The 40,404-nt window shown below is 72.1% G+C and carries 32 protein-coding genes and 3 pseudogenes; 24 read left to right on the top strand and 11 right to left on the bottom strand.

Going from position 1 to position 40,404, the window contains the following annotated elements; genetic code table 11:
• Positions 1-116: 116 nt before the first annotated feature.
• The gene (locus ACFC79_RS31775) at positions 117-2,417 is read right to left on the bottom strand and encodes an FAD-dependent oxidoreductase (RefSeq protein ID WP_376247366.1); all 2,301 of its coding nucleotides are present in this window, start codon (positions 2,415-2,417) and stop codon (positions 117-119) included.
• Between the two features lie 436 nt (positions 2,418-2,853).
• Between ACFC79_RS31775 and ACFC79_RS31770 the strand changes: the two genes are divergently transcribed.
• From ACFC79_RS31770 to ACFC79_RS31750, 5 genes are all read left to right on the top strand, one after another.
• Positions 2,854-3,783 carry a carbohydrate ABC transporter permease gene (locus ACFC79_RS31770; RefSeq protein ID WP_376247363.1) on the top strand — a complete coding sequence of 310 codons (930 nt, stop codon included), beginning with the start codon at positions 2,854-2,856 and terminating at the stop codon, positions 3,781-3,783.
• Positions 3,780-4,700, top strand: coding sequence for a carbohydrate ABC transporter permease (locus tag ACFC79_RS31765; protein ID WP_376247360.1), 921 nt, complete (start codon positions 3,780-3,782; stop codon positions 4,698-4,700). The genes ACFC79_RS31770 and ACFC79_RS31765 overlap by 4 nt, the downstream gene beginning before the upstream one ends.
• Before the next feature lie 107 nt (positions 4,701-4,807).
• Positions 4,808-6,109, top strand: a complete 1,302-nt coding sequence (locus tag ACFC79_RS31760) for an extracellular solute-binding protein (protein WP_376247358.1) — start codon at positions 4,808-4,810, stop codon at positions 6,107-6,109.
• A 249-nt stretch (positions 6,110-6,358) separates the two neighbouring features.
• Positions 6,359-7,663: a BNR-4 repeat-containing protein gene (locus ACFC79_RS31755; protein ID WP_376247355.1), complete on the top strand. Its 1,305-nt coding sequence runs from the start codon at positions 6,359-6,361 to the stop codon at positions 7,661-7,663.
• 323 nt (positions 7,664-7,986) lie between these two features.
• Positions 7,987-8,928, top strand: coding sequence for a serine protease (locus ACFC79_RS31750; RefSeq protein ID WP_376247352.1), 942 nt, complete (start codon positions 7,987-7,989; stop codon positions 8,926-8,928).
• Positions 8,929-8,944: 16 nt separating this feature from the next.
• On the opposite strand, the pseudogene ACFC79_RS31745 reads toward ACFC79_RS31750, so the two are convergent.
• A pseudogene (locus tag ACFC79_RS31745) lies at positions 8,945-9,502 on the bottom strand (MerR family transcriptional regulator); the annotation flags it as partial.
• A 179-nt stretch (positions 9,503-9,681) separates the two neighbouring features.
• On the opposite strand from ACFC79_RS31745, the gene ACFC79_RS31740 reads away from it, so the two are divergent.
• The 3 genes and pseudogenes from ACFC79_RS31740 to ACFC79_RS31730 form a co-directional block, all read left to right on the top strand.
• Positions 9,682-10,194 (top strand): hypothetical protein, encoded by a 513-nt coding sequence (locus ACFC79_RS31740; RefSeq protein WP_376247350.1) that lies wholly within the window; start codon positions 9,682-9,684, stop codon positions 10,192-10,194.
• Between the two features lie 179 nt (positions 10,195-10,373).
• Positions 10,374-10,955 carry a TetR/AcrR family transcriptional regulator gene (locus tag ACFC79_RS31735; protein WP_376247347.1) on the top strand — a complete coding sequence of 194 codons (582 nt, stop codon included), beginning with the start codon at positions 10,374-10,376 and terminating at the stop codon, positions 10,953-10,955.
• Positions 10,956-11,327: 372 nt separating this feature from the next.
• A pseudogene (locus ACFC79_RS31730) lies at positions 11,328-11,636 on the top strand (ArsR/SmtB family transcription factor); the annotation flags it as partial.
• A gap of 214 nt (positions 11,637-11,850) precedes the next feature.
• Here the strand turns inward: ACFC79_RS31730 and arsB are convergent.
• Together arsB and ACFC79_RS31720 are read right to left on the bottom strand one after the other, a co-directional pair.
• Positions 11,851-12,963, bottom strand: a complete 1,113-nt coding sequence (gene arsB, locus ACFC79_RS31725) for an ACR3 family arsenite efflux transporter (protein ID WP_376247344.1) — start codon at positions 12,961-12,963, stop codon at positions 11,851-11,853.
• Positions 12,960-13,268 (bottom strand): ArsR/SmtB family transcription factor, encoded by a 309-nt coding sequence (locus ACFC79_RS31720; protein ID WP_376247341.1) that lies wholly within the window; start codon positions 13,266-13,268, stop codon positions 12,960-12,962. Before ACFC79_RS31720 ends, arsB begins: the two co-directional genes overlap by 4 nt.
• A gap of 95 nt (positions 13,269-13,363) precedes the next feature.
• On the opposite strand from ACFC79_RS31720, the gene ACFC79_RS31715 reads away from it, so the two are divergent.
• On the top strand, positions 13,364-13,786 hold the full coding sequence (locus tag ACFC79_RS31715) for an arsenate reductase ArsC (protein WP_376247338.1): 423 nt from the start codon (positions 13,364-13,366) through the stop codon (positions 13,784-13,786).
• A 129-nt stretch (positions 13,787-13,915) separates the two neighbouring features.
• Here ACFC79_RS31715 and ACFC79_RS31710 read toward each other — a convergent pair whose 3' ends face one another.
• A complete protein-coding gene (locus ACFC79_RS31710) occupies positions 13,916-14,452 on the bottom strand; it encodes a hypothetical protein (protein WP_376247336.1) in 537 nt (178 codons plus the stop codon).
• Between the two features lie 299 nt (positions 14,453-14,751).
• Complete coding sequence (locus ACFC79_RS31705; RefSeq protein WP_376247333.1) at positions 14,752-16,035, bottom strand: glycosyltransferase; 1,284 nt, start codon at positions 16,033-16,035, stop codon at positions 14,752-14,754.
• Between the two features lie 69 nt (positions 16,036-16,104).
• Between ACFC79_RS31705 and ACFC79_RS31700 the strand changes: the two genes are divergently transcribed.
• The 5 genes from ACFC79_RS31700 to ACFC79_RS31680 all read left to right on the top strand — a co-directional run bounded on the left by ACFC79_RS31700 (position 16,105) and on the right by ACFC79_RS31680 (position 22,280).
• Positions 16,105-16,743 (top strand): TetR/AcrR family transcriptional regulator, encoded by a 639-nt coding sequence (locus ACFC79_RS31700; protein ID WP_376247330.1) that lies wholly within the window; start codon positions 16,105-16,107, stop codon positions 16,741-16,743.
• A 209-nt stretch (positions 16,744-16,952) separates the two neighbouring features.
• Positions 16,953-18,665 carry an amidohydrolase gene (locus ACFC79_RS31695; protein WP_376247327.1) on the top strand — a complete coding sequence of 571 codons (1,713 nt, stop codon included), beginning with the start codon at positions 16,953-16,955 and terminating at the stop codon, positions 18,663-18,665.
• A 31-nt stretch (positions 18,666-18,696) separates the two neighbouring features.
• The gene (locus ACFC79_RS31690) at positions 18,697-19,482 is read left to right on the top strand and encodes a response regulator transcription factor (protein ID WP_376247324.1); all 786 of its coding nucleotides are present in this window, start codon (positions 18,697-18,699) and stop codon (positions 19,480-19,482) included.
• A 232-nt stretch (positions 19,483-19,714) separates the two neighbouring features.
• Positions 19,715-20,854: an ABC transporter substrate-binding protein gene (locus ACFC79_RS31685; RefSeq protein ID WP_376247322.1), complete on the top strand. Its 1,140-nt coding sequence runs from the start codon at positions 19,715-19,717 to the stop codon at positions 20,852-20,854.
• Positions 20,855-21,077: 223 nt separating this feature from the next.
• Positions 21,078-22,280, top strand: coding sequence for a fumarylacetoacetate hydrolase family protein (locus ACFC79_RS31680; RefSeq protein WP_376247319.1), 1,203 nt, complete (start codon positions 21,078-21,080; stop codon positions 22,278-22,280).
• Positions 22,281-22,343: 63 nt separating this feature from the next.
• On the opposite strand, the gene ACFC79_RS31675 is transcribed toward ACFC79_RS31680, so the two are convergent.
• Positions 22,344-23,399, bottom strand: coding sequence for a LacI family DNA-binding transcriptional regulator (locus ACFC79_RS31675; RefSeq protein ID WP_376247316.1), 1,056 nt, complete (start codon positions 23,397-23,399; stop codon positions 22,344-22,346).
• A gap of 279 nt (positions 23,400-23,678) precedes the next feature.
• On the opposite strand from ACFC79_RS31675, the gene ACFC79_RS31670 reads away from it, so the two are divergent.
• From ACFC79_RS31670 to ACFC79_RS31655, 4 genes are all read left to right on the top strand, one after another.
• Positions 23,679-24,875, top strand: a complete 1,197-nt coding sequence (locus ACFC79_RS31670; RefSeq protein ID WP_376247314.1) for a CaiB/BaiF CoA transferase family protein — start codon at positions 23,679-23,681, stop codon at positions 24,873-24,875.
• A 100-nt stretch (positions 24,876-24,975) separates the two neighbouring features.
• The gene (locus tag ACFC79_RS31665) at positions 24,976-26,367 is read left to right on the top strand and encodes an MFS transporter (protein ID WP_376247311.1); all 1,392 of its coding nucleotides are present in this window, start codon (positions 24,976-24,978) and stop codon (positions 26,365-26,367) included.
• A gap of 1 nt (position 26,368) precedes the next feature.
• A complete protein-coding gene (locus tag ACFC79_RS31660; RefSeq protein WP_376247310.1) occupies positions 26,369-26,806 on the top strand; it encodes a MaoC family dehydratase in 438 nt (145 codons plus the stop codon).
• A 150-nt stretch (positions 26,807-26,956) separates the two neighbouring features.
• Positions 26,957-28,561, top strand: a complete 1,605-nt coding sequence (locus tag ACFC79_RS31655; RefSeq protein ID WP_376247307.1) for an aldehyde dehydrogenase (NADP(+)) — start codon at positions 26,957-26,959, stop codon at positions 28,559-28,561.
• A gap of 129 nt (positions 28,562-28,690) precedes the next feature.
• Here the strand turns inward: ACFC79_RS31655 and bla are convergent, their stop codons facing one another.
• On the bottom strand, positions 28,691-29,626 hold the full coding sequence (bla, locus tag ACFC79_RS31650) for a class A beta-lactamase (protein WP_376247304.1): 936 nt from the start codon (positions 29,624-29,626) through the stop codon (positions 28,691-28,693).
• 518 nt (positions 29,627-30,144) lie between these two features.
• Here bla and ACFC79_RS31645 point away from each other — a divergent pair.
• The 3 genes and pseudogenes from ACFC79_RS31645 (at position 30,145) to ACFC79_RS31635 (ending at position 31,713) form a co-directional block, all read left to right on the top strand.
• Positions 30,145-30,561, top strand: a complete 417-nt coding sequence (locus ACFC79_RS31645; RefSeq protein ID WP_376247302.1) for a hypothetical protein — start codon at positions 30,145-30,147, stop codon at positions 30,559-30,561.
• A 325-nt stretch (positions 30,562-30,886) separates the two neighbouring features.
• A pseudogene (locus ACFC79_RS31640) lies at positions 30,887-31,027 on the top strand (alpha/beta hydrolase); the annotation flags it as partial.
• A 176-nt stretch (positions 31,028-31,203) separates the two neighbouring features.
• Positions 31,204-31,713: a DUF4232 domain-containing protein gene (locus ACFC79_RS31635; protein ID WP_376247299.1), complete on the top strand. Its 510-nt coding sequence runs from the start codon at positions 31,204-31,206 to the stop codon at positions 31,711-31,713.
• 35 nt (positions 31,714-31,748) lie between these two features.
• Here the strand turns inward: ACFC79_RS31635 and ACFC79_RS31630 are convergent, their stop codons facing one another.
• Both ACFC79_RS31630 and ACFC79_RS31625 read right to left on the bottom strand, forming a co-directional pair.
• The gene (locus ACFC79_RS31630; protein ID WP_376247296.1) at positions 31,749-32,843 is read right to left on the bottom strand and encodes a hypothetical protein; all 1,095 of its coding nucleotides are present in this window, start codon (positions 32,841-32,843) and stop codon (positions 31,749-31,751) included.
• Between the two features lie 128 nt (positions 32,844-32,971).
• Positions 32,972-33,247: a hypothetical protein gene (locus tag ACFC79_RS31625; protein ID WP_376247295.1), complete on the bottom strand. Its 276-nt coding sequence runs from the start codon at positions 33,245-33,247 to the stop codon at positions 32,972-32,974.
• A gap of 141 nt (positions 33,248-33,388) precedes the next feature.
• On the opposite strand from ACFC79_RS31625, the gene ACFC79_RS31620 reads away from it, so the two are divergent.
• The 3 genes from ACFC79_RS31620 to ACFC79_RS31610 all read left to right on the top strand — a co-directional run bounded on the left by ACFC79_RS31620 (position 33,389) and on the right by ACFC79_RS31610 (position 39,451).
• Positions 33,389-33,625, top strand: a complete 237-nt coding sequence (locus ACFC79_RS31620; protein WP_376247292.1) for a hypothetical protein — start codon at positions 33,389-33,391, stop codon at positions 33,623-33,625.
• 120 nt (positions 33,626-33,745) lie between these two features.
• Positions 33,746-34,564, top strand: coding sequence for a hypothetical protein (locus ACFC79_RS31615; RefSeq protein ID WP_376247289.1), 819 nt, complete (start codon positions 33,746-33,748; stop codon positions 34,562-34,564).
• Between the two features lie 138 nt (positions 34,565-34,702).
• Positions 34,703-39,451: a hypothetical protein gene (locus ACFC79_RS31610; RefSeq protein WP_376247286.1), complete on the top strand. Its 4,749-nt coding sequence runs from the start codon at positions 34,703-34,705 to the stop codon at positions 39,449-39,451.
• A 345-nt stretch (positions 39,452-39,796) separates the two neighbouring features.
• On the opposite strand, the gene ACFC79_RS31605 is transcribed toward ACFC79_RS31610, so the two are convergent.
• On the bottom strand, positions 39,797-40,404 hold a 608-nt coding region (locus tag ACFC79_RS31605), incomplete at its 5' end, for a hypothetical protein (protein WP_376247283.1).

Below are 40,404 nucleotides of genomic sequence, written 5' to 3'. Positions count from 1 at the left end.
GGTTGTCCCCCCCGCCGGGGCGCCCCCCCCCCCGCCCCCGCGCCCCCAGCCCCCCCTGGGGGGGGGGGGCCCCGCCGAAGATCGTACGATCTCCGACGGGCCCCTCCGCCATGCGGCTACGCGCCGTACGCCTTGAACGCGATCACGTGCGCGCGCCGTGCCCCGTGCGTCGCGTCCACCACGAGCCGCAGCGCGTCGGTGCGCACGGGCCCGCCGTCGGCGGCGTTCAGCTCGTGCACGCGGTGGCGGCGCCGGTTGCCCGTCACCGTCAGCAGGGTGCGCCAGGTGCCGTCGGGCTCGCGGCTCTGGATGCGGTAGTCGCGGACCAGTTCCGGCATGACCTCGAACGGGGTGCGGTGGCGGTGCAGGTTGTTGAGGTACTCGTCGACGTCGTCGTCGAACACCACACGCGTTTCGGTGAGCCGCTGCTCCCCGTCCCAGTCGAGGCGCAGCCACTGCTCGGCCCGGTCCGGGTCGGGCAGCAGCTCGGACGACCACATCTGCGGGCCGCCGTAGGCGCGCTGGAATCCGCCGACGGCCCGCTCGGGCAGGAACGCGGCGGTGTCCGGGGTCGCGCGGAAGCCGAAGGACCGGCGGCGCAGGCCGCGGGCCTGCCAGTCCAGGACCAGTTGGCCGTCCTCCTCCGGGATGTCGTGGTCGACTGCCGCGTCCCCCTCGACCCTGCTGCGCAGCGCGAGGACCCCGTCGGTGCGCTCGGGGACGAGGACCAGCGCCGCGCCCGGGCAGGCGCGCACGATCAGGACGGCGTTGCCCGGGGTGTCCGGGCGGTGGTCGAGGCGGGCCGTGACCCAGTGCGGGCCGTCGGCCGGCACGGTCACCGTGGTGGTGAGCAGGTGGTCGACGGGGACCGCGTTCTCCGGGCGGCCGGTGCCCCACAGTTCCACGGTGAGTTCGCTCGGCCGCTCGCCGGGCGCGCCGTGGACGAGCAGGTCGACCGTGTCGAGTGCGGGGTCGACCGGCAGCAGCAGCGCGAGGTCGCGGGTGAGCGGGTACGGCTCGCCGGGCGCGTCCGCCGCGGGCTCGGCGGCCAGGCGGCTCAGGTGCGAGGAGGCGCTGACGCGGGCCGTGCGCGCCAGGTTGTCGGGGTCGTCGTCGGGCAGGCCGATGACCGAGGCGTCCTGCCGCAGCAGGGTGCGGCGCACCAGCTCGGGATGCTCGGCGGCGAGCTCGCGCGGGCCGATGCCCTCGGCGACGCACAGCGCGGCGGCCGTGCCCGCCGCCTCGCCGAGCGTGGCGCAGGTGGCCATCACGCGGGTGGCGCCGAAGGCAATGTGGGTGGCGGAGATGTTGCGCCCGGCGAACAGGAGGTTCGTGACGTTCGCCGAGTACAGGGAGCGCAGCGGGATGTGGAAGATGCCGTCCGCGTAGCGCTGGCGGGCGCCGGGCTCGTCGGCGTACATGCCCTGTACGGGGTGGAGGTCGACGGACCAGCCGCCGAAGGCGACACGGTCGTCGAACTGCCGCTGTTCGAGGATGTCCTGCTGGGTGAGCATGTGGTCGCCGAGGAAGCGGCGGTACTCGCGCTTGCCGGGGAGGCTGCCGACCCACTCCAGTGTCAGGTTCTCGGCGTCCGGGAACTCACCGGAGTTCTTGATGTGGTCCCAGATGCCCATGATCACGGACTGGAGTTCGTCGCGGATGCGCTCGTTGTCGTGGACGGTGTCGAGCTCGCCGCCCCACTCGATCCACCAGTAGTCGCAGCCGTTGTCGCCGGTGCGCAGCACGCGGTTGCGCAGGATGGGCGTGGTGGTGAGGTCGCGGGCGCTGGCGGGCGGCACGAACTTCACCGGCCGGCCCAGGTCCTTGGTGTGGAACAGGATCGTCGATCCGAGCAGTGCCTCGTCCTGCTCCTCGGGTGCCCAGGGCTCGCCGAACTCCGCGCGCGCCTCGCGGCCGATGCGGTAGTGGGCGCCGGCGAGGTGGCCGAGCAGGCCGTCGCCGGTGCAGTCGAGGAACTGCCGCGCGTGGAAGGTGATGCGCCGCTCGGAGCCCATCATCCAGCCGGTGCAGGAGTGCACCTCGCGCGCGTCGTCCGGGCCGCTCGCGTCGACCTCCCGTACGTCGGTGTTGAGGTACAGGTCGATGCCCGGTTCGGCACGGACGGCGTCGAGGACCACCTGGTCCCAGTAGTACGGGTTGCCTTCGGGGTTGCGGTACTGGTTCTCGGTGTACAGCTCGCCCATGATGCCGGTCTCGCGGGCCCACCGGTGCACACCGTGGGCGGTGGCTCCGCAGACCCAGACGCGTATCTCGCTGCTGGCGTTGCCGCCCAGGACGGGCCGGTTGTTGACCAGGGCGACGCGTCGGCCGAGCCGGGCCGCGGCGATGGCCGCGCAGGTCCCCGCCAGGCCACCGCCGATGACGGCGATGTCGTAATGGACCTCTTCTTCCCGCACGGTGCGGCCTCCTTGGTGTGAAGCTCGGATGCTCTCCGCCGCAGCGGAGCAACCATGAACGTACATCACATGCATATTGTGCAACCACTGTTCAGCCAGTGGGATGTGCTGTAGGTTTTCGGCACAGCCGACGACACCGCCGCCGTAGGGCTACGACCATGTTCGTACCAAATGCAGCGGCTTAGCCGGTTTTACCCAGAACTGGCGAATTACCGACCACAAGGGTTGACGCCGTCGCACGATATGGAGAACGATCCCGCATGCTGCAACTTGCGTTCCATGGAGCATGCATGGCATTCACACAGGGTCCCGGTCGGAGCAGGGGACGGGGCGGCTCGCCGCTCACGCCCGGCCGGGCCCCATCCGCCTGCCGGTGCAGGGCCTCCCGTGCCACGCCCCGCACCACCGCTCCCGCCCCGTTCGAGAGGACACACCCATGAGTACGGCCGCACCTCCACAGAAGGCCGCTCCACGCCGTGAGCGGTCCGGCGGACGGCTCTCCAACGGCGCGTTCGCACTGCTGCTGACCGCACCGGGGCTCGCCCTGTTCGCGACGATCATCATCTATCCGCTGGTGTCGGCGCTGTTCACCGGTTTCTTCAAGCAGGACCTGCGGCTGCCGGGCCGCGAGTTCGTCGGCCTGGACAACTTCGCCTACTGGCTGGACGGCGAGTTCCTCACGATCCTCAAGCAGACGCTGGTCTTCACCGTCGGCGCGACACTCGTCCCCTTCGTGGTCGGTTTCGCGCTCGCGCTCGCGCTGAACTCGGGCCTGAAGGGCAGCGGCTTCCTGCGCGGCCTGTTCCTGTTCCCGTGGGTGATCCCGGGCGTGGTGGTCTCCTTCCTCTGGATGTGGATCTTCAACGCGAACTACGGCGTGCTGAACGGCATCCTCATGAAGGCCGGGCTCATCGAGGAGTCCGTCTCCTGGCTCGGCCAGCCCGGCACCGCCATGCTCGCCGTCATCGTCACCAAGACCTGGGCGAGCTTCCCCTGGATGATGGTGATGCTCCTGGCCGGTCTGCAGACCGTGCCCAAGGAACTGCACGAGGCGGCAGCGATGGACGGAGCCGGCTCGATCCGGCGCTTCTTCGCCGTCACCTGGCCGCAGGTCCGCGGGGTCGCCTCGATCGTGCTGCTGCTGGAGTTCATCTGGAACTTCCAGCACTTCGACACCATCTACGTGCTCACCGGCGGCGGCCCGGCCGGAACGACCGAGACCTTCGCGACCGCCGTGTACCAGACCGCCTTCAAGGGCTTCGACATCGGCCGGGCGACCGCGCTGGGCGGTCTGTGGATGCTGCTCCTGCTCATCCTGGTCGCCGTCTACCTCAGGATCACCGAGCGGAAGGGCGACGCCCGATGACCTCCACGACCCCCACCCCGCTGGCCGGGACCGGCCGGCACCGGACCACCGCCGCATCCGCCGGACGCGGTTCGCGGCGCCGCATGCGCAAGGACCTGCTGCGCTCGCGGATCGTCGCCTGGACCGCGGTCCTGGTGATCGGCGCCTTCGGCATGCTGCCGGTCTACTGGCTGCTGGCCACCGCCCTGAGCAGCCCCGAGCAGACCTTCCAGTTCCCGCCGAAGCTGATACCCACCGACATCACCTTCAGCAACTTCACGGCCCTGGCCGAGAACGAGCAACTGATCACCTACCTGGTCAACTCCCTGATCGTGGCCTCGATCACCGCGGTGCTGAGCGTGGTCGTCGCCACGTACATGGGCTACTCGTTCTCCAAGTTCCGCTACCGCGGAAGGCGTTCGCTGATGCATCTGGTGCTGGCCTCCCAGATGTTCCCCCAGGCGCTCCTGCTGGTGACGCTGTACGCCGTGTTCTCCGGCTTCGGCCTGCTGAACACGTACACCGCCCTGGTGCTGTCCTTCACCACGTTCACCATGCCGCTGTGCGTCTGGATGCTGAAGGGCATCTTCGACACCATCCCGGATGCCCTGCTGGAGGCGGCGTCCATCGACGGTGCGTCCCGGTGGCGGACCCTGCACTCCATCGTCGCGCCGCTGGCCGCGCCGGGAATGATCGCCGCAGGTCTGTTCGCCTTCGTCCGCGGCTGGAACGACTTCATCTTCGCGGTGACGCTGGCCGACAAGGAGAAGCAGACCCTGCCGCCCGGCCTCGTCTCCACCTACATCGGCGAGTTCCAGACCGCCTGGCCCGAGCTGATGGCGGCCTCGCTCGTCGTGTCCGTCCCGGTGGTCGTCGCCTTCATGTTCCTCCAGCGCTACCTCGTCGGCGGCATGACCGCCGGCTCGGTCAAGAGCTGAGCCCACGGGTTCCACGGGCTCGGCAAGGAGCCGGGCCCGCACCCTCCTCCCCCACGACCCTTCCCCCACGCCTTTTCCCCTTCCGCCCACTCCCCCATGGAGACACCATGACCACCTCTGGCATCAGCCGGCGCGGCGCGCTGCGCATGTTCGGCATCGGCGCGCTCGGTGTGGCCGGCGCCGGTGTGCTGGGTGCCTGCGCACCGTCCGGCGCCGGCACCTCCTCCAACGGAGGCGACACGAAGTCCAAGGACTTCGACTTCACCTCCTGGTCGCTCAACGAGGAGGCCGCGAAGCCGGCGATCGAGAAGATCATCAAGGCGTGGGAGAAGGCCGAGAACTCCAAGATCCGCGCGGTCTCGTACCCGTACAACGAGTACCTGAGCCAGCTCACCCTCAAGCTCGGCGGCGGGGAGACCACCGGCGCGGTGCACCTCGACATCGCCTGGCTCGCCGCGGTGGCGCAGATGGGCAAGCTGGCCGACCTCGGTTCGGTGGCCCTGAAGGGCGGCTACACGAACGTGGCGCTGGACAGCGGCACGTACGAGGGCAAGCAGTACGGCCTGCCGTGGAACACCGGCTCGATCGGCGTGATCGCCAACTCCAAGCTCCTGGCGAAGGCCGGCATCAAGAAGCACCCCACCACCATCGAGGAGTTCGAGGACGCGCTGCGGGAGCTGAAGGGGCTCGGCGGCGGCATCGTGCCCTACGCCGCGGCCACCAAGGTCGCGCAGCTCAAGGACATCTTCCCCTGGATGCAGACCTTCGGCTGCAAGCTTCTGGAGGGCGACCGGGTGACCATCGGCGACGACGCCTCCGTCGACGCGGTCACCTGGTACAAGAAGCTGCACGACGCGAAGCTGATCGCCGCGGACGTGGACCGCTTCGACGCGCGCGCCCTGTTCGGGCAGGGCAAGGCGGCGTTCTACGACGACGCCATCATCGGCAAGGGCGTGACCTCGGCCCAGTCCAAGGACAAGACGCTGGCCGACGCGATGCAGCCGATGCAGCGTCCGGTGATGCGGGCCGGTGACACGCCGCAGGCGCTGCTGTGGGGCGGTGTGATCGCGATCGTGAAGGGCAAGGGGCAGGACGCGGCTTCGCAGTTCGCGCTGCACGCCACCTCCGACCGGGCCACCACCACCGAGTACTTCGCCTCCCGCGCCCTGCCGCCGTCCACCACGGCGGGCCTGGCCGACCCGAAGGTCGCGAAGGACACCTTCACCACCCAGTGGACCGAGAAGATCACCAATACGGCGACCGGCAGCCCGTTCTGGCAGTTCGCGCAGAACGCCCAGATCGAGGAGGCCGTGGCCAAGCAGGTCCAGGCCGTCCTGGTCGGCAAGACCAAGCCGAAGGACGCGATGAAGAAGGCCGGCGAGGAGGTCGCCGCCCTCATCAAGCGGTGAGCCGCCGCGCGACCGAACGCTGAACCGCCGCGGGGCGGTACGGGGCCCGGTGGGAGGGTCGGACGACTCTCCCACCGGGCCCCTCGGCATGCCGCACGCAGTTTCCCCAGTACGTATCCCAGATCCGCATTGTGCAAACTCTGTTCATGATCTGGGATCTGCTGTAAGTTCCCGGCGCAGCGGAGGGGACGGGGCGGCCTCGGGGCCGTCCCCCTTCGCCCCACCATCACGCCCGCGAAGGAGTTCACCTTGCGACGTCCCACGGCACGCACGTACGCCGCCTCGGTCGCGGCCCTGGCCGCCCTGCTCACGCCCGTCCCGGCCGCCCAGGCCGACGGCACGGGCCGCACGGCGGCCGCGGCGACGGTGATCGAGAAGGTCCCGTACGCGATGGACTCGTCGAACCAGGCCGCCTGGTGGACACCGGTCGCCACGTACAAGGGCCGCGGCCAGTACACGTACTTCGCGTTCAACGAGCCCGGCACGACGGCCGCCACGCACCGCCCGGCCGTCGCGCGGCGCGACCCGGACGGCGTCTGGAGCCGTCTGCCGCTGCTCGACAAGAACGGGCAGCAGGCCGAGTTCCCCGACGACAACGGCCATAACCAGCCATCGGTCGCCCGCGACGGCAGCGGCCGCCTGCACGTGTTCGCCTCCATGCACGCCGACGCCTGGCGCTACTTCCGCACCGAGGCCCCCGGCGGGGACGTCACGGACCACGCGGGCGAACTGCCCGACCAGGGCGTGGGCATCACCTACCCGATCGTGACCACCGCACCCAACGGCGATCTGTACCTGGCCGCCCGCGTCGGAGCGGGCGCCGACCGGCGTCCCGGCAAGCTGTACCGCTGGGACAACGCCGCCGCGCGCTGGAGCGTGGTCGCCGCCTTCGCCGACGCGCTGAACCGTTCCGTGTACCCCGACGACCTGATGGTGGACGCCGCCGGGCGCGTGCACCTCCTGTACGAGTGGGCCAAGGCTCCGGCGACCGGGTTCCGGCACCAGCTCTCCTACCTGCGCTACGACCCGTCCACCGGTGCCTTCGCCGACAGCGCGGGCGCGGCCGTCACCACCCCGGTGACACCCGCCACGTCCGACGTGATCCAGGACCTCACCGCGGGTGAGGAGTGGAGCATCGACAACGCCTACACGGGTCCGGCGGTACAGAGCGCCAAACTCACCCTCGACGGCTCCGCCCCGAAGGTCGCCTACCGCTACCGCTCGGCCGACAGCGGCGGCAACTTCCGCGTGTACTACGCCTATCCGAGCGGCAGCAGCTGGGTCGGCAAGACCGTGTACGCGGGCGGCCAGACCGCCGCGGCCCTCGGCATCACCTGGGACGCGACGGACACCAAGCGGGTGTACTACGTGACTTCCTCCGGCACCGACCGCGTCTTCGCCGCGACCCAGGCCGCGGACGGGACCTGGACCTCGCAGTCCGCCGCGCCGGGTGTGAGCGCGGACCGGCTCGCGGTGCGGCAGGACTCGGACGGGAAGGACGTGCTGTACCTGCCGGACACCGCACACAACTCGCTCTACTACGGGATCCGTTGAGGCCCGGCGCCGCCGGGTGCCGCTGACGGCGGCGGGGACGGGGAGCCCGGGGCCGGTGACCGGTGGCCCCGGGCCCGTCCTGCGGCGAACCGGGCCCGGTCGAGGTGCGCGGCGGCGCCCTCCGGGCCCCGGGCCGCCGGTCCTCGCGCGCCCGTGGCGGAGGAGCACAGCCCCGGAAGGGTGGCTGTCAAGAGGGCGAAAGGAGCCAGGACGGAGTGGCGGGGTAGCGGAGAACTTGGCTGTACATCGACAATGCGCTCCTCATCCTTCGCCGTCCGGGACCACCGGGTTCCCGGACCGAACCGAGAGGACCGACCAACACCATGCGCAAGCCTCTCCTCGCCACCCTCACCGCCGTGGCCCTCGGCGCCGCCGCCCTGGCGGGCACCACCGGCACGGCAACCGCCGCTTCCGCCCCCGCAGGCGGGGCGAACCCCACTGCCGCGACGGCCGCCGCGCACCACGACAGCGGCAAGGCCGTCCCGTCCCCCGCGAACCCGCCCGCGTCGCCGGCGGCCGCCTCCTTCGCGGGCACCGTGGCGCTCAGCAACTGCTCGGGCTCCCTGGTCCGCATGCCGAACTCGCAGGCGACGGACCCGGGGCTGGTCATGACGAACGGTCACTGCCTCGAAACCGGCTTCCCCGGCGCGGGCGAGGTCGTCGTCGGCCAGTCCTCCACCCGCAGCTTCACCCTGCTCAACGCCACGGCGGGCTCCGCCGGAACGCTCAAGGCGAACAAGGTCGTCTACGCGACGATGACCGACACCGACGTCACCATCTACCAACTGACCAAGACCTACGCCCAGATACAGCAGTCCACGGGAATCGCGCCGCTGACCCTGTCCGCGACCCACCCGGTGCAGGGACACGCGATCGACGTCGTCTCCGGGTACTGGAAGCGGGTCTACTCCTGCTCCGTCGACGGGTTCGCCTACCGCCTGAAGGAAGGCCAGTGGACGTGGAAGGACGCCGTCCGCTACACCCCCGAATGCCAGGTCATCGGGGGCACCTCGGGCTCTCCCGTCATCGACACGACGACCGGGCAGGTCACGGCGATCAACAACACCATCAACGAGAGCGGTGGGAACTGCACCCTCAACAACCCCTGCGAGGTGAATGAACAGGGGGCCGTCACCGTCCGTGAAGGAATCGGATACGCCCAGGAGACCCACGGCATTCCCGCCTGCTTCACGACGGGCAACGCACTCGACCTGTCGGCCACGGGCTGCACGCTCCCGAAACCGGCGGCGGCATCGGCACGCTGAACGACGGACCGACGTCTCATCCGCGCTCGCGGAGGTACGCCTCCAGCTCCGCGGCCCCGGTCAGCAGCGCCCGCCCGCGCGCGGACAGCCGACCGCGCCAGTCGTACAGCGCCGCTTCCAGCAGCTCCGGCCCGCCCGCCCCCCGCACCTGGTCGAGCAGTGGGGCGATCCGTTCCAGCGGATAGCCGCCGCGCCTGAGCTGATGGGCCAGCCGGGCGTCCCGTACGTCGGCCTCGCCGTAGACGCGGTATCCGGTCCGCGGGTCGCGACGCGGGCGCACCAGCCCGACGCGCTCCCAGGTGCGCAGCGTCGCGGGCCGGATTCCGAGTCTCCCTGCCAGCGGCCCGATGAACGTGCCGCCGGGGCCGGGCACTTCGGCCGGTCGGGACGCTTCGGCCGACCCACGCACTTCAGCCGCCGCGGACCCCGCGCCGGCCCCGGAGGCAGTGGCGGACTCCAGGTCGCGAAGGGCGCTCTCCACGGCCTGGAGGGTCCGCCGGTCGTCGAGGAGCTGGGCATGGCTCTCGTCGACGAGACGGAGTGCCTCGTCGACCGTGCCCTGGTTCACGGTCGCCGCGATGACGGACCCGGCCCGATCCGTGGGGCGGTCGGCCGAGGCCGACCGGCTGCGGCTGCTCGCCGACGACCTGGTGGCGCTGCTCGACCAGCAGGCGCCGCAGCTGATCGCGTCGGCCCCGCGGGACGCCCGGGACCGGGCCAGTGGCTCCGGGACGCCGTGCCAGAATGCCGCGCATGGACGTTTCGGCGAAGGAATCCATGGTCCGGCAGGTGCGCCGGCGGTGGCGCGACCGGGAAGCGCCCGACGGGGACTTCATCGTGTTCGCCGACGGTTCCCTCACGGTCATGGACCTGCTGCGGATGCGAGCACACGATCGGCCCGACGATCCGCGGGCCGAGGAGTGGCACTGGATCGAGGCCCTGCGCGCCACCGAGTGGAGCACCGAGAGCTGGGTGGAGGTGGACTCCGCGCTCGCCACCCACGCCCACGCGGGGAGCCGTGCCTGGGCGGGGGAGTCGGCCCATCACGGATCCATCGGCTGGGTCGCGCTGACCCGGGACGACGAGGAGCACACCCTCGAATGGCTCGCCGTCTCCAACTGGTCCAATCCGTTCAACGACGTCACCCTGGACGACACCGAGGTGACCGCGGTCAGCACGGCCGGCCGGATCTGGACCTTCCCCCGGACCGAGCCCCAGAAGGTGCGGATCACCGAGGACCCGGCCCACCCGCGGCCCTGCCGCTGAGCCGGAAGCGGGGTCGGCCGGTGCGGGCCGGGAGTGCCGTTCGGCCCGCGGCCTCGGGAGGCTGCCGCCCACCACCCCACCTACACGGCACGCGTCGTACCGCATTCTGCGTCGGTGAGCATGCTGACGGAAAGGCAGGGCGGCCAATACGGCACGTACCGTTCCGTTATGGTGGCGGCATGACCGACAAGCGCAGCGGTCGCGCCGCTGACCGGACCGAGGCCATCATGCGGACCACGCTGGAGTTGGGCCAGGAGCTCGGCTACGCCAAGCTCAGCATCGAGGCGGTCGCGGCCCGTGCCGGTGCCGGCAAGCACACGATCTACCGCCGCTGGCCGTCCAAGGGGGCCTTGTTCCTCGACTCGCTGCTGTCGCTGCACACGCCCGACCTCGACTATCCCGACACCGGTGATGTCGTCGCCGACCTGCGCACGCAGATCCACGCCGCCGTCGACCTGCTGAGCGGCCCGCCCCTGGGGCCCCTCTACCAGGCTCTGGTGGTCGAGGCACAACACGATCCCCAGGTCGCCGCCGCACTCAACGAACGCTTCATCACCCCCCAGGCCGACAAGACCGTCGCCCGCCTGAAGTCGGCCCGCGACCAGGGGCAGTTGTCGCCCGACTTCGACCTGGACCTGGCGATGGCGATCCTGTCCGGTCCGCTGTACTACCAGTTCCTGATCGCCCGGGAACCGCTGACACACGCCTATGTCGATCGCGTCGTCGAAGCGCTCCTCCTCGGGATGCGGCCGAGGCATTGATCGGCGCCCTCGTCCCGCAACAGCGATCCTCCTGACGCCGGATGAAGCGCCCCGGCCGTCGAGCGTCCGGGGCGCAGCGGCTCAGGCTCCGCAGCAGCCATCGGGCGACGACGGTTCCTCGGCGACGGCCATCGGCAACGGGGTACCGACGCCGATCCGTACGGGAGCGGGCGCCGGAACGGTGCAGCACCCCGCTCCGTCGGCCCCGTCGGCTGCCGGGGCGTCGAAGAATCCGGCGCCGCCGCGCACTCCGGTTTCGGGGAGGACGGCGTCCGGCCTCGTCGTGTTCGATGGCCTCGATGCGGAAGCCGGTGACCGCCTCGGCGTGGCCGTTGTCGACGGCGCTCTTCGCCAGGGACTGCGGGGGCCGCGATGCCGTGCTGTCCGCCGCTCACCGCCGGGGAGCTGTCGCAGGACGACGCGGAGAAGATGGCCCTGATGTTCAAGGCGCTGTCGGACCCGGTACGGCTGCGCCTGTTCTCCAAGGTCGCCTCGCATCCCGGTGGCGAGGCATGCGTGTGCGACATCTCCGACGTCGGCGTCTCCCGACCGACCGTCTCCCACCACCTGAAGAAGCTGCGGGAAGCGGGCCTCCTGACCTCCGAGCGGCGCGGGACCTGGGTCCGCTACCGGGTCGCCCCGTCCGTGGTGGCAGCCATGTCCGCCATGCTCGACCTGCGCACCCGACCCACGACCCGCCCGCCTCCGGGCCGCCGTGCGGGCATGCGCCGCACGCACTCCGGCCCCGCGGCCCCCGCCGGACGCGAACGGCCCGTCCGGCGGGGGCCGTTCCTCTCCGCGGTGCGGCGGGCCGTTCGTTGCCGCGGTGCGGCGGGCCGTTCGTCCCCCAGTGCGGGCGGTTCGTTCCCGCGGTGCGGCGGGCCGGGGCAGCGTGTCAGTCACGCCCTCCCGCCGTGTCGGGTGCCGCGGGTGCGAACTTCCTGCGCCAGGCCAGTGCGACGTACACGAGTCCGATCAGGACGGGGACTTCGATGAGCGGGCCGACGACGCCGGACAGGGCCTGCCCGGAGGTGACCCCGAAGGTGGCGATGGCGACCGCGATGGCCAGCTCGAAGTTGTTGCCCGCCGCCGTGAACGCCAGGGTCGCGGTGCGGTCGTAGGCCAGTCCGAGGGTCTTGCCGAGCAGGAACGTGCCGAAGAACATGACCGCGAAGTAGACCAGCAGCGGCAGTGCGATCCGGACGACGTCCAAGGGCTGCGAGGTGATCGTCCTCCCCTGGAGGGCGAACAGGATGACGATCGTGAACAGCAGCCCGTACAGGGCCCAGGGGCCGATCCTCGGCAGGAACTTCGCCTCGTAGTTCTCGCGGCCCATCTTCTGTTCGCCGATGCGGCGGGTGAGGAAACCGGCCAGCAGGGGGATGCCGAGGAAGATGATGACGTTCAGCGCGATGTGCCATACGGAGACATCCAGGCCCTGGCCGTCGCCGAGGTTCAGCCACTCGGGCAGCAGGTCGAGGTAGAACCAGCCCAGCAGGCCGAACGCGAGCACCTGGAACACGCTGTTGAGCGCGACCAGGACGGCCGCGGCCTCCCGGTCGCCGCAGGCGAGGTCGTTCCAGATGATGACCATGGCGATGCACCGGGCGAGGCCGACGACGATCAGGCCGGTGCGGTACTCGGGCAGGTCGGGCAGGAAGATCCACGCCAGGGCGAACATGACCGCCGGACCGACGATCCAGTTGACGACGAGCGAGGACACCATCAGCCTTTTGTCGCCCGTGACGGTGTCGAGCCTGTCGTAACGGACCTTGGCGAGAACCGGGTACATCATCACGAGCAGACCGAGCGCGATCGGCAGGGAGATCCCGCCGATCTCGATCTTCGCCAGCGCGTCGTCCATCCCCGGGATCAGCCTCCCCAGCCCCAGTCCGACGGCCATGGCGAGCAGGATCCACACCGCGAGGTACCGGTCGAGGGTGGAGAGCTTCCCGACGATCGAGTCGTCCCCGCGCGTCGGCATGGTGGCGGGTTCGGCGGAGGTCACGGGCAGGCCCTCTTCGTCCCGGCGGCACCGCGGGCGGAATCGGCCAGCGCGGCGAACTGCTCGGACAGACCGGCCAGAACCTCGGGGCGCAGCCTGTAGTAGGTGAAGCGGCCGCACGGCTCGGTCTCCACCACACCGGCCTCCCGCAGCACCTTCAGATGGTTGGACAGATTGGTCTGCTTCGCGCCGGTCTCCTCGACCAGGTGCGTCGTGCAGAGCGTCTCGCGGGCCAGCAGGGTCACGATCTTCAGGCGGAGCGGATCGCCCAGCACCCGGATCAGATCAGGATCGACTGAAGTCAGCATGCACTGATATTTTCACATCACTGCCCGCTGATACCAGCGGGGGCTGAAGTCATTGGCGGCCGGGTTCCGCCATGCGACGAGAGAGAACGATCACCGTGACCGAGTCCTCCGGCAAGCCGTCCGTCCTGTTCGTCTGCGTCCACAACGCGGGCCGTTCCCAGATGGCCGCCGCCTGGCTGACCCACCTGGCCGGGGACCGCGTCGAGGTCCGTTCCGCCGGCTCCGACCCCGGCGACGCCGTCAACCCCGCCGCCGTCGAGGCCATGGCCGAGGTCGGCATCGACATCACCGCCGAGACACCGAAGGTCCTCACGATCGACGCCGTCCGCGAGTCCGACGTGTGCATCACCATGGGCTGCGGCGACGCCTGCCCCGTCTTCCCCGGCAAGCGCTACCTGGACTGGCGACTCGACGACCCCGCCGGGCGGGACATCGAAGCCGTCCGCACCATCCGCGACGAGATCAGGACCCTCGTCGAGGACCTCATCGAGGACATCGCCCCGGGGACCGCGATGTGAGCGGATGCGCGAGGTCGTCGCCACCGGCTCCGGAACCGACGGACGGACGCGTCGGGCCCGACGATCCGCTTCCGCGACCGGCACGAGCCCGACGAACGTCGACAGCACTCCCGCCGTCGGCCGAGCGGGTCAGGCCTCGTCCGAGCGGGTCAGAGCATCGGTGATCAGGCGGGTCGCGAAGTCGGGGTCCTCGGTGATGCGGTTGATGTGCTCCGCGAGCAGGAAGGCGGTGACTTCCAGCGGAGTCATCTCCGTCTCGGTCCAGTCTCCGTACTGTTTGCGCCACAGGTTGGGGCTCAGGCCGGTGCCCGCGGCGATGACCAGGCCGGCCATGGTGGGGATGGCCTCCTTGGGGACGCTCCTGGGCATCATGCGCATCGTGGCCACCAGGGTGGGGACGACGTACTCGATGACGTCCTTGTCGTGGTCCTCGTGAATCTTCCGCAGCCACGTCATGAACATGAAGATGAGCGTGCACGCACCGTCCAGCACCTCGTCGGCTCCCCCGGGGCCCAGTGACGCCATGAACTGTTCGATCAGCGCCTGCTGCTCGGGATCGGTCTCGGTCTTGCCGTCGTGGATGCCTTTGAGCCGGGAGTCGATCACCATGAGCGCTGCGCCCACATCGCCGACGGGAGCGTGCTGGGGATCGTAGGGCGATGACACAAATTCCTCCTCGGGTGGCCGCGGCGGGCAGTCCGTACAGTAGACGGCCGTCGGGACGGGCACCGGCGGCTTGCCACCATTGGCGACATCGGCGTGGTGGGCGGCGGGCGCACCTGCCTCGGGGCCCGCTCACCCGATGCGCCGCGCCCGTGGAAGCAGCCGACCGGGCCGGGCCGACTCACGCGGATCAGACCGATCACGCACGTCACTCAAGCCGGCCGGTCGCGGGACACGGCAGATGGCGGGCGACGGGCGGCACACGGCGGGCGACGGGCTCGCCATCGGCTGCCGGGGGCGCGTCAGGCCGTGCGGCCCGTGCCGATCAGGTCCACCAGGGCGTCGATGCCGCCCGCCGCCGCGATCTGTTCGGCAAGAGCCCCGGCCCGGTGCCGGTAGGCGGGCTCGGCCAGCACCCGACGGGCCGCCGCACCCAGCGTCCGCGCCGACGGGCGGTTGGTGCGCAGCCCGATGCCCGCCCCCGACCAGGTGACCCGTGCGGCCACCTCGGCCTTGTCCTCGGTGGCACCGGCGACCACCAGCGGGACCCCGTGGCGCAGCGCGAAGTGCACGCCTCCGTACCCACCGTTGGTGATCATCAGGGCGGTGCGCGGCAGCAGTTCGTCGTACGGCAGGAACGAGGCGGCTCTCGCGTTGCCGGGCAGCCCGGCCTCCCAGGCCGCTGTCCCACGGCCGCAGGTGGCGACGACGACGGTCACGTCCTCTCCCGCCAGCGCCGCCACCGCCGGGTTGATCAGCTCGTCGAAGTCGGTGTTGGCGGCCGTGCCCTGGGTGACCAGGACGACCGGACGGTCGCCGTCGAGTTCGGTCCACCAGTCGGGCAGCGGATGGTCGCTCGTGGAACTCCGGCCCAGCGGACCGATGAAGTGCACCGGTGCGATCGCCCGGGGCCGCGGATACTCGAAGTCCGGGACGGTCAGCTGGACCAGATCGTCCGCCAGGGCGGGCCAGTCGAGGAACAGACCGGGCAGGGGGCGGCCGGTGATCCGTCGGCACAGCTGTGACAGGTCCCGCTGCTGCGCGGGGAAGACCACCCGCCGCGTCAGCACCGTCAGCGCCCGGTTGCGCAGGCGGCCGAGGAGTCCGCCGCGGGGCGGCAGGCCGAGCCCGAACGGAGCGACATCGGGGCCCGTCAGCGGCAGTGGGACGATGCCCGCCAGCATCAGCCGCGGGCGGCGGTCGCGGGGCAGCAGGGCCAGGGGTGCGGCGCCGAGGAACAGCGGCTCGGCCAGCACGACGTCGATGCCGTGCGCGTCGATCAGGGCGGTGACGGTCTCGTACTGCGGCTCGGCCGCACGGAAGAACATGTGGTCCAGGTCGAAGCGCATCGCCGCGAGGCCGCGCTTCCCGGCCCGCTCCGGGTGGGATTCGGCCCAGGTGTCGTCGAAGTCCACCGCCTGCGGCAACGGCGCGAAGTCGGCCCCGGTGGCCCGGACCCGGTCGGCGAAGCGGCGGCCCGTCAGCAACACCACGCGATGCCCGGCCGCGACCAGGCCGCGGGCGACCGCCAGCAACGGAGTGACGTGACCTTCCGCGGGCGACGAGCAGATGAGTACTCCGGACATGTGCGGCTTCCCCCTCCGCTAGCATTGGCTAACGTCGAAAAGTATTGACTACCCTTCAAGGAAGATCAAATGAGCGGGGCGGAACGCCGCACCTACCGATCGGCTCTGCGCACCGGGCAGGCCGAGGCGACGCGGCGGCGGGTGCTCGCGGCAGCGGCGGAGCGCTTCGCCGAACACGGGTACGGGCACACGAAGCTGACGGAGATCGCCGCCGACGCCGACGTCTCGGTCGAGACGGTCAAGGGGTACGGGCCCAAGCGTGCCCTCCTGCTCGCCGCCTTCGAGCAGACCTTCGCCGGCTCCGAGGGATCGGCGCCGCTGCTGGAGCGCGAGGCGTTCACGGCCATCGAGCATCTGGAGGGCGAGGCATACCTCGCCGCGGGAATCGAGCTGATCGCCACCGCCAACGCCCGCTCGACGGGCCTCTGGCGTGCCTTTGTCAGTGCCGCGGACACGGAGGCCGACGTCCGGGCCGTCCTCGGCCAACTGCTCGACCGCCGCCGCACCGACATCCGGGAGACCGTCGGCCGCCTGCGCCGCCGCGGCCTCGTGGAAGCGGGCGAGGACGCGCAGATCGCCGCGACCCTGTCCTACGTGCTCGCCCCCGAGGGGTACGAACAGCTCGTTCTCGACGCCGGGTTGACCGAGCGTCAGTACCGCGACTGGCTGGGCCGACTCGTCACGGCCGTGCTGCGCCCCGGCCTGTGACCGCCCTCGCCCCCGCACGTGATCGCCCTCGCCCCGCCCCCGCCTCGGGTGCAAAGGCTCCCGGCACCGCTCCTCGCCCCCACCGTCGTTCATGGGCGAGGTCGGCATCGGTGGGATGACCGATGTGCGAGTGGCGGGGGCGCGGTCATAGTCCTCGGGAGACCGTTCACGGGTGGCCTCGGTGCGCCCGGCTCTTGAAGGGACCTTCCATGGACACGTACGCGGATCTGGTGTTTCTCGGCGGGCAGGTGGTCACGGTCGACGCGGAGTTCTCCGTGGCCTCGGCCCTGGCGGTGACCGGCGGGATCATCAGCGCCGTCGGTGGACGGGACGACGTCACGCCGCTCGTCGGCCCCCGCACCCGCGTCGTCGACCTGCGAGGGGCGACACTGCTTCCCGGTATCAACGATTCCCATCTGCACGGATGTGCCTTCGGCATGTCGACGCCGCCGCTCTCCGTCGACCTCGGTCATCCTGCCGTGTCCTCCCTCGCCGACGTGGCCTCGGCGGTACGGGAGGCCGTCGGGCGGATGCCGGACGGACAGTGGATCACGGGACACGGCTGGGACACCGGTTACCTCGACGAGTGCGTCGCCGATCCGTCCCGGCTGCCCTCGCGCCACGACCTCGACGCCGTGAGCCCGGACCACCCCGTCGTCCTGTACTCCTTCTCCGGGCACGCCACCTGGGTCAACTCCAAGGCGCTGGAGCTCGTCGGAATCGACCGGCACACCGTCGCACCGCCCGGCGGGGCCATCGTCGCGGACGAGGACGGGGAGCCGACCGGGCTGCTCCACGAGGGGGCCCAGGCCCTCGTCCAGAACGCGCTGCCGCCGCTCGGCCGACAGGAACGGACCGACGCGATCAGGTCGGCCCTCGCCACGCTCGCCCGGCTCGGCGTGACCAGCTACACCGAGCCGGGCCTCGGCCCCGGGGGCGACGGCATCATGCGGGGCGCGCTCGGGTCGGAGACCCTCGACGTCTACCGCGAGTTGCTGGCCGACGGCGAACTGACCGCCCGTGTCGGCGTCCTGCTCCTGCCCACCGGCATGACCAGCACCGCCGAGGAGTTCGCCCACGCCCTCGCGACCCCTGACGGGTCCGGCGAGTCCGGCGACACCGATCCGCGCCGCCTCGCGATCCACGGGGTGAAGGTCTTCGCCGACGGCGTCGTGCCCAACAAGACGGCCTGGATGCACGAGCCGTACGTCGGCGGCGGCTGCGGCTCCCTGTGCGTCGGCGGCGAGACCGACACCGAGCGGATCGCCGAGATCGATGCCATGATCCGGCACGCCCACGCCGCCGGGCACCAGTTGGGCGTCCACGTCACCGGCGACCGGGCCATCGACACCGTCGCGGACGCCTTCGCCGCGGCCATGGCCGAGCACCCGCGGCCCGACGCCCGCCACTACGTCATCCACGGCGACTTCCTCACCGCACACGGCATGGAGGTGCTGGCGACGCACGGCTTCGGCGTCAACATGAACCCCACCATCAAGTGGACCGTCGCCGACATGGAGGAGGAGTTCGTCGGCGCGGAGCGGGCCGCGTACGCATGGCCCTACCGCGATGCCGTCGACGCCGGTGTGCGGGTCGCGAGCGGGTCCGACGCCCCCGTCACGCATCCGGACTGGCGTCAGGGCGTCGCCACCATGATGCTGCGCGAATCGAAGGCCGCCGGCCGGGTCAGCGGACCCGAGCAGCGCATCGGCCTCGCCGAGGCGATACGCACGTACACGATCGACGCGGCCTGGCAGGACTTCGCCGACGACTGGAAGGGCTCCCTGGAACCGGGCAAGGCCGCCGACCTCTGCGTGCTCGACGGGGACCTGCTCACCGCCGACGCCCACGACATCCCGGAGATGCCCGTCGTCCTCACCGTCGTGGACGGGCAGGTCGTGCACGACACCCTTCGCGATTGACGTATTCCGGGCACATGATCATCCTGGGTGGATGACAGCGGAACGGAGCGGGGCGGACATCCTGGACGCGGCCGTCCACGTCCGCGAGGCCGCCAGGAACGCAGCCGACGGCACGACCGGCGTCGACGCGGTGCTGACGGCGCTGTCGGAGGTGGTGGAGCACGACCACGCCTCCCTGGCCCGGTGGGATCCGTCGCGCCGGTGCCACACCACCCTGGCCGGGAGTTACCCGGACGACGCCACGGCCTACATCGAGACCCGGCTCCACGACGACCCGGTGTTCCCCGTGCTCCACGGCCCGGCCCGGGACGGTCTCTGGCTCGGGGACGTCCCCCGACAACTCCTGGACGCTTCCCCCGGTTTCCGGGAGGTGCTGAGCCCGCTCGGCATCGAGGGCGGTGTGGCCCAGTGCCTCTTCGCCTCCGACGGCCGGTACGTCGGCATGCTGAACGTCAGCACCCGCCGACCGCGGCACGCGTCCGATCCGGCGCGCGCCGCGGTCACCCTGCTCACCGAGGCCCTCGCCGCGGCCGTCGCCCCCCGCCCAAACCCGCCGCGCGAGGAGCCCGCCCCCGCCGATCCCGCCGCCGCGCGACATCCGGGCGCGCGGCGGCCCGGCGGTCTCTCGCCGCGGGAGCTCCAGGTACTCGCCGAGCTGACGACCGGCCGCACCAACCGGCAGATCGCGGAGCGGCTGTACATCACGCCGCGGACCGTGGGGACCCACATCGAGCACATCCTCGCCAAGCTCGACCTCCCCAACCGCGCGGCCGCCGCCGCCCGCGCGGTTGCCTGGGGAGTCGCCCCCTCCCGCTGACGCCCACCCGGCGGCGTACGGCATCCGTGCCCGGACCCGGACCCGCCCCGCCGTCACCCCGCCCAGCGTTTCCCGCCTCCCCACCCAGCGTTTCCCGCCTCCCCGCCCACCGGACGGCCGGGACCGCCGCGCATGGGTGTCGCAGGAGACCCACCTGTAGTAAGTTAGCGCTAACGGTAGCGCTAACTTAACCGTTGTGACCGCCTCCGCCACACTCGCTGAAGGTGCTTCCATGACCGACTACCGAGGGCTCACCTGGGACCATCCGAGAGGCACGGTCGCCCTGCGCGCCGCAGCCTCGCGTTTTTCCGCAGAGGACCACGAGCACACCCTCACCTGGGACAGCCAGCCCCTGGAGGGGTTCGAGTCCCACCCCGTGGACGATCTGTGCGCACGCTACGACCTCGTTGTCCTCGACCACCCGCATCTCGGGGACGCGCTGGAGGCCGATGCGCTGCGGCCGCTGGACGAGGTGCTTCCCGCGACGGTCGTCGAGGAGTGGCGGGCCACGACCGTGGGGGCCGCGGCCCGCTCGTACACCCTCGACGGCCGGCTGTGGGCCGCGCCGCTGGACGTGGCGACACAGGTCGCGGCCCTGAACCGGGCGTCGGTGTCCGAGCCCCCGCGGACGTGGGACGAGGCGCTGGAGCTGTCCGGTACGGTTCCCGCCGCGCTCTCCCTCGCGGGGCCGCACGCCCTGCTCACCTACTTCTCGCTGTGCGTGGCCCTCGGCGACGCCCCGGCCACCCGGGCCGATGCCGTGCCGTTGGTCGGCAGGGCGGCGGGGGTGACGGCCCTGGAGATGATGCGCGACTTCTTCGACCGCTGCGACCCCGCCACGGCGAAGCCGAATCCCATCGCACTGCTGGAGCGCATCGCGGACGGGCGGCTCGCCTACTGCCCCTTCGTCTACGGCTACGTCAACTACGCGTCGGCCGAGGGAAGTCCCGTGCGATTCGCGGACGTTCCCCGGTGCCGACCTGGTGGGCGGCTCGGTTCCGTGCTGGGGGGAACGGGACTTGCCGTCTCGCGCCGGGCGCCGGTGACCGAGGAGCTCGTCCGGCACATCGTCTGGCTGCTGTCCGCCGACGCCCAGCGGGAACACCTCCCCCGGCTCCAGGGACAGCCCGCCCGGCGCGAGGCGTGGACCGATCCCGCCGTGAACGCGCACAGCGGCGACTTCTACACGGACACCCTCGCCACCACGGAGGCCGCCTGGGTGCGCCCGCGCCACCCCGGCTACACGGTGTTCCAGCAGGCGGCCTCGGAGCTCGTCCGGGACGGGCTGCTGACCGGCCGTCCGGCCGGGGCGGTGTACGACGACCTGGAAGCGCTCCACCACGGCACGGCGCACTCCGCCACGGAGGTCTGAGCGGAGCAGCGGTCGATGCCGGCACCGCACACGGCAGGCACCGAGCGGGCGATACCGGCACAGGACACCACAGGCATCGAGCCGACGATGCCGACGCGGCACACGACAGGCACCGACCCACGCAATCAGCAGACCACGCACGGCGCCACCGGGGACGCGGCCTGGGGGCCGCACGGCTCCGGCGTGGAGCGCCGACCGGTCTTCCACCGAAAGCAGGTCCCTCATGACAACCGACACCCCCACCACCACGGTGACACCGGAACTTACCGCCGAGGCCGCTCTTCCCCAGGACGGCACGGCGGGGAGCCTCCTCGCCCGGATCTGGAACCCCGAGGCGGGCGGCCCCTCGCCGGCCGCCGTCCGCGCGGACGGCGTATACGACATCTCCGGCGACTTCCCCACCGTTTCCCGGCTGTGCGAGGAACGGCGCCCGGCCGCCGCCCTCGGCCGGGCGACCGGGCCGCGGATCGGCAGCCTCGACGAATTGCTGGCCCGGACCGTCCGGCACGCCGACGACCCGGGGGTGGCGCGCCTGCTGGCCCCGGTGGACCTCCAGCCGGTGAAGGCGGCAGGTGTCACCTTCGCGAACTCCATGGTGGAACGGCTGATAGAGGAGCGGGCCAAGGGCGACCCGGGCGCCGCCGCGGCCATTCGCGCGGAACTTGCCGAGGTCCTCGGCGGAGATCTGCGCAGTCTGCGCCCGGGTACGCCCGAGGCCGCCGAGGTCAAACGGCGTCTGGTGGCCCGTGGTGCCTGGAGCCAGTACCTGGAGGTCGGCATCGGGCCCGACGCCGAGATCTTCACCAAGGCGCTTCCGCTCTCGGCGGTGGGTCCGGGCAGCCGCGCCGGGGTGCTGCGCGAATCGGAGTGGAACAACCCCGAGCCGGAGATCGGCCTGGTGGTCTCCTCGCGCGGCGAGATCGTCGGCGCGACCCTGGGCAACGACATCAACCTCCGTGACTTCGAGGGGCGTTCGGCACTCCTGCTGCCCAAGGCCAAGGACAACAACGCCTCCTGCGTGCTGGGCCCGTTCGTCCGGCTCTTCGACGACACCTTCGGTCTGGACGACGTCCGGTCCGCGACCGTGCGCCTGGAGGTGCACGGCACGGACGGCTACCTGCTGAGCGGCAGGTCGTCCCAGGGGCAGACCAGCCGTGAACCGGAGGACCTGGTACGGCAGTTGATTGGAGATCACCACCAGTACCCGGACGGGGTCGTCCTGCTGCTGGGCACGATGTTCGCGCCCGTCAACGACCGCGGTGAGCCCGGACGCGGCTTCAGCCACCGCACCGGGGACGTGGTCCGCATCTCGACGCCGGAGCTGGGCACGCTGGCCCACGAGGTCCGGCACGCGCAGGACTGCACGCCGTGGACCTACGGGGTGGGGGAACTGATGACCGGCCTCGCGCGCCGGGGCCTGTTGTGACGACGGGGCGGTCGGCCGGTCCGCGCGCCCGGGCCGCCGGCCGCCCGGCTTCCCGGCAGGCGCTCAGGCGCTGCCCCGCCGACGGATCTCGAAGCCCATGTCCACCTTCGCCGACTCCGGCTGCTCCCCCCGCATCCGTGTCAGCAGCATGCGGGCCGCCTCCCGGCCGATCGTGGTGTTGGGGAGGGCCACCGTCGTCAGTCCGGGCCGCAGCAGTCGCGACAGCTCGAAGTCGCCGAACCCCGACACCGCGATCTCGTCCGGTACGGCGATGCCGCGGGAGGCCGCCGCGAGCAGGGCCCCGTTGGCGTAGATGTCGGTGGCGAAGACGAGGACGTCGCTCTCGGGGTGCGCCTGCCGGGCGATGTCCAGCAACTGCCCTCCCGACTCCAGGGTGAGCGGGTGGGCGGAGGCGTCGACCACTCGTGGTTCGCGGCCCGGCCAGTATGCCTCCACCGCACGCAGATAGCCGTCGAGTCGCCGCCGCGAGCGGTGGTCGCCCGCCAGCAGCGAGCCGACGAAGCACGGGGCGCGGTACCCGGATTCGTGGAGGTACGAGACCATCGCGTACATGGCGTCCTCGTTCGAGAAGCCGACGAGGGTGTCCAGCGGGGTGTCGATCCAGTCCCAGGTCTCCACGACGGGGACCCGGGACGCCTTGAGCATCTTGATCACCACGGGACTGTGCAGGGCTCCCGTCATGAAGAACCCGTCGGGGCGCCGCCCGAGCAGCGAGCGGATGAGTTCCTCCTCCCGCTTGTCGTCGTAGTCCGTGTAGCCGAGCAGGAGTTGGTAGCCCTCCGGGGCCAGCACCGACGACAGACCGGTGAGCGTCTCGGAGAAGATCGAGGCCGAGACCGAGGGGATCACCGTAGCGACGATCTTGCTGCGGTTCGACGCCAGATTGCGCGCGGACAGGTTGGGCACGTATCCGGCCTCCTGCAGCGCGGCCCGCACCCTGTCCCGGGTCTCCGGGCTGACCTCGTCGGGTATCCGCAGGACTCTGGAGACGGTCTGCGCCGATACTCCGGCGATCGCGGCGACATCCTGGAGTGTCACGGACCGGGTACCGGAGCGGCGCCGGCGAACCCGGTCCGCCGCGACGTCGCGGCTGCTCATGCTGGGCCTCGCCCCTCTGTGCCGAGTGATGATCGTCGATGGTGTTCCGCACAACTCTACGCAGTCGCACCCCTCGTTCCGAGTACATGCCCGAGGCGCCGGACTCATGGGCGGCGACGCTCCGTACCTCCGGCGTCCGATGTCGGTGATGTGTGACCGATGTCGGTGATGTTTCTCCCGAAGTCTTCTGTTAGCGCTATCGATAGCGCTAACATTCCTCGTGTGCGCAGGGATCGTCCCCTTTCGCTCTCTTTCCGACTCTATGTGAAGAGGCTGCTCATGAAGGTTCTCGAAGGAATCCGAGTACTCGATCTCTCGATCGCGATGTCCGGACCGTTCGCCGCCATGAAACTTGCCGACCTCGGAGCCGACGTCGTCAAGGTCGAACCCACCACGGGCGAATGGCAGCGCCACGCGGCCGCCGGTGGTGCCCGGGGCAACGAGGTCAACGCCTCCTTCCTGTCGCTCAACCGCAACAAGCGCAGCCTGTCGGTCGACCTCAAGTCCGAGGAGGGCGGCCGACTACTGCGCGAACTCGTGGCGACCGCGGACGTGTTCCTGCAGAACTACCGCCCGGGGGTCGCCCAGCGCCTCGGCGTGGATTACGAGACGCTGCGAGCCATCAAGCCCGACCTGGTGTACGTCTCCGTCTCCGGCTACGGCGAGAGCGGGCCGTACGCCCGGCGCCCGGGCCAGGACCTCCTTCTCCAGGCCATGAGCGGGGCGCTGTTCAGCGCCGGTGAGCCCGGCGCGGCCCCGACGGCGGCTCCGTACTTCCTCGTCGACGCCTTCGCGGCCTACTCCGCGTTCGAGGGCGCCCTCGCCGCGCTGTTCCACCGTCAGCGCACCGGACAGGGGCAGTTGGTCGAGGTCAACATGCTCGACGCGATCATCGCCGCCCAGATGCAGGAGATCACCGTGCGCACGGTCGGCGGGGTGCGCCAGAGCCGCAGCGAGCACATCCACGCCCACAGCTACATCCGCGCCCCGTACGGGATCTACCCCACCCAGGACGGCCATCTGGCGCTCTCCTTCGCCGAACCCGCGACCCTGGCCGAGCTGATGCGCGATCCCCGGCTCGCCGTCTACGAAGCCGAACGCGACGGCTTCGACAGGCGCGACGAGATCTCGGCGCTGGTCGAGGAGAACCTGCGCACCAAAACCACCGCCCACTGGCTGGAGACACTGGGCTCGGCCGGAGTGTGGTGCGGGCCCGTCTACGACTACGACCAGTTGATGGCGGACCCGCAGGTCGTGCACAACGGCTCGTTCGTCACCTACGAGCACCCCACCGAGGGGACCGTCACCACCCCCGGCTTCCCCTTCAGGCTGGCCGCCGCCCCGCAGACCGTGGAGCGCCCCGCCCCCGTCAACGGCCAGCACAGCCGACAGGTGCTGACCGAACTCGGCATCCCCGAGGACGTCATCGACCGGCTGGCGAAGGACGGCGTCGTCCACTGCGCCCCCGTCGAATGACCGCAGAATCCGCCCTCCGCCCCGAGGGCACCCGTCGAGCGCAGCGAGAGGGCTGAGCACACCCATCAGCGAGATGATCCATCACAGCAATGGAGCAGACATGGATACGTCCCCCACCCCCGCCCCCGTCTCCGGCAGAGCCACCACCCGGGCCCGCCGGGCCTCGATGGCCTCGGCGGTGGGCAGCCTCGTCGAGTGGTACGACTTCGGCCTCTACGGTGCCGCGGCGACCCTGATCTTCAAGGACTACTTCTTCGGCACCGACGACCCGTTCGTCGGGCTCATGGCGGCGTTCGCCACCTTCGCGGTCGGCTACTTCGCCCGTCCCTTCGGGGGCATGGTGTTCGGGCATCTCGGCGACCGGATCGGCCGCAAGCCGGTGATGGTGGTCACCCTCGCGCTGATGGGGGTCAGCACCACCCTGATCGGTGTACTGCCCGGCCACGACAGCGTGGGCGTCCTCGCCCCGCTGCTCCTCGTGGTCCTGCGGCTGGCCCAGGGGCTCGGCGCGGGAGCCGAGTACGCCGGCGCGGTGGTGCTGTCCTCCGAGTCGGCCCCGCCCGCACGGCGCGGCTTCTACGCCTCGTGGTCGGGCGCGGGCGTGTGGATCGGCTCGGCACTGGGGCTCTCCGTCTTCCAGGGCGTACTGGCCCTCACCGGGGACAGCTTCTACACCTGGGGATGGCGGCTGCCCTTCCTGCTCAGCCTGGTGCTGCTGGCCGTGTCCTTCTACATCCGGCGCAGGGTGACGGAGACGGACTCCTTCGAGGCCGTCAAGGAGTCCGACGACGCACCGAAGGTCCCGCTCGCCCAACTGCTGCGCACCGAGAAGCGCCGCCTCCTGGTCGCCCTGGGATCCAACGTCATCCTGAGCGGATACTCCTACATCCCCCAGGTGTGGATCCTGAGCTACCTCACGGACAACGTCGGTCTGGCGGCCGGTCTCGCACTGGCGGTGAACGCCACCGTGCTGGTGTCCGGAGCCGCCTTCATGCCGCTCTTCGGCGCCCTCGGCGACCGGGTCGGCCGGCGCAGGCTCTTCCTCTGCGGAACCGCCTTCGGGATTCTGTGGCCCTTCCCGATGTTCGCGCTCATCGACACCCGCAGCACTCCCGTGATCATCGCGGCGCTGGTGATCTGCTTCGTCTGCTCCGTCACCGTCTGCTACGCCGCCCAGGCCGCCTTCCTCCCCGAGATGTTCCCGCCCGCCCTGCGCTACTCGGGCGTCGCCTTCGCCCGCGAGACGAGCGGCGCGATCCTCGCCGGCACGACCCCGCTGGTGGCGACCGCGCTGTACCGGGCCGCGGACAGCTGGTGGCCCATCGCCCTCTGCATGGTCGTCTACGCCACCATCGCGCTCGTGTCGGTCCACTACTCGAAGTACTTCAGGTCGGACGCCCGCCAGGGCACCGAGACGGATTTCGCCGCGGAGGAGGCATGGGTCCACTCGGGCCCGGCCGACGGCGGCCCGACGGCGAAGGCGGTGGCCTGACATGCGGCTCGTGGAACGCTACTTCGAGGACTACACGGTGGGCGAGACCCAGGAGGGCGGCTCACGAACCCTGGACCAGGGCGACATCAGCACCTTCGCCGGGCTCACCATGGATTTCCACCCGGCGCACATGGACCGCGCCTTCGCCGAGGAGCGGTTCGGCGGACGGCTCGTGCACGGGGTGCTCACCTTCGGGCTGGTCGTCGGGCTCACCGTCGAGTACAACCCGCGCGCGGTGGCGTACGGCTACGAGCGCATCCGCTTCCCCCGGCCCGTCCTGGCCGGCGACACCGTCTCGGCCCACGCCGTCGTCACCGAACTGCGCGATCACCGCAGGCCCGGCATCGGGCTGGTGACCAAGCAGTACACCGGCACCAACCAGAACGGCGAGACGGTTCTGTCCTGCCTGCACATCCTGGCCGTCGACCGGCGCGGTTGAACCGTCCCACCGGGGGCGCCGCCCCTCAGCGGCGCCCCACCGCCCCGACCGCCTCCACCGGCGGGCCGGTCCCTCCCGACCGGTCCCTCCCGACCGGCCTCTCCCGACCGGTCCCTCCCGACCCAGCACTTTCTGACGAGGTACACAGCCATGCCCCTCAGCGGAGCCATGTTCATCGGCGCGGAACGACGCCAGGGCACCGGCCCGGCGGCCCGCTCTGCCGACCCCCGGACCGACGAGCCGTTGGAACCGCCCTGTCCCGCGGGCGGAGCGCGGGACGTCGACGACGCGTGCGAACGCGCCGCACTTGCCGCAGTCCGCTACCGTTCCGTGCCCCCCGGCGAACGCGCCGCGTTCCTGGAGCGGATCGCCGAACGCATCGAGGAACTCGGGGACGAACTCATCGACCGGGCCGTTGCGGAGAGCGGCCTGCCCCGAGCCCGGATCAGCGGTGAACGCGACCGCACCACCGCCCAGCTCCGCCTCTTCGCCGAGGAGGTACGGGCCGGGGAATGGGCCGAGGTACGCGTCGACCCCGCCCCGCCCGCCGGCCGTCGGACGGCCGGACCCGATCTGCGCCAGCGGCATCTCGCCGTCGGGCCGGTGGCGGTCTTCGGCGCGAGCAACTTCCCGCTGGCCTTCTCCGTGGCGGGCGGGGACACCGCGTCGGCCCTCGCCGCGGGCTGCCCGGTGGTGGTGAAGGGCCATCAGGCCCATCTCGGTACCTGCGAACTCGTCGGCTCCGCCGTCGCGGCGGCCGTCCGGGACCGCGGACTGCCCGAGGGGGTGTTCTCGCTCCTCTTCGGGGCCGGAAACGATCTCGGGCAGGCATTGGTGGCCGATCCCCGGATCCGCGCGGTCGGCTTCACCGGCTCGCAGTCCGGCGGCCTCGCCCTGATGCGCACCGCCGCGGCCCGGCCGGTACCGATCCCGGTGTACGCGGAGATGAGCAGCGTCAACCCGGTCTTCCTGCTGCCGGGCGCCCTGCGCGAACGGGCCGAGGACCTCGCCGAGGGGTTCACCGCGTCGCTGACCCTCGGCGCGGGGCAGTTCTGCACCAACCCCGGCCTGGTGATCGCGGTGGCCGGAGCGGAACTGGACCGGTTCGTCGCATCGGCCACCGCGGCCGTCGGCCGCGGCACGGCGCAGACGATGCTGACCACCGGCATCCACCGGGCCTACGAGCGGGCCACGGCCGGCCTGCGGTCCGGCGAGGGCGTTCGGGAGATCGCCACCGGCCTGCCGGGCGAGGGCGAGAACACCGCGACGACCCGGCTGCTGACCGTCGCGGCCGACGACTTCCTGAAGGCCCCCGGACTTCAGGAAGAAGCCTTCGGTCCCACGTCGACCCTTGTCGTCTGCCGGGACGGCGAACAGCTGACCCGGGTGGCCCGCGCGCTGCGGGGACAGCTCACCGCCACGGTGCACCACGGCGGGGGAGACGGTCCGGCGGCGGCGGAACTCCTGCCCGTTCTGGAGGACATGGCCGGTCGGGTGCTGTTCGACGGCTGGCCCACCGGAGTGGCGGTGAGCCACGCGATGGTGCACGGCGGGCCCTTCCCCGCGACCTCCGACGGGCGTACCACGTCGGTGGGGACGCTCGCGATGCGCAGGTTCCTGCGCCCCGTCTGCTACCAGAACCTGCCCGCGGGGCTGCTCCCGCCGGAACTCTCCGACGACAACCCCTACGGCCTGCCCCGCAGGACCGACGGCATCAGGAGCGGCGGCGGGGAGAGGGAGGACCCCGCGACGTGACCGGCGCGGCCGACCGGTCGGGGCGGGGCCGGGACCGTCCGCGGCGACGCGTCCGATACGGCGTGGTGCCCCGGCCCCGCGCCTCGGTACGGCCGCTCCCCGGACGCCCGCCGGTCCGGACGGCGGGGGTCACGAGTGCCGGGTGAGGGCTTCCGCCAGCACGGCGGCGGTCCTGGCGACCAGCCGTTCGTCCGCCGGAGCGTCGGCGTCCTGTTTGGTGGACAGGACGGCCAGCGCGACGGGCGTCCGTTCCGGGGTCCAGGCGATGCCGACGTCGTTGGTGGTCCCGTAGTCGCCGGTGCCGGTCTTGTCGGCGAGGGTCCAGTCCTCGGGCAGTCCGGCGCGCAGGCGTGCCGCGCCGGTGGTGTTGGCGAGCAGCCAGTCGGTCAACCGCCGACGGTCCCGCCGGGCGAGCGCGGTGCCGAGCACCAGCTCCAGGTGGCTCCGCCCGATGGCGGCCGGGCTCGTGGTGTCCGTCCTGCGTCCCGGTTCGGAGGAGTTCAGCTCGGGCTCCCACCGGTCGAGCCGCGTCACGCCGTCGCCGATGGACCGGCAGAAGCGGGTGATCGCCGCAGGACCGCCGAGCCGACGGAGCAGCAGGTTGTCGGCGGCGTTGTCGCTGTGGCCGACGGCGGCGGCGCACAGCTCCGCGACGGTCATGCCGTTCGCGAGGTGCTCGGGCGTCCCGGTGACGGGGGCGTGGCCCGCGTCCGCGACGTCCTTCGCGGTGTACCGGATGCGCCTGGCGAGGAACTCGCCGTCCCGGTCGAGGTCCCTCAGGACCGCGGCGGCGGTGATCGTCTTGTGCACCGAGCAGATCGGGAAGAGTTCGTCCGCGCGGTACACCACGCTCCTGCCCGTGACCGCGTTCCGCGCGAACACCCCCAGCCGGGCGCCGTGTTCCCGTTCGATGCCTGCCAGCGCCCGGACGACCGGGTCCGCATCCGGTGCGGTGCCGCCCGCCGCGTGGGCCGGGGCAGTCGCGGACGCACCGGCGGCCAGTACCGTCCCGACGCCGAGGGCGATGAATGTCCGACGGCTCGGGTACCTCGCGAAGCTCTCCACGAGAGCATCCTCCCCGCTCGGCGGTCGTGCCGCCGGTGATTCGGGAAGGACTCCTCGTGGGCGAGGGCCGTAGGGAGGTTCTCCGGCTCACGGCACGGTGAACGTGACGAGGCCCTTCCCCGATCGGGGAAGGGCCTCGTGGGCGAGCGCTGGGCAGGCCTTGCACCTGCATTTCCCCGCGGGAAGCGGGGCGTCTTTCCTTGGACCACCAACGCACTGTCGGTTTCCGCGAACTGCGGCGAACCGGCAAGATCAACTGTAGCGCATGCGGGCGGCCGGTCCGACCGGCCGACGGGCGCGTACGAGGCCGACGACCGCCCGGCCCCGCCGGAGGAGGAGCCCGAGCCGTTCCGGGCACCACCGCTCCCCTGCCCCGTCCGGCTGTTGCAAGACAGTGACAAAGCCCCGATGAACGCTTTCCTCCGCTGTGTCGTCGTTCCCAGTGAATGCGCCAATCGACACGTAGGTGCCCTTTGGCGCGAAGGACTGTTCTCACCACGAAAAGGGGCAGATCTGTGATGGTTTCGAATCGGCACTCCCTGCGCATGGCTGTCGTCGGTGTCCTCGGCGCGGCCTCCCTCGCCCTCACGGGCACCGCGATGGCGGCCACCCCGGCCGCGGACACCGCAACCCCGGTCGTCGCCCAGAAGGCCGTGCCCGCCAAGGCGAGCATCACAGCCAAGCCGTCGGTGTCGTCCGTCCGCGCCTGGCAGCTGTTCCGGGTCACGGGTCACACCACGGGCCTCCCGGCAGGCAGCAAGGTGACCCTTCAGCAGAAGCAGCACGGCAAGTGGGTCGGGCTGCCCGCGTCCACGAACATCTCGCGGGACGGCTCCTACTCGCTCGGCGTCAAGCTCGGGCTGAAGGGCAAGAACGACCTGCGCATCGTCAGCGGCACCACGGCCTCGCCGGTCTTCAACGTGACGGTCCTCTGACACACGCCGCAGCCGCGACGGAGGCGGACTGCCGACACCGGGGTGGCGCCACCCGCCCCGGTGTTCGCACCGGCTTCGGTCGGGAACGGCTTCGGTCGGGAACGGCTTCGGTCGGGAACGGCTTCGGTCCGGGCCGAGGACGACGTGCGGGCCCGTCGCCGACGGCTCCTGAGGGGCTGTGTCCTCCGTCCGGCGGGTGATTGACTACGGCGCATGGACGTCGCGCACGTGTTCTCCCTGTACGGGGGTGTCCTGACGAGCTGTTCCGGTCGGGACACCGGTCGCCCGCACGCCGTCCCGGGCATGGGCCCGTCGTGAACGCCGGTGGCGAGCCGGCGGCCAGGCCGAACTGCACGTGTGGCCCGGCGCGTTCCACGGATTCGACACCCTGGCGCCGCAAGCGGCGCTCAGCCGGGACGCCCGCGAGGCCCGCTCCCGCCGGCTCCGGTGCATCCTGCGACCGTGACGCCGTGGGGATCCGCTCGGTGAACCGCTCCCCCATCGAACCGACTGCCTGCCGGGCACGCCGCCGTGGCAATCCTGGGACATTCCCCGCGACGGCCGGGGGGCAGTAATCGTGCTGACCATGGTTCTGGTGGAGAACACCCGCAGGACCATTGAGCGAGGCAAGGAGTGTTCAGGATGCGCATGAACCGAAAGTTCGCCGTTGCCGTGGCCACCACCGCGCTGATGACGGGGGCCGTCGGCGCGGGGGCCGCACAGGCTTCGTCCGCGACGGCCGTCGGCGCCGCCCCCTCGGCCTGCCGACCGGCCAACCACATCGCGAAGATCACCGAGGCGCCCGCCAGCAGCGGGCACAGCCACTACCGGGTGACGCTGACCGCACCGCGCGGGTACGAAACGTGCGAGCTCGCCGGTTCGCCCACCGATGTGCGGTTCTCCCACCATGGTTCGGACGTCGGGATCACCGCCGGCCGCTACGGCGACCGGACGACCGCGGTGACCTTCGGTCCGGGCCACCCGGTGCACTTCGACATCCAGGTTCCCGACAGCGGCCACGGCGTCGCCGCGGACGAGGCGTCGTTCACCCTGCGGGCCCCGGGCGGCGAGATCCCCGGCACGTCCTTTGCCGACGGCGCGCTGAACGTGGCCGCCGGTACCCTCATCGGTCCGGTCGAGCGCGGCGCCTGACGTCTCCCGCGCCCTCGGTGCGCCCTGCGACGGTGTCAACGGCGGCGGGGCGCACCGGGTCGGGTGGCTGTCTCGTCCTCGACCGCCTTCGCCGCACACGCGCGGAGCTCCAGCTCGTGCCCCGCCGCGTTCCACAGGGTCGTCTCCAGGTGGTGCAAGGTGTCGACGAGCCGGTCGTCGCGGTCGAGCACGCGGCCGGCCAGGCCGATCAACGAGTCGTCCTCATGGGGCGAGGACCAGGCGAACAGCAGATGGCACAGCGCCTCGCTGCTCTCGTCCGGCTCGGCCGCCATGCGCAGGCCGAGCCAGCCTCGGTCCGCCCAGTGGCCCAGCAGGGCGGTGAACGTCTCCACGCAGTGCCGTTTGGTGTCGGCGTCCGCACCCGAACGCAACCGGGCGACCAACTCGGCGTACAGCTCGGCCATGCCGAGGCCCAGCACGCGTGCGCCCGCGTACGCCCAGTAGTCCGATCCCGTCCCACCGCCGAACGCCTCCCAGCGCGGGTTCCACAACAGCCGGGTGAATTCGGTGCGGGCGGTGTCGCCGTGCAGGGCGATGCCCAGGATCAGCCCGCCGTTGCAGTCCGTGGACGCGGCGCCCTCGCCCCACTCGACGAGCCTTTCCAGCCACGACGGGTCGCCCGTCTTCGTGGCGAGGACCGGCAGGAACTCGGGGAACAGGTGGGAGCCCGCATACCGCTCCAGGGTCTTCGCGATCTCGGTCCGCAGACCTCGGCACGACAGGTGCAGCAACCCCAGGCAGGCATCCACCGACTCCGGGTACGAGCCCTCGACGTGCTCCCACAGCAACCGCTCGGCCGACTCGCACCCCAGATGGCCGACGGCACGCAGCACACCGGTCGGCACGCCGTCGCGCAGCCTGCCCGCCTCGACACTCGCCTCCAGCAGGCGTTCGGCCATACCGATGTCCCCGTGCCGGGCGAAGACCGGAACGAGTCTCGCGCGTGCCTCGGGATCGTCGAGGAACACCGGGAGAAGCGCCTCCGCATCGGATCGGGACCCGTACCTCAGCACCACGTCCACGACCGTCGATTCCCACCGCCAGGTCACCGCCGCCGGATCACCGGCATACCTGTCGAGCAGCTTCCGTGTCGCCCACGACACCGCCACGCCCGATCACCCCTCCGTCCAAGAGCCGTCCCTGTCCGGCCGGTCCCGGCGGGCGCGCGGCGACAGGCGTCGGAGCGCCCGCGTGATTGCGGACCCCGGTCGTCCCCGCTTCGGAAGGGCCGACCCGGTCAGGGGGTATCGCCGGACCAGTCGAAGCGGCCGGGCGCACCCGGACGCGGACCATACACCGCTCTGCCGCCGGCACCGAATCTCCCCAATTCGGTGGGCAGCGCGGCACCGGCGTCGATGTCGTCCGGCGTCCATCCGGTGACGTCCAGCAGCAGCCCGTCCAGCGGGCCGCCGGTCAGTTCGACGTAGGTCCGGCCCGGCCGGGGGCCGGGATCGGGGTCGTCGTGGTCCCGGCCGTAGACCCGCCCGCGCAGCAGTTGCTCATCGCCGTTCATGCCGTCCAGCCTCCCAGCCGCCACCGACATCGGTACCCGCAGACGGGTTCCGGCGGGCGGGAGGTGACGGAACCGATCAGTCGCGTGCCCCGAACCACGCGGTCAGCTCCTTCTCCAGGAACGCGTGGTCCGGGCGTCACGGTGGCCCGGATCGCCGAGGCCGCCGACGTGTCCGCGATGACGGTCCTCAACCACCTCCCGCGCAAGGAGAATCTCTTCCTCGACCGCGGCCCGGAGATCGCCGAGCTGCTCACCGCGACGGTGCGCGAGCGCGAGCGGGACGAGCCGCCGCTGGCCGCCCTGCGCCGCATGAGCCTGCGGCTCATCGACGAACGGCACCCCCTGAGCGGCCTGGGCGGGGATGCCTCCGGAGCATGAGCGCCCGCCCCTTACTGCTTGAGGAGCATGAGGGAGCCCGCCCCATGGCCCTAAGGCCGTTAGCCTTGCGGCGTGAAATCAGCGATACCGCCACATGGCCGCCCAAAGAGGAAGGAGCCGATGCGCTCCCCGAAACGGCCCCCGCGAAGCCTGCCCGACGGGGCGTCCTCCGTCCGCCGTCGGGCACGGTGGCGGCGGGCGTGGGGGGTCGGCTCGCTGCTCGGCTCGCTGATTCTGCTGCTCATGGCGGCCGCCTGCGCGGCGTCGGTGCCGGAGGCCGTCGGTACGGTCCGGGACTTCCGCGCGGCCGGCACATGCGCGGACCGGACGCCGCGGACCGACTGCCTCCACGTGCGGAGCGCCACCGTTCGCAGCGCGAAGCGGACGGGCGGCAGGAACCCGAGGTACGAGGTGCGGCTCGACGGCCCGCCGGGTGTCCCCCACGAGATGGACATGGAGTCGGACGAGCCGCTCTTCGAGCGGCTGGAGCCGGGTGACGAGGTCACCGTCACCCTGTGGCGCGACTACGCCATCGCCCTCGCCCGTGACGGGGTGACACAACCGTCCACCGACAGCCCGGAGAGCGAGCCCGAATGGCAGGCGGGGCTGGCCGTGGTCCTGCTGGTGTTCGGCTGCTACCTGCTCTACCTGGGAGCCGTACTGCTCGCCCGGGCCCGCGAGGTGGCCCGGTACGGACCGCCCCGCGGCTTCGGGTTCTTCGGGGTGTGCACGCTGTGGGCGGCCCTCGCCGCGGTTCCGGCGGGCGTCGCGGGCGCCTTCGCCTCGTCGGGCGGGGGCCACGAGAACCGGGGCTGGCTCGTCCTGGTGACGGTCTGGATCGCGCTGCTGCCCGCCGTGTACGCCGGGGTGCGGTGGCACGAGCGCCGAGCACGTCATGCCGCGCGGACGGAGCGTCAGTACGGCCCGCGGTCGATCTGACACGGAAGCCGACGGCCCGTATCGCTGCTCCCCGCGGTGACGCGATGCGGGCACCGTACGGTGCTGCCCGACGCCGGACTGCCCGCGGGCCCGGCCGGGGACGGGGCACTGTCAGCGGCCTGTGCGACCATCCGGGGCATGATCGTCTCGCTGGAGTCCCTGGTACCCGCCACCGGTCCGCACGGATCGCACACCTACGCCGAATGGGTCGCCGTCCACGACCCGGACGGGGTCGGGGCCGCGCGCGAGCTGATCGAGGACATGCGTACCGAACTCGGCAGGTCCTGGAGCAAGCCCGGCCGGTTCGTCGACGCGATGGCAGTGCGGGCCCGACGGCTGCCGCCGGCCCACCTGCCGTGGTTCTGGGACACCGTGGGCCATCGGTTGATCGGTTGCGGAAGCCGTCCCGGCGGGAGGGCCTACGCGGCGGCGCGAGCGGCCGAGGCCGAGCACGGGCTGCCGGTGGATCCCGGCTACCGCCGGGCCAACGCACTGCTGTTCGCAGCGGGCGGGGCCATGCCGGCCAAGGAGTTCGGGGCGCACCAGCGCTTCCTCGCCGAGACGCTGGAACCGGCCGCCGCGTACACCGCCCTCGAAGCGTTCCTGACCGCGTGGGCGGGCTCGTCGGCGGATCTGCCGGCCGATCTGGTGCGCCGGGTGCGGGCCTCCGCCAAGGCGGCCGGGCACGGGACCGAGGAGGTCGCGCGCGTGGTCGGCGCGATCCTGGCGGTCACCCGGAAGAAGTCGGTGCCGGACGCGGTGCTGGACGCCGCAGGCCCGGTCCTGGCGGCCCATCCGCCGACGGACGCGATCGCCGCCGGGCTGGTGGAGGTCTTCCCCGACGGGGCCATCGACGGCGGGGCGTGGCTGCGGCTGCTGATCGGTTGCGGCGCGGCGGAGGCGATGGAGGCCGGCCGGGTCGTGCCCGAGGGCGGACTCCACCGCTGGGTGGGCAACTTCGTGCACATGTACCAGTACGCGGCGCAGTCCGGCGGTGGGGTCGGGCGTCAGCCGCTGCCGGTGGAATTCCTGGACCTGGTGGGCCGGTTGGGGCCGCGGCTGCGAGCGGCGGGCGCCCCCGTGGCGGTGCACACGACCCGGCACCACTACCAGGGCTTCGACGCGGACGTGCTGGACGCCTGTCTGGCCGCCGGGGTGGCGGTTGTCGATCCCGGTGCGGAGATCCGGATGCGGTTCTGGGGCGAGCGGTCCCGGCGCGACCTTGCCGCGCTGGCCGCCGATCCGGTGTTCGGCCCCCGGTTGGAGGGGACCGTGCACGCGGATCTGCTGCCCGACTGGTCGTCGGCGCGCCGGCGCCGCTCCGGGTCGGCGGTGACCCTGCTGCCGGGCAACCAGGGCATAGCCCAGGAGGTGGCCGCACGCGTCGGCAGACTCGTGAACGCCGTCGCGGGCGGTGGCATGGCGGGTGCCGAGGAGTCCGTCGCCGAGTTGGAGACCGTGCTGGACCGGCCGACGGTGTCGGCGCTCGGCGGGATCACCGACGCCCTCGCCGAAGCGGGGGCGGCAGGCGCGTTGCGGCGTTCGCTGGCGGCCGGCCTGCCCGAGGAACTCGCCTGGCCGGCCCTGGAGTCGGTGTACGCGCAATTCGCGCAGGACGCGGCGGAGCACGGCTCGGAGCAGGCGGCGGACGAGGCGCTGCCGGGGGTGGCGGGGGTGACCGCGACCTGGCCGGTGCTGACGGTGTTCGGGTCCGACCGGGCGGTCGCCGTCGGCCCGGACGGGGTGCGGGGCTCCTGCCGGTTCACGGTGCCCGACGACGCGACCATGTTCGCGGTCCACTACGTGGGCGGCTCCTTCCTGGTGAGCTGGACCCTCGTGCCCGCTCCGTACCACTGCGACACCGCCATCTGGGCCGACCGCCCCGAGGAGCCGTTCGCACCTGACGAGACGGGGGGCCTGGTGCCCTTCGGCGGCAGCCTGGACGGGGCGTACGGCTTCCAGTTCGAGACCGCCGACGGCGGCGGCCGCCACGGCGGGAACCGGGTGCTGCGTCCGGGCGGCCGGGAGGGGATCGACCGTGACGAGTTGCAGCTCGGCGACGGTTCGCGGATCTGGACCAACGCCGTCTACGGGCGGCGTCCGTGGGCGGTGGCGGATCCGGTCACCGGGGAGCTTCGGGGCGCGGCGGCGCTGCCGGACTTCCCGGGCCGCGCGCCCGGCGCCGCTCCGGGCACGGAGGCGTCCGAGGACGGCATGTCCCTGGCCCCGGAGGCCCTGCAACTGGCGCCGCTGCCCGCCGGACTCGCCGATTCGCCGCTCGGCAGCCGGGACGGGCTGGTCGGGACCCGGGTGCTGTTCCGCACCCGGCACCGCGACCACGCGCCCGACCACTTCCTGCTGGAGAGCGTGGACGGGCGCACGGCCCGGTTCGACATCGACCGGCCGGGACAGGAGCCGTGGGGGCTGTGGGCGCCGCCGGAGGGCGCGGTGGAGGACGTGGTCCTGGCCGAGGCGGAGACCCGGACGGGCGTGCGCGCGTACGCGGCCGACGGGGTCCTGCTGTGGGAGCTGGACGGGCACCGCTCGCCCCGGCATCCGCGGGTGAAGCCGGTGCGCCGGGTCACCGCCTCGGGCGGCGTGGCCCTGCCGCCGGCCTTCTGGTACCTGCTGCGGACCCGGGACGTGGCCGGGTCCCGGGCGCTGCGGTCGGTGGGACGGGAGACCGCCGACGCGCTGCTGGCGGCGGCCCGCGCCGACGCCGGGACGCTGCGCGCCGTCGTGGCACGGGAGTTGCCGCAGATCACCGATCCGGTGCTGGTCGAGGCGGTCGTGGCGGTGTCCGGGCGGGCCGCCCGGGTGGAGGAGCGCAGGCTCGCCCTGCATCGGCGGGTCGCACTGCTCGCGCAGGCGCCGCCGGTCCTGCCGCGGCGGTCGGCGCCGGACACCGAACTGATGCCCGCGCTGTTCGGGCTGGTCCCCGACGAGGACCGGAGGCCGGGGCGGCCGAGCTCGGACGCGGCGCTGCCGGCGACGCTGAGCGCACTGGCCGCCGATGGTGCCTGCCTGGCGGGCACCATCGGGGAGGAGGTGCGGCGGCTCTCGCCGCCGACGCCGCCGCGCGACTGGTCGCAGCTGGTGGGTGCGATCGATGCCGCGGCCTGGCGGGCGGCGGTGGCACCGACGCCGGACGCGGCACGGGCCGCCCTGATGGCGTTGTTGGAGACCTGGGCGGACCAGCCGTTCGCCCGTGCCGGACGTCGTTGGTGGGTGGGTCGCGCGTCCGCCGAGGTCCTGGACGGGCTGCGCGGCGGCGGGATCGCCGTGGCGTCCGGCGCGGTGCGGCCCGGGGGCTCGGAGTGCTGGTTCGTGACGGCCGCCGCCGAGGATCCGGAGAACGATCCGGTGCCGACGGCGGTCCCGGAGGCGCGGTGCGTCCGGGTGGAACGGGACGACGCGGTCCGGCTGCGGGCCCTGGTCGCGGCGGTCGAGGAGCACGGGCCGGTCCCGGTGCCGGAGGCGGCGGCCGCGCGCTTCGCCGAACTGACGGGCGTACGAAGGGCCGTGGCCCGGCTCGTGGTGGCGGGGTTGGTCGGCCGGGCGGAGCCCGCGGAGGACCGTGCCCTGGTGTGCAGGGCCCCGTACCGGGCCACGCCGATGACGGCCGAGTCGTACGACGGGCTGCGGGCGCGGCTCGGGGCGGCGGGCCGCGGGGCGGTCCTGGCGGCGGCCGTGCCCGACGATCCGACCGCGCTGTGGCGGCCCGGCGGCATCGAGGCGGCCGTGGAGCGGATGGCCGAGGTGTGGCGGGAACGCATGGGTGTGCTGCCCGCCCTGCACGATGCGGCGGCCGACGCCCTGGAGGCGGATCTGGGCCTGTCCGAGGTGTGGGCCCGTCGGCTCGCGTACGGCCACGGGGCCGCGGCGGACACGACCGTGGAGGCGGCGGCCTGGGAGCTGGTGGCGACTCCGTACAGCAGCGGGGTCGACGTCCGGGCCGTGCCGTCGGCCGGCTCCGAACCGCCTTACGGGACACCCGTCGGCCTCGACCTCCCGCGGATCGCGAGCGCGCTGGTGTGGGCGTGGACGGACCGGCCCGTCGGTGACCCCGCGGTGGCCGGCGCGAGAGACGTCTACGAGCGGCTTCGGTCCGAACTGTCGCGTCCGGAAATGCTGTTGGCGCTTCCCGGTGGGCAGGTCAAGGACACTTCGGCCCGGATCGCGGAGCGGTTCGGGCCCGAACGGCTGCCGGTCGCGGGCGACCGGCGCAAGGAGGAGGGCCCGGTTCCGGCAACCGCGTACGACTCCGGGCCACTGGTGGTGTGTGCACCCCGCGGTGTCTCCTTCCTCCGCCCCGCCGCGATCACCGGCCCGGAGGTGTGGCGGCGGGTCCGGGAGGTCACCGATCTCGCCGAGGAACTCGACCGGGTGGCACCGCTGTTGGTCGGCGGCGGGCTGGAACGGATGATGCGCCGGGCCGGTTCGGGAACGGTGCCGGTCGGGGCGTACGAGGCGGATCCGCGGCAGTCCTGCCCGGAGCTTGTCGCCCGGGCGGCGAAGGAACTCGGGGTCGGCGCGGACGCGGCGGCGCTGTACCTCCAACTGGCCGCGCTGGCCGCCCCCACCGACCGGAACGTGCGCAGGTGGAACGGCTGGACGACGAAGCGGCACGCGGAGGTCCGGGCGGAACTGCTCGGCACGGGCGCGGTGGTGGAGGCGAAGCGGGCCCGTGCGGGCCGGAATCTTTTCCTGCCCGGGGAATGGACCGAGCTGAAGGCCCCGCACCTGCCCCTGGAGGCCGCGAAGCTGGCGACACACGCGGTGCGTCCGCTGTGGCGCAACGAGATCCGCTCACCTTTCGGGCGGGTGCTGCCGACGGCACCGCTGCACGAGATGTTCGCGGCGGCCTGGGAGCGGGAGCGTGGCTGACGTGGTCTCCAGCCTGTGCGGCGTGGTCGTGTGGCGGTCGGCTTCTTCGCCCGTCGCTGCGCGGGCCCGGTTCGCCGACTGTGCGCACGTCATGGTGTGCGGTGGGCTCGTTGTTCCTGCGGCCGGGTGGTCGTCCCGGGCCGGGTGCTGAGGTCCCCGCACCACCGCGGCCGAAACCCTGCTCAGGGCGGCCTTCGCCCGAGGCTCCGGAAATCCTTCGGGGCCGGCTCCGGGGGCGGTGTTGTGCGTGGTGCCGGGGCCGGGGTGCGTCGGCCGGTGAGAGGGACGCGCCGTGCGGCGGCGTGGCGGACCCGCCGCCGCACGGATACGTGAGCGCCGCCCTGCTCACCGCCGGTTCATGAGGCGCTCCACGAGCGGCGCGATCAGCGCTCGCCAGTTGTCCGGCAGGTGTTGTACCGCCGTGGCCAGGTGGAAGCGTGCGACGGCCCATTCGTCGGGGCGGGCCTGCTCCCCGTGCTCCCGAACGGCAAGGAGGCAGTGGTCGATGAAGTCCGGGTCCTCCTCGTCGAGTCCCAGACGCTCGTACGCTCGCCGCACCTCCGGCGCCTCGTCGAACCAGTCGTCCCACCCGGTGGCCGCGCCCAGGAGGTAGAGCAGGTGACTCTCGGTGTCCGACACGCCGTCACGCGGGTCGTGCGGAGCGGTTTCCCGTTCCAGGTCGTCGTCGCACCCCAGTCCGCCGTTCTCGGATGCCGTGGCGACCAGTTCCTCCCAGTAGGCCGCGTCGTGCGTACCGGTGGTCTGACGCATGTGCGCGCTCGCGAAGGCGGCCATCGTCTTCGGATCGTCGATCAGTGGGGAGAGAACCACATCGCTCCCGTAGTCGAAGCCGAAGTATTGACGCTCATCCCGCCTGAAGGCGGGAGATTCCCACCGGGCCGCCGCTGTCAAGTGGCGGTCGTAGGTGGTTCCTGTTTCCTCACCCGCTGCCC

The organism is Streptomyces sp. NPDC056061, from assembly GCF_042266885.1.
In the GTDB taxonomy this organism is placed as follows: Bacteria; Actinomycetota; Actinomycetes; order Streptomycetales; family Streptomycetaceae; genus Streptomyces.
This window is presented reverse-complemented; position numbering and strand designations above follow the sequence as displayed.

What these genes read in the sequence shown, in the direction of transcription:
- ACFC79_RS31615 (WP_376247289.1), top strand. Translation starts at nt 33,746, where the DNA reads ATGCGCTCCCCGAAACGGCCCCCGCGAAGCCTGCCCGACGGGGCGTCC.
- ACFC79_RS31635 (WP_376247299.1), top strand. Translation starts at nt 31,204, where the DNA reads ATGCGCATGAACCGAAAGTTCGCCGTTGCCGTGGCCACCACCGCGCTG.
- ACFC79_RS31760 (WP_376247358.1), top strand. Translation starts at nt 4,808, where the DNA reads ATGACCACCTCTGGCATCAGCCGGCGCGGCGCGCTGCGCATGTTCGGC.
- ACFC79_RS31720 (WP_376247341.1), bottom strand. Translation starts at nt 13,268, where the DNA reads ATGCTGACTTCAGTCGATCCTGATCTGATCCGGGTGCTGGGCGATCCG.
- ACFC79_RS31700 (WP_376247330.1), top strand. Translation starts at nt 16,105, where the DNA reads ATGAGCGGGGCGGAACGCCGCACCTACCGATCGGCTCTGCGCACCGGG.
- ACFC79_RS31770 (WP_376247363.1), top strand. Translation starts at nt 2,854, where the DNA reads ATGAGTACGGCCGCACCTCCACAGAAGGCCGCTCCACGCCGTGAGCGG.
- ACFC79_RS31610 (WP_376247286.1), top strand. Translation starts at nt 34,703, where the DNA reads ATGATCGTCTCGCTGGAGTCCCTGGTACCCGCCACCGGTCCGCACGGA.
- ACFC79_RS31750 (WP_376247352.1), top strand. Translation starts at nt 7,987, where the DNA reads ATGCGCAAGCCTCTCCTCGCCACCCTCACCGCCGTGGCCCTCGGCGCC.
- ACFC79_RS31665 (WP_376247311.1), top strand. Translation starts at nt 24,976, where the DNA reads ATGGATACGTCCCCCACCCCCGCCCCCGTCTCCGGCAGAGCCACCACC.
- ACFC79_RS31765 (WP_376247360.1), top strand. Translation starts at nt 3,780, where the DNA reads ATGACCTCCACGACCCCCACCCCGCTGGCCGGGACCGGCCGGCACCGG.
- ACFC79_RS31735 (WP_376247347.1), top strand. Translation starts at nt 10,374, where the DNA reads ATGACCGACAAGCGCAGCGGTCGCGCCGCTGACCGGACCGAGGCCATC.
- ACFC79_RS31695 (WP_376247327.1), top strand. Translation starts at nt 16,953, where the DNA reads ATGGACACGTACGCGGATCTGGTGTTTCTCGGCGGGCAGGTGGTCACG.
- ACFC79_RS31645 (WP_376247302.1), top strand. Translation starts at nt 30,145, where the DNA reads ATGGTTTCGAATCGGCACTCCCTGCGCATGGCTGTCGTCGGTGTCCTC.
- ACFC79_RS31680 (WP_376247319.1), top strand. Translation starts at nt 21,078, where the DNA reads ATGACAACCGACACCCCCACCACCACGGTGACACCGGAACTTACCGCC.
- ACFC79_RS31690 (WP_376247324.1), top strand. Translation starts at nt 18,697, where the DNA reads ATGACAGCGGAACGGAGCGGGGCGGACATCCTGGACGCGGCCGTCCAC.
- ACFC79_RS31740 (WP_376247350.1), top strand. Translation starts at nt 9,682, where the DNA reads ATGGACGTTTCGGCGAAGGAATCCATGGTCCGGCAGGTGCGCCGGCGG.
- ACFC79_RS31705 (WP_376247333.1), bottom strand. Translation starts at nt 16,035, where the DNA reads ATGTCCGGAGTACTCATCTGCTCGTCGCCCGCGGAAGGTCACGTCACT.
- ACFC79_RS31675 (WP_376247316.1), bottom strand. Translation starts at nt 23,399, where the DNA reads ATGAGCAGCCGCGACGTCGCGGCGGACCGGGTTCGCCGGCGCCGCTCC.
- ACFC79_RS31660 (WP_376247310.1), top strand. Translation starts at nt 26,369, where the DNA reads ATGCGGCTCGTGGAACGCTACTTCGAGGACTACACGGTGGGCGAGACC.
- ACFC79_RS31670 (WP_376247314.1), top strand. Translation starts at nt 23,679, where the DNA reads ATGAAGGTTCTCGAAGGAATCCGAGTACTCGATCTCTCGATCGCGATG.
- ACFC79_RS31655 (WP_376247307.1), top strand. Translation starts at nt 26,957, where the DNA reads ATGCCCCTCAGCGGAGCCATGTTCATCGGCGCGGAACGACGCCAGGGC.
- ACFC79_RS31685 (WP_376247322.1), top strand. Translation starts at nt 19,715, where the DNA reads ATGACCGACTACCGAGGGCTCACCTGGGACCATCCGAGAGGCACGGTC.
- ACFC79_RS31625 (WP_376247295.1), bottom strand. Translation starts at nt 33,247, where the DNA reads ATGAACGGCGATGAGCAACTGCTGCGCGGGCGGGTCTACGGCCGGGAC.